41 protein-coding genes and 1 tRNA gene (1 of these 42 only partly in view) are annotated in these 57671 nt (G+C 33.3%); 21 read left to right on the plus strand and 21 right to left on the minus strand.

Going from position 1 to position 57671, the window contains the following annotated elements; all coding sequences use genetic code 11:
- Positions 1-397: the start of a transcription termination factor NusA gene (gene nusA / locus KO504_RS14075; RefSeq protein ID WP_215927875.1), read on the minus strand. The gene continues 836 nt to the left of window position 1, outside the view; 397 of the gene's 1233 nt are visible here — the first part of the coding sequence; it begins with the start codon at positions 395-397; its stop codon lies beyond the left edge, outside the window.
- Positions 398-409: 12 nt separating this feature from the next.
- Positions 410-874, minus strand: coding sequence for a ribosome assembly cofactor RimP (rimP, locus tag KO504_RS14080; RefSeq protein ID WP_215927877.1), 465 nt, complete (start codon positions 872-874; stop codon positions 410-412).
- A gap of 154 nt (positions 875-1028) precedes the next feature.
- Between rimP and KO504_RS14085 the strand changes: the two genes are divergently transcribed.
- On the plus strand, positions 1029-1853 hold the full coding sequence (locus KO504_RS14085) for a universal stress protein (RefSeq protein ID WP_215927878.1): 825 nt from the start codon (positions 1029-1031) through the stop codon (positions 1851-1853).
- Positions 1854-1932: 79 nt separating this feature from the next.
- Here KO504_RS14085 and KO504_RS14090 read toward each other — a convergent pair.
- Positions 1933-2009 (minus strand) — tRNA-Gln (locus tag KO504_RS14090).
- Between the two features lie 151 nt (positions 2010-2160).
- Between KO504_RS14090 and KO504_RS14095 the strand changes: the two genes are divergently transcribed.
- Together KO504_RS14095 and KO504_RS14100 are read left to right on the plus strand one after the other, a co-directional pair.
- Positions 2161-5559 (plus strand): glycosyltransferase family 117 protein, encoded by a 3399-nt coding sequence (locus KO504_RS14095; protein ID WP_215927879.1) that lies wholly within the window; start codon positions 2161-2163, stop codon positions 5557-5559.
- A gap of 6 nt (positions 5560-5565) precedes the next feature.
- Positions 5566-6234, plus strand: coding sequence for a polysaccharide deacetylase family protein (locus KO504_RS14100; RefSeq protein WP_215927880.1), 669 nt, complete (start codon positions 5566-5568; stop codon positions 6232-6234).
- Between the two features lie 37 nt (positions 6235-6271).
- Here the strand turns inward: KO504_RS14100 and KO504_RS14105 are convergent, their stop codons facing one another.
- Positions 6272-6568, minus strand: coding sequence for a thioredoxin family protein (locus KO504_RS14105; RefSeq protein ID WP_215927881.1), 297 nt, complete (start codon positions 6566-6568; stop codon positions 6272-6274).
- A gap of 108 nt (positions 6569-6676) precedes the next feature.
- Entirely contained in the window at positions 6677-7906 is a 1230-nt protein-coding gene (locus KO504_RS14110; protein ID WP_215927882.1) for a metallophosphoesterase, read from the minus strand.
- A gap of 185 nt (positions 7907-8091) precedes the next feature.
- Between KO504_RS14110 and KO504_RS14115 the strand changes: the two genes are divergently transcribed.
- The 6 genes from KO504_RS14115 (at position 8092) to KO504_RS14140 (ending at position 18941) form a co-directional block, all read left to right on the plus strand.
- Positions 8092-11025, plus strand: a complete 2934-nt coding sequence (locus tag KO504_RS14115; RefSeq protein ID WP_215927883.1) for a GH92 family glycosyl hydrolase — start codon at positions 8092-8094, stop codon at positions 11023-11025.
- Positions 11026-11133: 108 nt separating this feature from the next.
- On the plus strand, positions 11134-12804 hold the full coding sequence (locus KO504_RS14120) for an MFS transporter (protein ID WP_215927884.1): 1671 nt from the start codon (positions 11134-11136) through the stop codon (positions 12802-12804).
- 15 nt (positions 12805-12819) lie between these two features.
- Positions 12820-13821 carry an isoaspartyl peptidase/L-asparaginase family protein gene (locus KO504_RS14125; protein WP_215927885.1) on the plus strand — a complete coding sequence of 334 codons (1002 nt, stop codon included), beginning with the start codon at positions 12820-12822 and terminating at the stop codon, positions 13819-13821.
- Between the two features lie 62 nt (positions 13822-13883).
- Positions 13884-15809 carry a histidine kinase dimerization/phosphoacceptor domain -containing protein gene (locus KO504_RS14130; RefSeq protein ID WP_215927886.1) on the plus strand — a complete coding sequence of 642 codons (1926 nt, stop codon included), beginning with the start codon at positions 13884-13886 and terminating at the stop codon, positions 15807-15809.
- Between the two features lie 103 nt (positions 15810-15912).
- Positions 15913-16602 (plus strand): LytR/AlgR family response regulator transcription factor, encoded by a 690-nt coding sequence (locus KO504_RS14135; protein ID WP_215927887.1) that lies wholly within the window; start codon positions 15913-15915, stop codon positions 16600-16602.
- Between the two features lie 218 nt (positions 16603-16820).
- A complete protein-coding gene (locus KO504_RS14140) occupies positions 16821-18941 on the plus strand; it encodes a tail fiber domain-containing protein (RefSeq protein WP_215927889.1) in 2121 nt (706 codons plus the stop codon).
- 239 nt (positions 18942-19180) lie between these two features.
- Here the strand turns inward: KO504_RS14140 and KO504_RS14145 are convergent, their stop codons facing one another.
- A complete protein-coding gene (locus KO504_RS14145) occupies positions 19181-20593 on the minus strand; it encodes an aldehyde dehydrogenase family protein (RefSeq protein ID WP_215927891.1) in 1413 nt (470 codons plus the stop codon).
- Between the two features lie 277 nt (positions 20594-20870).
- On the opposite strand from KO504_RS14145, the gene KO504_RS14150 reads away from it, so the two are divergent.
- The gene (locus KO504_RS14150) at positions 20871-21131 is read left to right on the plus strand and encodes a hypothetical protein (RefSeq protein WP_215927893.1); all 261 of its coding nucleotides are present in this window, start codon (positions 20871-20873) and stop codon (positions 21129-21131) included.
- A 110-nt stretch (positions 21132-21241) separates the two neighbouring features.
- On the opposite strand, the gene cphA is transcribed toward KO504_RS14150, so the two are convergent.
- The gene (gene cphA / locus KO504_RS14155) at positions 21242-23884 is read right to left on the minus strand and encodes a cyanophycin synthetase (protein WP_215927894.1); all 2643 of its coding nucleotides are present in this window, start codon (positions 23882-23884) and stop codon (positions 21242-21244) included.
- A 97-nt stretch (positions 23885-23981) separates the two neighbouring features.
- Here cphA and KO504_RS14160 point away from each other — a divergent pair, with 97 nt between their 5' ends.
- Complete coding sequence (locus tag KO504_RS14160; RefSeq protein ID WP_215927896.1) at positions 23982-24845, plus strand: cyanophycinase; 864 nt, start codon at positions 23982-23984, stop codon at positions 24843-24845.
- Positions 24846-25027: 182 nt separating this feature from the next.
- Here the strand turns inward: KO504_RS14160 and KO504_RS14165 are convergent, their stop codons facing one another.
- Positions 25028-27034: a T9SS type A sorting domain-containing protein gene (locus tag KO504_RS14165; protein WP_215927898.1), complete on the minus strand. Its 2007-nt coding sequence runs from the start codon at positions 27032-27034 to the stop codon at positions 25028-25030.
- A 52-nt stretch (positions 27035-27086) separates the two neighbouring features.
- Here KO504_RS14165 and KO504_RS14170 point away from each other — a divergent pair, with 52 nt between their 5' ends.
- Positions 27087-27446, plus strand: a complete 360-nt coding sequence (locus tag KO504_RS14170; protein ID WP_215927900.1) for a hypothetical protein — start codon at positions 27087-27089, stop codon at positions 27444-27446.
- A gap of 198 nt (positions 27447-27644) precedes the next feature.
- Here KO504_RS14170 and KO504_RS14175 read toward each other — a convergent pair whose 3' ends face one another.
- The gene (locus KO504_RS14175; RefSeq protein WP_215927901.1) at positions 27645-28574 is read right to left on the minus strand and encodes an isoaspartyl peptidase/L-asparaginase family protein; all 930 of its coding nucleotides are present in this window, start codon (positions 28572-28574) and stop codon (positions 27645-27647) included.
- A 364-nt stretch (positions 28575-28938) separates the two neighbouring features.
- Between KO504_RS14175 and polA the strand changes: the two genes are divergently transcribed.
- From polA to KO504_RS14200, 5 genes are all read left to right on the plus strand, one after another.
- A complete protein-coding gene (gene polA / locus KO504_RS14180; RefSeq protein ID WP_215927903.1) occupies positions 28939-31791 on the plus strand; it encodes a DNA polymerase I in 2853 nt (950 codons plus the stop codon).
- Positions 31792-32049: 258 nt separating this feature from the next.
- Positions 32050-33654 (plus strand): ATP-binding protein, encoded by a 1605-nt coding sequence (locus tag KO504_RS14185; protein ID WP_215927905.1) that lies wholly within the window; start codon positions 32050-32052, stop codon positions 33652-33654.
- Positions 33651-33824, plus strand: a complete 174-nt coding sequence (locus tag KO504_RS14190) for a hypothetical protein (protein ID WP_215927907.1) — start codon at positions 33651-33653, stop codon at positions 33822-33824. The genes KO504_RS14185 and KO504_RS14190 overlap by 4 nt, the downstream gene beginning before the upstream one ends.
- Positions 33817-36000 carry a hypothetical protein gene (locus KO504_RS14195; RefSeq protein ID WP_215927909.1) on the plus strand — a complete coding sequence of 728 codons (2184 nt, stop codon included), beginning with the start codon at positions 33817-33819 and terminating at the stop codon, positions 35998-36000. The genes KO504_RS14190 and KO504_RS14195 overlap by 8 nt, the downstream gene beginning before the upstream one ends.
- Positions 36000-36866 (plus strand): hypothetical protein, encoded by an 867-nt coding sequence (locus KO504_RS14200; RefSeq protein ID WP_215927911.1) that lies wholly within the window; start codon positions 36000-36002, stop codon positions 36864-36866. Before KO504_RS14195 ends, KO504_RS14200 begins: the two co-directional genes overlap by 1 nt.
- On the opposite strand, the gene KO504_RS14205 is transcribed toward KO504_RS14200, so the two are convergent.
- Together KO504_RS14205 and KO504_RS14210 are read right to left on the minus strand one after the other, a co-directional pair.
- Entirely contained in the window at positions 36863-37873 is a 1011-nt protein-coding gene (locus KO504_RS14205; RefSeq protein WP_215927912.1) for a DNA double-strand break repair nuclease NurA, read from the minus strand. The genes KO504_RS14200 and KO504_RS14205 overlap by 4 nt on opposite strands.
- A complete protein-coding gene (locus KO504_RS14210; protein ID WP_215927914.1) occupies positions 37846-38586 on the minus strand; it encodes a hypothetical protein in 741 nt (246 codons plus the stop codon). Before KO504_RS14210 ends, KO504_RS14205 begins: the two co-directional genes overlap by 28 nt.
- Before the next feature lie 219 nt (positions 38587-38805).
- Here KO504_RS14210 and KO504_RS14215 point away from each other — a divergent pair, with 219 nt between their 5' ends.
- From KO504_RS14215 to KO504_RS14225, 3 genes are read left to right on the plus strand one after another with little or no spacing between them, the layout of a single operon-like run.
- Positions 38806-39114 (plus strand): helix-turn-helix domain-containing protein, encoded by a 309-nt coding sequence (locus KO504_RS14215; RefSeq protein ID WP_215927916.1) that lies wholly within the window; start codon positions 38806-38808, stop codon positions 39112-39114.
- A complete protein-coding gene (gene dcm / locus KO504_RS14220; RefSeq protein ID WP_215927917.1) occupies positions 39104-40336 on the plus strand; it encodes a DNA (cytosine-5-)-methyltransferase in 1233 nt (410 codons plus the stop codon). The genes KO504_RS14215 and dcm overlap by 11 nt, the downstream gene beginning before the upstream one ends.
- Before the next feature lie 13 nt (positions 40337-40349).
- On the plus strand, positions 40350-41735 hold the full coding sequence (locus tag KO504_RS14225) for a Sau3AI family type II restriction endonuclease (protein WP_215927919.1): 1386 nt from the start codon (positions 40350-40352) through the stop codon (positions 41733-41735).
- On the opposite strand, the gene KO504_RS14230 is transcribed toward KO504_RS14225, so the two are convergent.
- From KO504_RS14230 to KO504_RS14240, 3 genes are all read right to left on the minus strand, one after another.
- Complete coding sequence (locus KO504_RS14230) at positions 41727-41960, minus strand: hypothetical protein (protein WP_215927920.1); 234 nt, start codon at positions 41958-41960, stop codon at positions 41727-41729. The genes KO504_RS14225 and KO504_RS14230 overlap by 9 nt on opposite strands.
- Before the next feature lie 245 nt (positions 41961-42205).
- Complete coding sequence (locus KO504_RS14235; protein WP_215927921.1) at positions 42206-42571, minus strand: endonuclease domain-containing protein; 366 nt, start codon at positions 42569-42571, stop codon at positions 42206-42208.
- A 355-nt stretch (positions 42572-42926) separates the two neighbouring features.
- A complete protein-coding gene (locus KO504_RS14240) occupies positions 42927-43853 on the minus strand; it encodes a T9SS type A sorting domain-containing protein (RefSeq protein WP_215927922.1) in 927 nt (308 codons plus the stop codon).
- 601 nt (positions 43854-44454) lie between these two features.
- Between KO504_RS14240 and KO504_RS14245 the strand changes: the two genes are divergently transcribed.
- On the plus strand, positions 44455-45621 hold the full coding sequence (locus KO504_RS14245; protein WP_215927923.1) for a glycoside hydrolase family 3 N-terminal domain-containing protein: 1167 nt from the start codon (positions 44455-44457) through the stop codon (positions 45619-45621).
- A 535-nt stretch (positions 45622-46156) separates the two neighbouring features.
- Here the strand turns inward: KO504_RS14245 and KO504_RS14250 are convergent.
- The 7 genes from KO504_RS14250 to KO504_RS14280 all read right to left on the minus strand — a co-directional run bounded on the left by KO504_RS14250 (position 46157) and on the right by KO504_RS14280 (position 57668).
- Positions 46157-46810: a hypothetical protein gene (locus KO504_RS14250; RefSeq protein ID WP_215927924.1), complete on the minus strand. Its 654-nt coding sequence runs from the start codon at positions 46808-46810 to the stop codon at positions 46157-46159.
- Positions 46811-46820: 10 nt separating this feature from the next.
- Positions 46821-47738, minus strand: coding sequence for a hypothetical protein (locus tag KO504_RS14255; RefSeq protein ID WP_215927925.1), 918 nt, complete (start codon positions 47736-47738; stop codon positions 46821-46823).
- Between the two features lie 458 nt (positions 47739-48196).
- Positions 48197-51016: a CHAT domain-containing protein gene (locus KO504_RS14260; protein ID WP_215927926.1), complete on the minus strand. Its 2820-nt coding sequence runs from the start codon at positions 51014-51016 to the stop codon at positions 48197-48199.
- 118 nt (positions 51017-51134) lie between these two features.
- A complete protein-coding gene (locus tag KO504_RS14265) occupies positions 51135-51704 on the minus strand; it encodes a hypothetical protein (RefSeq protein ID WP_215927927.1) in 570 nt (189 codons plus the stop codon).
- Between the two features lie 12 nt (positions 51705-51716).
- Positions 51717-52361, minus strand: coding sequence for a hypothetical protein (locus KO504_RS14270; RefSeq protein WP_215927929.1), 645 nt, complete (start codon positions 52359-52361; stop codon positions 51717-51719).
- Between the two features lie 12 nt (positions 52362-52373).
- Positions 52374-56225: a DUF7619 domain-containing protein gene (locus KO504_RS14275; RefSeq protein WP_215927931.1), complete on the minus strand. Its 3852-nt coding sequence runs from the start codon at positions 56223-56225 to the stop codon at positions 52374-52376.
- Between the two features lie 24 nt (positions 56226-56249).
- Positions 56250-57668, minus strand: coding sequence for a DUF4412 domain-containing protein (locus KO504_RS14280; protein WP_215927933.1), 1419 nt, complete (start codon positions 57666-57668; stop codon positions 56250-56252).
- Between the last annotated feature and the right edge of the window lie 3 nt (positions 57669-57671).

The following is a 57671-nucleotide window of genomic DNA, read 5'->3' on the forward strand; positions in this document are numbered from 1 at the left end:
AGTGCTTGTAGATATTTGTATTATCATGTTCATGAATCTTAGAAATTAAGTTCTGTCTTAATGCTAAGATAGAACGTCTTCCAAGATCAATTAACTTTACTTCTTCTGCAACGTCTTCACCAACTTCAAAATCTGGCTCTATTTTTTGCGCTTCAGATAATTCAATTTCTTGATTTGGTTCTTCAACTTCACCATCTGCAACAACGATTCGGTTTCTCCAAATTTCTAAATCTCCTTTATCTGGGTTTATTATGATATCAAAGTTATCGTCATCACCATACTTCTTCTTCAATGCATTACGTAATACATCTTCAAGAATTGCCATTAGCGTAACTCTATCTATTAATTTGTCGTCCTTAAATTCTGAAAATGACTCAATTAACGCTACATTTTCCATAATTGATATGAATTAAAATTTTATTTTAACTTTTGCTTCTTTAATATTATCAAAAGCTACATTAGCTTGTTTAGCTACTGTTACTTTTCCTTTTCCAACAGGCTTTGGTTCTCTTGCTTTCCAGCTTAGAACCACTCCATCATCATTTACCTCTGTTAGTTCACCTTCTAAATTTTGATGATCTAAAGTCTTTACCTCCAAATTTCTACCAATATGCTTATTATACTGTCTAGGCAAAACTAAAGGAGTTGTCGCACCCGAAGATAAAACTTCTAAAGAAAAATCGTGTTCTTCTCTATCTACATTGTGTTCAATTGCTCGACTTATAAACATACAATCTTCTACTAAGACGCCATTATCACCATCTATTACAATTTTAATAACGTTATCTCCAGACAAAGAAAAATCTATTAAGAAGAGGTCTTGTCTCTCGTTTAACGCCTTTTGTAATAAGTCTTCTACTATTTTCTTAAACATTATTTGATATAAAAAGAGAGGACTTTTCGTCCTCTCGCTTATTTATTTTTAGTAAACAACGGTGCAAATATACGACATTTATATTAATTTATCCAAGCTATGCTATGTGGAATAATTTTCTTAGATTTAAGGAACTAAATAAATACAACAAATAATGAATAAAATATTAGTTCCTACAGATTTTTCTGAACAAGCTGAAAATGCATTAAAAGTAGCAGCAATGCTTGCTAAATCTCATAATGCCGAAATCTATTTACTGCACATGATGGAAATTCCAACGCAGCAAACCGATCAAGGAAATGCACAGAGTGACATTCCCGAAACCTTGTTTTTTATGAAATTGGCACAAAAAAGATTTGAAAATCTTATGGCTTCAGACTACTTACAAGGTCTTACAGTACATGAAACCGTAAAAGCTGACATTACATTTAATGAAATTAAAGATTCTTGTAAAGAATTTGATATCGATTTTATTGTCATGGGCTCTCATGGAGCTACAGGCCTTAAAGAAATGTTTGTTGGATCTAATGCCGAAAAAGTTGTAAGAACTTCTGATGTTCCTGTTTTAGTAATTAAAAATAAGCACGACTCTTTTGATGTATCTGATTTTGTTTTTGCTTCAGACTTTAAAAATGATAATAAAGAAACGTACAAACAGGCCGTAAAATTTGCTAAAGCTTTTGGCTCTAAAATTCATTTATTACTCGTTATTACCTCTGGTAATTTTATGACATCGTATGAAGCTAAATCTAGAATTGAAGATTTTATTTCAGGCGAGACTTTTGATAATTACACCATCACTATTCACAATGATAATTCTGTAGAACAAGGTATTTTAAATGTTTCTAAAGATATAAATGCAGATCTTATTGGCATTAGTACGCATGGCAGACAAGGTATTGCGCATTTCTTTAATGGCAGTATTAGCGAAGATTTAGTAAACCACGCAAAACGCCCTGTAATTACTTTTAAAATATAAAAAATTAGACTAAATCTAAAATTAACTAATATTCTAAAATTAAAAAATCCTAATCAATTACTGATTAGGATTTTTCTTTTGGTTGGCCTACTAGGTTTCGAACCTAGACTCTTCTGTACCAAAAACAGATGTGTTAGCCAGTTACACCATAGGCCAATCTCTCATTTTGAGGGTGCAAATTTAAAACAAAGTTTCACTTAGACAAAAAAAAACAATAAAAATTTTAAAAATACTTAACGTTAACTTAAAAATGTAGCCATTTAGGTAATAATTAGTAAATTCGCCAGCATTAATAATCAAGGTTTTCATGACAGATTTTAACTTTAAAAAGTGGAACAACATTTTAGGATGGTTTGTTTTTACAGTAGCAGTTGTAGTTTACGGGCTTACTATTGAACCAACAGTGAGTTTTTGGGATGCTGGCGAGTATATTTTAACTTCATCTAAGTTACAAGTAGGACATCCACCGGGAGCACCGTTATTTCAAATGTTTGGAGCTTTTTTCTCCATGTTTGCTTTAGAACCTTCACAGATTGGCGCTATAATGAACATGATGAGTGGTGTTGCAAGTGCATTTACCATTCTTTTTATGTTTTGGACCATTAGTCTTTTGCTTGTAAAACTTACAAAGTACAATGAAGACAAAAACTCAGGTAAAGCATATGCCATTTTAGGAAGTGCTTTAGTTGGAAGTTTAGCTTTTACTTTTACAGATTCGTTTTGGTTTAACGCTGTTGAAACCGAAGTTTATGCCATGGCAACGTTAATCATGGCCATTTTATTTTATTTAGGCTTACGTTGGGAACAAGATATGAACAAGCCACGAGGCAACCGTTGGTTAATCTTAATAGCCTTTGTCATTGGACTATCTTTTGGAGTTCACTTTATGGGACTCTTAACAATTCCTGCTATAGGTCTTCTGTATTACTTTAAGAATTATAAAACCATTACCATTAAAAACTTCATCATAGCAAACATTGCTTCCGCTGCAATTCTGCTTTTTATATTTAAGTTACTACTGCCTTCAACATTAAAACTTTTTGGATACTTAGAAGTCTTTTTTGTAAACTCTATCGGTTTACCATTTAATTCAGGAACTATTATTACTGGATTAATGGTTATCGCTTTATTTTATTTTGGGCTGAATTATACGCGTAAGAAAGAGTTGAAACACGCTAACACATTAGTACTATGCCTAATGTTCATCTTTATAGGATTCTCGTCTTGGATGATGCTTCCAATTCGTGCGAATGCGCAGGTTGTTATTAACGAAAACAACCCTTCAGATGCTAGAGAGCTTTTAGCTTATTACAACTTAGAACAATATCCTGAAACCCATTTATTTTATGGACCACAGTTTACAGAATCCTATTCTGGTGCAGATAAAGACGAACCTTTTGTAGACGACAAAAAGAATTATGAGCGTGATGATGAAGCTGGAAAATACGTCATTATTAACGATTGGGAAAAAAGCAAACAAAACTACAATCATGAGCATGCTTCAATTCTTCCAAGAATGTGGAGTGCTGAACATGCCGAAAATTATATGATGTTTACAGGTTTAATTGACTTTAGAGTTGATCCTAACCTACAAGTACGCGCCTACAACGAAGCAATGAATGCAGGTTTAACCGAAGACCAAGCGTCACAATATGCTTTAGGAGAAAAACAACAATTTGACCAGCTTGTTTATGATTTTAAGAGACGTGTTGCCGAAGGAGAAATTGATTATGAAGGTTATAATCAGTTTTTAAGAAACTACGGTCAGCAATATTTAATTGTTGAAAAACCATCATTTGTAGATAACATCATGTATATGTTTCAATACCAATTTGGCTACATGTACTGGCGTTATTTTATGTGGAATTTCACAGGACGACAAGACGACATTCAAGGACGGTACACACATAAAAACGGAAATTGGATTTCTGGTATAAACTTTATAGACTCGTGGCATTTAGGGCTATCTCAAGATAATTTACCAACAGACGTTCTAGAAAACAAAGCTAGAAACACCTATTACTTCTTACCACTACTATTAGGTTTAGTAGGCTTCTTTTTCTTAATGTATTCTGATTTGAAACGTTTTTGGGTATTAGTAGTCTTCTTTTTGCTAACAGGCTTAGCCATTCAGTTTTACACCAATATAAGACCATTTGAACCTAGAGAACGTGATTATTCTGTTGTAGGCTCTTTTTATGTTTTTGCTATCTGGATTGGTTTTGGAGTTTACGCCATCTACGATCTTTTACAATCAAGTATAAAAACAAAATTTTTAGCTCCTGTTATTACTTTAGCTTGTCTTATTATTGTGCCAGGTGTCTTAGCAGCGAATAATTGGGACGACCACGATCGTTCTGGTAAGTACACCACAAATTCTATGGCTCGTAAATATCTAGAGTCCTGTGCACCTAATGCAATTCTATTTACCATTGGAGACAACGATACATTCCCATTGTGGTATCTACAAGAAATTGAAGGAGTACGTAGAGATGTACGTGTAATAAACACCAGTTTATTTCAAACAGATTGGTACATTGACCAAATGAAACGCAAGGCTTACGAGAGTGACCCTATTCCTTCACAGCTTACTCACAATCAATATCGAGGAGCCACAAGAGATGTTATTATTAGAAGAGAAATTACCAAGGACACATTACCTATTAAGGACTTTATGGATTTTGTATCTAGTGAAAAGCCAAGTACCAAACTCAAATATGTAATTGAAAGACAAGGTGAAGACCCAGATCAATATCCAAAACACTTATTAAATTCTAATTATTACCCATCACGCTATATAAGCATTCCTGTAAATAAAGACATGGTTCTTAAAAAAGGAATTGTAAAACCGAAAGATGCTGACAAAATAGAAGACAATCTTTTTACTGAAATTAGCTCTAGCTACATTTATAAAAACAATCTATTAATGTTAGACATTATTGCCAACAATAATTGGGAACGTCCAATTTACTTTACTGGTGGTGCTTTTGGAGCCGAGGATTATATTTGGCTAAAAGATTATTTACAGCTCGATGGTATGTGTTATAAATTAGTACCTATTAAAACACCTGTAGACAGAGCTAATCCTTATGAAATGGGACGTGTAGATCCAGACCTTATGTACGACATGGTGAAAAACTGGAAATGGGGAGGCAGTGGAGAAGACCTCTATTACGATATTGAAACCAGAAGAAATGGAATTACCTATAGAGGCAATTTAGCTCGACTAATAGAACAGTTAATTAATGAAGATAAATTAGATAAAGCCGAAGAAATTGCAGACATCGCTATGGAAAAAATGCCTGTAGATAAATTTGGTTTCTATTCTTTATTAGAGCCTTATGTGAGTGCGTATTATGAAATAGGAAACGTAGAAAAAGGACGTGCCCTTTACAAAGATGTCGCAAAAAAATACCAAGAAAACTTGGTATACTATAGCAGCTTAGATATAGAAGACCAAGAATTTATGGTTGGCGAAGATATTTATATAGATATACAACGTTACAGAGCCTTAATTGATATTCTAGTTATATATAACGATAAAGATTTTGCATTACAGGAAACCAAAACGTTTAATAGCTATTTAAGCTTGTTTGACGAACTTATGAATCGTTATAGTGACGAAGAGCTACCTGAAGTACCAAACGATATTGATATACAAAGTACCATTAAAGACACTATTGAAAGAATAGCACCAGAGAATTAAACTCTAATGAAAATTATTCCAGCTAAAATACCAGGGTTTGTGAAAGCTTTATTTCCAAATTTTATTTGGAATATTGATACAACTAAAAAAGAACTCTTTTTAACCTTTGATGATGGCCCAACTCCTGAAATTACAGATTGGGTGCTTCAAACTTTAAAAGATTACAATGCAAAAGCAACATTTTTTTGCATTGGTAGTAATATTGAGGCAAATATTGAAATTTTTCAAAATATAATTAAAGAAGGACATTCAATTGGTAATCATACTTACAACCATTTAAAAGGTTGGAAAACGAAAACGAAAATGTATATTGGGAATGTTGAACTTACCGACTCCGTTATTCAGTTTCAAATTCAGAATTCAAAATTTTTAACGGATAACAATAGACCGTCATCAAAACTATTTAGACCACCTTATGGTAAGTTTAAAAATAAACAAAGTAAAAAATTGTTGAAATTAGGATACAAAATCGTGATGTGGGATATTTTATCTTACGATTGGGATAAATCTGTATCAAAAGAAACTTGCCTTAAAAATATAACATCAGCAGCCAAAGAGGGAAGTATTATTGTGCTTCATGATAGTATAAAAGCATCACGTAATTTAAAATATGTACTCCCTAAGGTTTTAGAATATTACAGCAAAAAGGGTTATAAATTTAAGAGTATAATATAATACTTGATAGGTTTTTGTAAACCTTTATCAAAATCACCTAAACATACTCTTGAACAATATTAATCAACGTATTAGCGTCTTGTTTGCCACTATGACGCCATTTCATTTCTCCATCTTTATAAATGATTAATGTTGGTAGACCTTTAACACGCAATGCTTCTGCAAGTTCTTTATTTTTACCGACATCAATTTTTATAACTTTAGCTTTATCACCTAATGAAGCTGCAACATCTCTAAGCACAGAATGCATAGCTACAGATTGATCATTCGCTTCAGTATAAAAATCCAGAAGTACTGGAATTTCAACATCTATTAATTCCCCAAATTTTGACATACGTTTTAGTTTTAGTCAAATATACAAGTACTTCAAACTCACAAAAACCTAGTAATTTATATCCGTGAGTTAGGTACTCATATCATAAAAATAAGCAATTCTTTACAATTATGCACTTTTCGTTCCTCTTTTGAGCTCAATTACAGTGATTTCTGGCCAAATTCCAACACGCCCAGGATATCCTAAATAACCAAAACCTCTATTTACATTGATGTGCTGGCCTAGTTCTGTGTAAATTCCAGCCCATTGCTTGTAACGCCATTTTGCAGGACTCCATTTTATCCAGCCAGGAATCTCAATTCCAAATTGCATACCATGTGTATGGCCACTTAAAGTTAAATGATAATGATACGAATCATTAACCACAACTTTATCCCAATGACTAGGATCATGACTCATTAGTATCTTAAAATCATCTTTATGAACTTGCTCAGAAGCTTTCTTTAAATCTCCAGCTTGCTTAAAACCTCCTATACCCCAATTTTCAACACCGATTAAAGCAATACGCTGACCTTCTTTTTCAAGAAATCGGTTTTCATTTAATAACAAATCGAAGCCTATTTCTTTCTGAAGGGTTTTTAAATCTTCTAAATTTTGCTTTTTAGCAGCAGCAGAACTCCAATCTACATAATCTCCATAATCATGATTTCCTAAAACAGAATACAATCCATCCTTAGCTCTTAATTTTCCAAAAGTATCCTTCCAAGGTAACATTTCAGACGCTTTATTATTTACCATATCCCCTGTAAATAACAAAATATCAGATTCTTGCTCATTAATTAAATCTACGGCATACTCAATTTTTTCTCTGTTATCAAAACTACCCGAATGTATGTCACTTATCTGAGTTATTCTATACCCATCAAAGGCCTCTGGTAAATCCTCAAAATGAAGCGTATAATTAAGAACTCTAAAATTATATTTGCCTTTATACATGCCGTAAAGCAAAGATGAAAACGGAATAGCAGCCAAGCCTATAGCAACCTGACTAATAAATTTTCTGCGTGATGGAAAATAGAACGCCTCTTTCTGAGTCATGGCCTTTTGGTACAGACCAATTGCTCCTCTTATAATATCTTCTCCAATTAAAATTGGGACTAACACCAAATTAAAAGCTAGAAATGTTAGTAAAAACCCAAATGCGTAACTTTTGGCAGGTGTCAGTACACGCCCTTCATTACCAGATGTAAATTGAAAAATAAAATTTCCCACAATAACGATAGCTATACCAAAGAATACATAGTATATCCAAGTTTGTTTAGTTACAGTTCTTATGGCTTGAAAACCATAAACCGTTAGAATTATAAATAAAATAGCAAATAGTATCCAGCGAATCATCTTGTTTTTTTGAGTTTACAAATTTAAAGCTTATAACAAGCGACCTATCTTATGAAAGTGTTAAAGATTTTTCAAGCTTAATACTCACAACGTCAAAATAGAAACCAGACAAAAAGGACTCCCCTTAAAAACAGTCTTAATTTCATTTTACTATATTAGATGCATTATAATTAATTGTCTTTTTGATGAATTTTAAACAAACCGCTATTGTAATTGCGCTAACACTTCTTATAAGTTGTAATACCTCAACTTCAATTACCGAAGCTCAAAAAGACCAATCATTAACCCACTACGTTAATACCTTTATTGGCACAGGTGGTCACGGACACACTTATCCTGGAGCCACACTGCCCTTTGGGATGATGCAGTTAAGTCCTGATACACGCTTAGACGGTTGGGATGGTTGTTCGGGCTATCATTATACAGACCGTTACATCTATGGATTTTCACACACACATTTAAGCGGCACAGGCATTAGCGACTATGGAGATGTGCTTTTAATGCCAACAAACGAAATCAATTTTAATAATGGAGCTGATGGCAAAAAAGGCTATCGTGCACATTTCAGTCATGATAATGAATTTGCAGAACCTGGCTATTATAAAGTCCATTTAGATGCTACAAATATTAATGTAGAACTTACCGTTGCACAACGAAGTGGTGTTCATAAATACGAATTTCCAAGTTCTAAAAATCAATATGTGATTTTAGATTTAGTACATCGTGATAAGGTTTTAGATGCTAAGATTGAAAAAGTTTCAGACACTGAAATTGTTGGTTATCGTCATTCTGAAGCTTGGGCAAAAGATCAACGTTTATACTTTATTATAAAAACATCGCACCCGTTTAATGATGTGTTACAATCACCACCAGAAACAGGAATACCAGGAGCCAGACGATCTGCTTTAAAATTTATAAACCCAAACAACGAGCCTGTTTATATGAAAGTTGGCATTTCAGCCGTTGATATAGATGGTGCACGTAAAAATCTAGAAGCCGAAGTTTTAAACAAAGATTTTGAAACCGTTAAACAAGAAGCCCAACAGATTTGGGAATCGCAACTTGAAAAAATAGTTATTGAAAGCAACGATTTAGATAAAAAGACCAATTTTTATACAGCATTATACCATACTATGCTAGCACCACAATTGTATCAAGATGTGGATGGCCGTTATAGAGGCATGGATTTAGAGATTCATAAGACAACCAATTTTAATTATTACTCGGTATTTTCACTTTGGGATACTTACCGAGCAGCACATCCGCTTTACACCATTATAGAACAAGACCGCACCAATGATTTTATCAAAACCTTTTTAGCAAAATATGACGAAGGTGGCATTATGCCTATGTGGGATTTAGCTGGTAATTATACAGATTGTATGATTGGTTATCATGCCGTACCAGTCATTTCAGATGCCTATTTAAAAGGCTTGCGCGATTACGATACCGAAAAAGCTTTTGAAGCCATGAAACATTCGGCAACAAGAGATAAATTTGGACTTGAAGCATATAAAAAATATGGATTTATTCCTGTGGATGAAGAAAGTGAATCTGTATCTAAAACACTAGAATACGCTTATGACGATTGGACCATTGCCCAAATGGCAAAAGCCATGGGTAAAATAGAGGATTACAAAACTTACATTCAGCGTGCGCAATACTACAAAAATGTATTTGATCCGGAAACCAACTTTATGCGAGGACGTTTTAAAAACACATGGTTTACTCCTTTTGATCCTTACGAAGTGAATTTTAATTACACCGAAGCCAACGCTTGGCAATACAGTTTTTATGTCCCTCAAGATATTTCAGGATTTATAGAATTACTTGGAGGAAAAGATCAACTGGAAGCACAACTTGATGAATTATTCAATGCCAAAACAGAAATATCTGGACGCCACCAATCGGATATCACAGGCTTAATTGGGCAATATGCACATGGCAATGAACCTAGTCATCATATGGCTTACCTCTATAATTTTGTTAATAAGCCACATAAAACCCAAGAGAAAGCCCATCAGATTTTAACGGAATTGTATCATAATGATCCCGATGGAGTTTCAGGAAATGAAGATTGCGGACAAATGAGCGCTTGGTATGTGTTGAGCTCCATGGGTTTTTATTCCGTAACTCCAGGAAGTAATGAGTACATCATTGGAACACCTCTTTTTGATAAAGCAACCCTAAATCTTGAAGACGGAAAACAATTCAATATCATCGCCAATAACCTCAGCGATTCAAATAAATATATTGAAAGCGTTAAACTCAATGGCAAAACATTAAATGAAACGTTTATAAGTCATACGGCAATTGTTTCTGGCGGTTCTCTAGAATTCAATATGACTAATCAACCTTCAACTTGGGGAACAATAGAAGGCACAGTACCTAAAACAGAAATAAAAGATCATATTATTCTGCCGTCACCATTTATTGCAAAAGGAGATATTACGTTTAGAGATTCAACTGAAGTTGTTTTGTCTACTTCTGAAAACGATGCTAAAATTTATTACGCTTTAGATGATAATGAATTCAATTTATATGCCACTGCATTTACCATTTCCAAAGACACGAATGTGAAATTATATTCAGAAAAAGGAGATTTAAAAAGTCCGGTATTAACCACTTCTTTTTTCAAAATTGATCCTAATTTGAGTATTACTCTTAAAAGTGATTATGCCAATCAATATAGCGCAGGAGGCAATGATGCACTTATTGATGGTATTAGAAGTACCAAAAATTATAGAACTGGAAGCTGGCAAGGTTATGAGGATAAAGATATGGTTGCAACTGTTAATTTAGGCACTGAGAAACCTATTAATTTAATAGCAGTTAACTTTTTACAAGACCAGGATGCTTGGATTTTTTACCCCACGGAAGTTCAGTGTTTTGTTTCAAAAGACAATAAAACATTTAAAGCTTTGCCTCCACAAACTATAAATTCGGCTGAAAAGAATAGTACAATAGCCATTAAAACAATTGAATTTAAAATTCCAAAAACTAAATATAAATATGTGAAAATCGTTGCGAAAAAACTTGGCAAAGTACCAAAATGGCATGTTGGCTATCCTATGGATGGACGAAGTTGGATTTTTGTGGATGAAATTTCAATAAAATAGCATAACATTCAATACTTTTAAATCCGATTAGAATTAACCATTTAAGATTGTATTAGCAACAAAACACAATTTAAGCAAGACCTTTAAACTAACTAACCATTTATAACAATGAACAATCAAAATAACAAATCAGCATTAGCAACTCTATGTACGGTTTTCTTTTTCTGGGGATTTATTGCAGCATCAAATAGTGTCTTTATTCCATTTTGCAAAACCTATTTTAATATTGACCAGTTTCAATCGCAATTAGTTGATTTTGCTTTTTATGGTGCCTATTATATTGGTGCGCTATCATTATTTGTAATGTCTAGTGCTGTAAAGCGTGATATATTAAATAATTGGGGTTACAAAAATGGTATTGTTTACGGCTTACTGTTATCTGCAATAGGAGCTTTTGTAATGTATCCTGCAACTGCTGGTGCAGAACAAGGCCAAACAGAGGTATTCTATTTTGTGCTTATCGCTTTTTTCATTGTAGCACTAGGATTTTCATTACAACAAACTGCAGCAAACCCGTTTGCTGTTGCACTGGGTGATCCAAAAACAGGCTCACATCGCTTAAATTTAACAGGAGGTATAAATTCCTTTGGTACAACTATTGGCCCAATTGTAGTAAGCCTTGCTATTTTTGGTTCTGCTTCTTGGTCTACTGAGCAATTAGCTGAAAAAATTAACACCAATGACATTACGTTGGTCACCGTACAAGTTTTATATATGTGCGTTGGTGCTTTATTTTTAATTGCAGCAGCACTATTTCATTTTTCAAAAAAACTACCAGCTCTTAAATCCGAAACCGCTTTTGAACCCGCTAATAAAGCTAGAAACTTATTAATTATTTTAACCTTAGTTATCGTCGGTTGTTTTGGTTATATTTTTAGCACGTACTCAGGAGACGCTGTTGCTACTGAAGACATAGAGCACACTAGATTAATCATTTTGTTTATTGCACTATTGGCAGTAATAGCAACTGTTTTTATAGCAAACTCTAGTGCTTCTAAAAATCCGGATGGTTGGGGAGCCATGAAATACCCTCAACTTGTTTTAGGCATGCTAGCTATATTTACTTATGTTGGTGTAGAAGTCACCATAGGAAGTAATCTTGGAGAACTTTTAAAGCAAGGTGTAGAAAACACTGGCTTAAATACTATAGGTTTACCTGTCTTAAATGATTCGGAATTAGGAAAATATATTTCCATGTATTGGGGCGGACTAATGATTGGACGATGGGTTGGTGCTGTTACTGTTTTTAATCCAAGTAAAGGGTTAAAAAAAGCACTTCTAATTATAGTACCTTATGTGGCATTTGCTGTAATCATTTTGGCTAATTTGGTTAAATACAGTTTTACAACAAATGAAATTCTATTTTTTGCCATCTGTATTGCGGTTCAAATTGGAGGTTTCTTTTTAGCAAAAGACAATCCTGTTCAAACTTTAAAAATATTCAGTCTTTTAGGAATGTTAGGAATGCTAATTGGTCTCTTTACCTCAGGTAATGTTGCTTTATTTGCCTTCTTGTCTGGTGGTTTATTTTGCTCAATTATGTGGCCTTGTATTTTTACACTAAGCATTGCTGGCTTAGGAAAATACACCTCTCAAGGTTCAGCTTTTTTAATTATGATGATTTTAGGTGGTGCTATTATTCCTCCTGTACAAGGAAAATTGGCCGACGTCTTTAATATTCAAACCTCATACTGGATTGCTGTAGCTTGTTTTGGGTATTTATTATTCTATGCCTTTAGAACAAAAACGGTTTTAGACAAACAAGGTGTTACATATTAACGAAAATAATTTTCGATGAAAAGACGCGATTTTATAAAAAACACATCGTTAACCGGAGTTGGTTTTGCTGTTGGTGGTACACTTGTAAATTGTGCAGAAAATTCTACTGAAACGAAAGCATCAACAGTTAATGTAGAAAAAGCCTCACTACCAATAGTCATTGCAACTTGGCATGTTGAAAACGCCACAGCCAAAGCTATGGAAATATTAAAAAAAGGAGGAAATGCTCTAGATGCCGTAGAACAAGGTTGCAGAATAGAAGAAGCTAACGAAAAAGGACAAACCGTTGGTATAGGTGGTTTGCCAGACAGAGATGGTAATGTTACTTTAGATGCCTCCATAATGGATAAACATGGAAATTGTGGATCTGTAGTATATCTTCAAAATATAACCCATGCTGTTTCTGTGGCAAGAAAAGTGATGGAAGACACACCACATGTAATGCTCGCTGGTGAAGGCGCCAAACAATTTGCCATTTCAAAAGGCTTTAAACCCGAAAACCTACTAACTGAAGCTTCAAAAAAAGCATGGGAAAAATGGAAAATTGAAGCCAAATACAAACCCATTATCAATATAGAAAATCATGATACCATTGGCATGTTAGCCATTGATAAAAATGGAGATATTTCTGGTGCTTGTACTACAAGTGGCTTAGCTTACAAGATGGGAGGACGTGTTGGTGACAGCCCAATAATAGGTTCTGGGTTGTTTGTAGATAATGAAATAGGAGCATGTGCAGCTACTGGTTTAGGCGAAGAGGTCGCAAAAACTGTCGGTAGTTTTTTAGTTGTAGAATTAATGCGGCAGGGCAAATCTCCTCAAGAAGCCTGTGAAGAAGCAATTAGCAGAATTGTAAATAAACCTAATAGCAATTACAAGAATTTTCAAGTAGGATATATTGCTATTAATAAAAAAGGAGAAACAGGAAGTTATTCAATTCATCAGTGGTTTAGTATGACTAAATTTCAAGATGGAAAAAACGAACAAATTCAATCGGATTATTATAATAAGACATAAATGCTTAAATTGTAGGAAATTAACCAACCTACATAATATTGAAATATACTTATTTTATATTCTTGCTCAGTTTTTTAAGTTTTCTGCCAGCACAGAACAATTTAGATAAGCAAAAAGTCATAGACTCATTAATTAGCACTGTAGATACTTACACTGATAATTATGAAAAAATAAGAGTCCTTACAAGTAATGCTGGCCAATTTCGATACTCAAAAGATTCGCGTGCTTTAATTGATAAAGCCATCAGCATTTCTAAAAGAAACAATGATGCTAAGCTATTTGCTAATTCATATTATTCCTTAGGAAACTTCTTCTATTACAACAGCCAATTAGATTCCGCTGAGATATATTTAGATAAATCTATTTCTTATGTCAATGATAAGACAATGCCCTTTTTAAGAGCTTCTAATTTAATGACAAAAAGTGGCATTTATAGCAAACAAGGCAATATTCCTTTAGCGCTTGCTACAATGTTAAATTCTAAACGTGCTTTAGACAAAATAGATAGTTTAAAATTAGATAAAAAACAACGTTCAAAATTCAAAGGTGAAAGTTTAGTGCTCAATAACGCATTAGCTAACTATTACAATCAAATGGAAGAATTTGATAAAGCCGTTGGTTATTATAATGATGCTTATGAAGCAGCACTGAATTTAGGTTCTTTTGCTAATGCTGGTATTATAATTTCTAACAAAGGAGAACTGCTTTTAAGTCAAGGAAAATATGAAGAAGCGCTTAAACTATTTAACGAAGGAAAAGTACTTAAAGAAAAAGGGAAAGCTCCTATGCGTTTTATTATGAGTTCTGTACTAAATATTGGAAATGCACACTCTAAGCTAAAAAATTATGATAAAGCACTTAAAAACTTAAATGAAGCTCATAATTACTATGAAGAAGCAGGTGTAACTGAAAATTTAACCATTGCAAAGAATTATAGAGGTAACCTTTATTTTGAAACAGGAAAACACAATTTAGCTATTGAGGATTGCGACAAAGCTAAATCTCTAGCAATAGAAACTGGAAATTTAGAACTAACAGCTGAAGCTTGCGATTGCTTATCTAAAACTTACAAAGCTACTCGTAATTATGATAAAGCTTTGGATAATTTTCAACTTTTGACTAAAACTAAGGATTCCATTTTCAATAAAAACAACATTAAAAAACAAACGCAACAAGAAATGGAATATGAGTTTAACAAAACTCAGGAACTTAATGCCATTGAACTAGAAGCTAAGGAAAAGCAGAGCAAGTTGTATTCTTACCTAGCAGTATTAGGTTTGCTATTAGTTTTAGTTTTAGGGTTTTTCTCTTATAGAAATAAAAAGCAAAGTATTACACTAGCCAAACAAAAGAAACTATTAGAAGCATCCGTAGATGAAAAAAATGTACTACTTAAAGAAACACATCATCGCGTAAAAAATAGTTTTCAAATTGTATCTAGTCTTTTGTATTTACAATCTGAAAGCGTTGAAGACAAAGAAGCTAAAATTGCCATTAAAGAAGCTGAAAACAGAGTACGTTCTATGGTATTAATTCATCAAAAATTATACAATAAGGATGAACTGGTAGGCATTAATACCCACGATTATTTTAATGATTTAGTACGTGACATTTTTGAAAGTCATCAATTTGAGTCAGAAGCCATCAAATACGAATTAAATGTAGAATCTTTGGTTTTAGATATTGAAACCATTACTCCAATAGGCTTAATTTTAAACGAGCTTATTGTAAATACCATAAAACACGCTTTTGATAAGGTGACACCAGAAAGCAAAATTAATATTCAATTTCATAAAGAAGCAGAACAATTAGTATTAAAAGTAATTGATAATGGCAAAGGGTTTGAAGGGGAAATAAAAAGCACTTCTTTTGGCATCACTTTAATGAAAGCATTGTCTAAAAAGCTCAAGGCTACTTTAAATTATAAATCAGAACTCAATAAAGGCACAGAAGCCACCTTAGTTATAAATAAATACAAGCTTCTTTAGGAATACTAAAAGTCTTATTCACTAAATAAAATGAGGCATTTACTAAAAAAAGAGACCATTAACAAAGCTTTTAAACTAGATTAAGACTCTAAATAAATAAAGTTTGAAATCCCTAAACATCTTTATCGTTGAAGACGAACCTTTAATAGTTTCTACTATTGAAGTCGCATTACGCAAACAAGGTTTTTTTGCTATTGGTGATGCTGAAGATTACACAACCGCTCTGCGAGATATAGAATTGCTAAAACCAGACTTAACGCTTCTTGATATTCAACTTTCTGGAGATAAAGATGGTGTAGATTTGGCCACAGAATTAGATAAAAAAAACATTCCTTATTTATTTCTTTCATCTCAAACAGATCCAAATACCATTGAGCGTGTTAAGCATACTAATCCACTTGGTTATATTGTAAAGCCCTTTACAGAAACCAGTTTAAGAACCAATATTGAATTGGCATGGCATAATTACAACGAATCAAAGCAACATTTTTTAAGTATAAAACACGAAGGCAGACTGCATCGTATTAATCAGAACTCAATACAATATTTAAAAGCATTCGATAACTATTGTTACATAGTTACCAAAACTGAAACTTATTTAGTACCACATACGCTCAAACACATTTACGAACAATTACAAGGCAATGATTTTATTAAAGCACATCGTTCTTATGTGGTCAACTTAAAACACATTCTTAGTGTTAACAAAAACACCATCTCTCTTATTGACGAAAGTATTCCTGTAAGTGCTTCACAGAAAAGTTTAGTCGTTAGTAGGCTAAAAAGCCTATAGTTAAGATTAACGGAACTCAGTAAAAAACACATTTCTTACGTTAATCTGTATTCACTATAAAAAAAAGTGCGTTCACTAAAAATAGTAGTCTAAAAGACTGATTTTAAACTAGATTTATTTTAGCTATTAATCAGTCTTTATAATTGAAAAAACAATTTCTCTACAAAAATCATCACTCAAATTGTTTTTAGAAGAAGACTACTCAAAAACGTGCTATTATGAAAACAAAATTACGACTTTCATGTTCATTTACCTTTCTATTTATTCTTTCCGTTGCGGCACAAGTAGGTGTTGGTAATACTAATCCACAAGCCCAATTAGACATCTCTGCAAGCAGCACTTCTAGTCCTGCAAACAGTGATGGTATTTTAATTCCACGTATGAGTAATTTCCCATCTACACCAGGTGCCACAAGAGATGGTATGCTTATTTTTTACACAGGAACAGGAGCTTCAGGAAAGGGGTTTTATTATTATAATCACGGTACTGGTTGGGTTATAATAAATAGTAAGGATGATCAAAACCTATTAACACCTAATTTAGTTGGAACAACTTTAAATTTAGGTATCGAAAACGGAACAGGAACCGCTATCAATTTAGCTCCATTACAAGATGGAACAGGAACCGATAACCAAACCATTGATAATTTGAGTTTAAGTGGAACAACATTAAGACTTTCTTTAGAAAATGACGGGCAGCCTTTACAAACAGTAAACTTAGCGTCATTGCAAGACGGAACGGGAACCGATAATCAAAATATTCAAAGCCTAGGGTTTAATTCATCAACAAATATGCTCACAGTTGGCATAGAAAATGGCACATCTCAATCTGTTAATTTATCTGCTTTAGATAGTGGAGGCGACATCATTCAAGTTAATGCAGGCACTGGTCTTACAGGAGGAGGAGCAACGGGTAATGTAACGCTTAATGCTGTTGGTACAAATGGACTTACAACAAATGCCAATGATATTAGGCTTGGTGGAAGTCTTATTCAGAATACAACAATAACCAACGGAGTTAATGATTTAAATATAAATATTAACAGTACTGGAACATTTAAAGTACAAGATGCTGGCGTTAACAAACTTGAAGTCAATGCCTTTGGTGACACCGTACTTGGAGGTGATCTATATTTAAGAGATGAAAATTCTAACGCAACATCTACAGTAATAGCAAGATTTATAGATGATGCAGATGATGGTAGGCTTCAAATAATGGAAAACGGAATTGTTTCAGTTGACTTAGATGCCAATTCACAATTTGTTTTTAACGAACAAGGACTAGACAGAAATTTTAGAATAGAATCAAATGCAAATAGTGGAATGTTTAACCTTGACGCAGGGCTCAACAGAGTATCTATAGGCGCTGTTAATAATGCAGGCACCTTTAATGTTACAGGTAATTCTTTCTTTTCTGATGATATTTACCTTAGAGACGGTTCTGTAAGCGGAGGAGATATATTAGCCAGACTTTATGATAGTGCCGACGATGGTGTTTTAGATATTTACCAAAATAATGCTGTAAGTCATAAGATACATGGTAATGGAGCTACTGTTTTTAATGAACTTGGAACAGCTGTAAATGATTTTAGAATGGAGTCAGATACAAGACCCTATTTATTTTGGTTAGATGCTAGTGCAAATGTTATAAGATTTGGAAATAATGATACCGCTGGATATGCAGAGAACGGCAATACAAGAATGGTAAATTCATTTAACACTACAATAAACTATGTTGCAGATTTTGAACTTGGCTCAAACAATAGAGATACAACAGTAGGAATTGGAAGTACAGAGTTCTTACATGATGCTGGTAATTTATACGTTATGCTTCATGGAAGATTATTACCGTATGATGATAATGCAAGATCTTTAGGCACTTCAAATTGGAGATGGCAATCACTTTGGGCAGTAGATGGTACAATTAATACCAGCGACCTAAGGCAAAAAAAGAATATAAAGCCCCTAAAATATGGTTTAGAAAAGCTAATGCAAATAGAGACTATTACGTACAAATGGAAAGATGCAACCAACCAAGCTACTAAGATTGGCTTTTCTGCACAAAACTTATTAGAAACAATTCCTGAGGTTGTTGTAACAGAAGAATCTGTAACTATAGATGAAGAAACAGGTGCAGAAGAAATGCGTCCTGTAACAAATCTAGGTGTGTATTACTCGGATATTATTCCTGTAACTGTAAAAGCCATACAAGAACTAAACACCAAAGTAGAAACTTTAGAAGCTGAAAATAAAAACTTAAAACAACAATTAAGCAAGTTAGAACAGTTAGAAGCAAGACTTTTAGCTTTAGAAAGAAATACTAATACAACAGGAGATTAAAAAATTAATAATTGTTTAAAGGAACAATTATGTTTTTGAGGAAAAGGCCGCTGTAGGGAGCGGCTTTTTCGTTTTTAATAAATTTATCAAATCCTACGTAATGTTATTCACTAAAGAAAAGAAGCTATTCACTAAATAAAACTGATTTCTTCATGCATTTACGCTAATTTTATAAAGCTATTATTTTAGTAGAATTATATATTTAGGTAAAAGTCGCTGTAGGGAGCGACTTTTTCTTTTTAAAACCACTTTATGGTCCATCTTGCCAATTTCTCCTTAAAACTACTATAAGGCGGAAACAACAACTCTGTAACTCCAAATGTATGTTGCTTCATTACCGAACGTTCATTACTAAATGCCTTAAACCCAAAAAAACCATGACTCTTACCAATACCACTATTATTAACACCTCCAAAAGGTAAATTATGATTGGCGTAATGCAACACACTATTATTAATACACGTCCCTCCTGCCCTAGTATTATTCATGATTTTTCTAGTATTAACTTTACTTTTACTATAAATATAAAGTGCCAATGGCCTCGGTTTAGAATTAATGTATTTAATTGCTTCATCTAAATTTTCATAAGTGACTATAGGTAAAATAGGCCCAAATATTTCATCTTCTAATAATTTAGCTTCAGGTTTTAAATCGGAAATTAAAGTCGGTTCTATATATTTTGAAGCACTATCGGTTTCACCTCCTACTTCAAAAGTTGCCTTTAGAGCTCTTGCATTTTCGAGATAAGAATTTAAACGTTCAAAATGCTTATCTGTTACTATTTTTCCATAAGAATCTGATGTTTTTGGATAATCATTATAATAGCTTTTAAGCCATTTTTTACACGATGTAATAAATTGAGTTTTTATACTTTCATCTATTAAAATATAATCGGGAGCCACACAAATTTGCCCACAGTTCAGAAATTTTGCCCACATAATTTTCTTTGCTGCTTTATCTATATTAGCCGTTTTATCTACTATGGTTGGAGATTTCCCGCCAAGTTCTAAGGTTACAGAAGCCAAATGTTTAGATGCTGCTTCCATAACAATTTTCCCCACGTTTGGAGAACCGGTAAAAAAGATATGATTAAAAGGGAGTTTTAACAACTGCGTAGAGACCTCAACCTCACCTTGCACCAAAGCCACTTCATCTTCTAAAAACACATCTGCAATAATTTTAGACATTAATGCAGAAGAATGCGGTGTCATCTCAGAGGGCTTTATAATTGCCGTGTTTCCTGCAGCTATAGCTGATACTAAAGGACCAAAAGTAAGATTGAAAGGAAAATTCCAAGGAGAAATAATTAAACAAACCCCTTTGGGCTCATATGTAATATAAGAACTAGATCCCAACATAGACATTGGTGTTTCTACCCTTTGCTTTTGAGTCCATTGCTTTAAATGCTTTTTAGCATGTTTAATATCTCCTATGATGGCAAAAATTTCTGTAAGTTCTGTTTCTACCACAGGTTTCCCTAAATCTTTTTGCAGAGCCTCCTGAATTTGAGTTCTATAAGTAACCTCAATAGCACGCTGAAGTTGGGTTAAAATCTTACGCCTTTCCTTATAACTACGATTCCCTACTGCATATTGGTTTTCTCGTTGTTTTAAAAACAGTTTAAAATATGGATTACTATTAACATCATTCATAATAAAATGTCTATTTATATGTGTTTCAAGTCCGTTTAATGTATTTCGTCGATAAAAGATATTATAATATGCTTTTTATCTTAAAAACAAGATCGTTTAACATAAATACCAACGTATTTAAAGGGCTAGCGGCACAATTTATGCATTTCAACGATGTTTTTTGTCGCCATTTCCCATTTAACAGTTTATCGATATACTTCATCTAAAAATTTTAGCCACGCTCTCAATGTTATGTTTCTTTGACTCGAAGTTAAAACAAATATAACTTCTTACGATTATGAAAAACGCTTTAATCTTCTTATTATTCTTAACAGTATCTTTTACTGGATTTGCACAACAAGACGTAACAGCTAATACTGAAAATGAAATCGTAGAAACTGTTAAAGTTGAAAAAGTAGAATCTAAAACAATTGAAGCTTCTGCTAAAATTAAAGCTAAGGTTTTAAAAATGAATCGTAAAAAAAGTAACGAAATCATCAGTATTAAAGCGTATAGAAAAAGTCTTCAAATTAAAGTTAAGACTGTAAAGCTTTGTTAAGCCTAACAAAAAATGCTATTAACCATATATAATGCTATTAACCATATATTGTTAAAAAAAGCCGAAACTCACGTTTCGGCTTTTTTGTTTTTTATAAGGTTATAAAATCATTAATCTGCATAATTCAGTTCACCTCTAGCTTCTTGCTCTTTAAATTTCTTTACCAATTCTAAAGCATCTGGAATTACATCACTACACAATATAATAAGCGAACCTTTTACGGCATTCTTAACCGCATATTTAATCGCCTCTTTTTCTGATGGAATTATAGTCGTCTTCTTATTAGGATCTCGTTTCTTTATGCCATCATCTAGCATTTTAATTAACTCCTGCTCAGTTTTTCCTCTTAAGCGTTTATCTTGTCTAATAATAATTTCATCAAACATATCGGCAGCAATAGCTCCCATTTCGTTATTATCTTCAACACGTCGGTCTCCAATACCTGCAATAATACCAACTTTTACGGTCGCTTCAAGTTCATCTGTAAAATTCTGCAAGGCCCGCATTCCGGCTGGATTATGTGCATAATCTAATAAAATAGTAAAGTCTTTAAATTCAAATAGATTTAATCGTCCTGGTGTTTGTGCTGCGGAAGGTATAAAGGTTTCTAAACCGGCTTTCATATCCTCTATGCTAATACCTTGCACATGTGCTCCTAAAACCGCTGCCAATACATTCTGAATCATAAATGTTGCTTTTCCGCCGTAGGTTAACGGAATATTCTCAGCTTTCATTATTCGCATTTTCCATTCGCCTCTACAAATTGTCACATAACCATTCTCATAAACCGCTGTAATACCATTTAAGCGCTGTAAAGCTTTAATGTGTGGATTATTCTCATCCATAGAAAACAAGGCTACATTACAGTCTAAACTGCGTCGCATATCATACACCAAATCATCATCAGCATTCAAAATCGCATAGCCATCCGGTAGTACCGTTTCTGGCACCACCCCTTTTACTTTTGCCAACTGCTCTATGGTATGAATTCCTTTTAAGCCTAAATGATCAGCTGCCACATTGGTTACAATAGCCACATCACATTTTTTAAAGCCCAAACCGGCTCTTAATAAACCTCCACGTGCACATTCTAAAACCGCAAAATTCACCGTTGGATCTTTTAAGACAAACTCTGCACTTGCAGGACCTGTACAATCACCTGTCATTAACAAGCGATTCTGAATATAAACACCATCACTGGTTGTATAACCCACACGATAGCCATTCATTTTAGCGATATGAGCCATTAATCTAGAAGTCGTTGTTTTTCCATTAGTTCCTGTAATAGCTATAATTGGAATACGACCTGTATCTCCCTTTTGAGGAAATAATTTATCAATTACAGGAGCCGCCACATTACGAGGCAATCCGGATGTTGGTGCTAAGTGCATTCTAAATCCAGGACCTGCGTTAACTTCCAATACAGCTCCTCCTGTTTCTGAAAGTGGCTTAGAAATATCGGTGGTCATAATATCAATACCACAAATATCTAAATCAATAATTTTTGAAATACGTTCGGCCATACTCACATTGGAAGGGTGAATAATATCGGTAATATCTTCAGCGGTACCTCCTGTGCTTAAATTAGCCGTGTCTTTTAAAATTAAACGTTCACCTTCTGCAATAACAGAATCTAGAGTATAACCAGCATCTTTAATGATGGTTTTAGTTAGTTCGTTTACTGTAATCTGTGTTAATACATTTTCATGTCCAAAGCCACGACGCGGATCACTATTCACTTTATCAATCAATTCTTGTACTGTAGACGTACCATCTCCAATAACATGAGCAGGAGTTCTAATCGCTCCAGCCACTAACTTATTATTAATCACCAGCAATCTATAATCCTGACCTACGATAAATTTCTCAACGATAATCGCCCCACTTTTAGAACTTTCTTTAGCATGATGAAACGCCGCTAATGCATCCTCATAATTTTGAATATCTACAGTGATACCACGACCGTGATTACCATCAATAGGCTTAATAACTAAGGGGTAACCAACATAATCACAAGCCTCTTCTAAACTGCGTTCCCGTCTAATAATATCTCCACGAGGCACTTCAACCTCAGCTTGTTCTAATAAATACTTGGTATCTTCTTTATCACAAGCCAACTCTACTCCAATACTACTTGTTTCACTGGTCACTGTAGCCTGAATACGTTTCTGATTCGCACCATAACCCAACTGACAAAGCGAATATTTATTAAGACGAATCCAAGGAATACCACGCGCTTCGGCTTCTTCAACAATAGAACCTGTACTTGGCCCTAAACGATCGGCTTCACGCAATTCTCTCATCTCCTGAATATCATCAGTCAAGTCGTAATCCTCTCCAGCAATTAAGGCTTCACATATTCTAACGGCAGCTTTAGCAGCAAAGCGTCCAACGGATTCTTCCATATATGAAAACACCACACTATACACCCCTTTTTCTCCGTAACCACGTGTACGTCCAAAGCCCGTATCCATACCTGCAAGGGTTTGAATCTCTAAGGCAATATGCTCTATAATATGCCCCATCCATGTACCTTCATCAACACGCATAAAAAAACCACCTGCACAACCTTCGGAACAGCGATGCGAATACATACTCGGAAACATGGCTTTTAAGCGCTCCGGAAAGCCTTCAATCTTGTTAGAGGGTAATTCTTCCATCTCTTCAAGATCGAGAACCATTACAATTAATTTATGTCGCCTTACTGACCAGTAATTAGGTCCTCTCATCGCATTAATTTCGCGTATTTTCATGTTAGTTGGTTTGTTTTAGTTATTGAAAGATTCTAAATATAGTATTTTTCACTAAAAAAATTGGCTTATTTTTGCGCAATATTTTTAGATAAAAATTATGCAGAAGATTAAAGGAACCTTAATACCAATTGGCGGAAATGAAGATAAAGGCATTGAGGAAAGTGAAATTTACACTTTAGAATTTATTGATGATGGTATTTTATTCCACGTGGTAGAAGCCGCTGGTGGCATTGAGGCTAACATTGTAGTAATTCCCACAGCATCAAGTATTCCGGTTGAAGTTGGTGAAAATTACTTAACTGCATTTTCTACTTTAGGTTGTAAACATGTTGAAGTCTTAGACATTCGTTCTAAAGAAGATGCTGAAACCGAACATGCCATTGAATTGATTAAAAATGCAGATTGCGTGATGCTTTCTGGTGGTGACCAATCTAAAATTACAGACAAAATTGGAGGCACAACGATTCATTCCATTTTAATGGAACGTTATAAAAACGACGAAGGTTTTGTTATCGCTGGTACCAGTGCCGGCGCTATGGTAATGGCTAATGAAATGATTGCAGGCGGAAGCGCTTCGGAATCCTTTATTAAAGGTGCTGTAAATATGTATAAAGGTTTAGGATTAATTCCTGAATTGATTATAGACACCCATTTTGTTCGTCGTGGTCGTTTTGGAAGACAATCTGAAGCCGTTGCTAAATTCCCTAATTTAATTGGATTTGGACTCGCTGAAGATACAGGTATGATTATTAAAAACGGAAATGACTGTACCGTAATTGGATCAGGAATGGTCATTGTTTTTGACGGAAGTACATTAACGCATAACAACGAAACAATATTAGAAGAAGGCACACCAATGACTATTGCTAATCTTACGATTCATGTCCTTTCTAATGGTGATGAGTACAATATTAAAACTCGAAAAGTGAAGGTGTTACCTATTGAAGCTCCTTTTATCTAAATTCCTGCGAAGGCAGGAATCTCATTACTTTTTACTGGATTCTTCTGTTTTAGATAAATCTTGACACAGAGATGCCTAGAGTTTTCGCGGTAATGCTCAGAGAGAAAAATCTAAACAAGAAAAATTTACCGACTTCTCATTTCATTACCCATAAATAGATACTTCATCAATGCCAATAGAAGTTATGTTTTGGTGAATTTTATGAATGTTTTGTTTTCTTCATCAACCGACGACAGACCTAAAATATACACTCCTGAAGCTAGGTAAGATACTGATATTGTTTCATGATTTTCATTAGATAATTTAGAAAACACCTGTTGCCCTATGAGATTGTAAATAGTTATCGTCATATTGTTTTTTAAATTAACGATTTGAATAAAATCATCGGCAGGATTAGGATATACCCGAATTGCATTATCATAGACAGGATCTTGAACAGACATTGTATTGGTGTTATATTCAGAAGATATGTACATGCAATTACAATCATCCCGAAACTTTACGGAATATATTGCAGGTTCAGAATCATTTAGTTCCAAATATTCGTTGTTGGCTTCTGGGATGTCTGTGCCATTTTTTGTCCACTGATAATCAAAGAAATTGAAGGGAGCATACAGAACATTATCAACTTCCGTGATCAAAAATTCATCGCGTAGGCAATGGTTAAAATCTAGTTTTGCAATAAATCCTGAAAAGCTTCCCGGTTCCTTGGTTTCCTTATAAGCACTACTAGTGGCCAAACCATCAATATCTGTAACTCCTGTTGCGTAAAAACTGTCATGCCCTATTAAACTTATGCTATTGATGCCCTCATCAAATGGCTTACTCCAGTTAAGATTCCCAGTAGTGTCCAATGACGTAATAAACCCTTTATAATTACCTGTATGTGGCACATAACTGCATTCTGTGTCGAAATAAAAGTCTGTACTTTGGGTACCTCCCGCTATTTGTAGTTCTTCATTGCCATAAGTGCCTTCAACAACCATGGAGTTGGTATAGCCCAACAAGGTACCCACTCCGCTCAAATAAGTAGTCTCATTACTATTACCACCAATATATGTTCCCCACTGTTTTTGCCCTAACTCGTTGTACTTCAACAAAATCATATCCCACTGTCCTCCACCGTAATCAGCACCATAGGTACCTATAGTACCAAGGTCTGTACTACCTACCAAGCCGTAAACAAATATATTTTCCTGACCTGTTAATTCGTTGCTTGTAGTTTTTATATCAAAATACCTATCAACACTGCCGTCACCGCCTAAAAATGTACTCCATATTCTATTGCCCAAAGTATCAAATTTTGCTAAAAATCCTATAGAATTATTGGTATTAGCATCTCGGGTATCGATTTCTGCTCCTGGTGATGCAATGTTGGTTGCACTTATGGTGCCTCCAGACACATAAAGATAGCCTTCCTTACTCAGCGTAATGTTATAAATTTGGTCTGTGTCTTCTCCACCAAGGTACGTGCACCAAATTCTATTGCCAGCACTGCTAAACTTTGCAATAAACCCATCTGTATGTCCACCAAAATATTCAGGTTGAAATGTTCCAGAAGTACCCAACCCTTCATAGGTAGAGGTTCCAGTAATATAAATATCATTGGTAGCAGTATCTATGGCAAGTCCAGAGTATAAAGCATTACCTCCCAAACCAAAATAAGTACTCCATAGCAATGTACCGTTTTGCGAAAATTTTGCCAAAAAAATGTTCGGGTTGGTAGCTCCAGACTCCCAAACGGTAAACTCTTGAAAAGCACCAGGCGTTGTGATGTTGGTATGAGCCTCATTAGATCCTGTGAGGATAATATTGCCATCAGCATCAAGAGCCATGTTGCTCAATCTATCTGTGCCAGACCCTCCATAATAAGTGCTCCAAACCAGATTACCCGCAGTATCCCATTTGGAAAGGAACATATCTCGATGCTGAGCAAAATTTGGGTTATTATCATAGTCATAAAGTTGTTCTTGATGTGCTCCTGATGTCGCAATCCCTAATGTATCGCTAGTAACACCCGCTACGTATATATAATTGTTAATGCTGTCAAACACTACTTGAGATGGATGTGTACGACTGTAAGTGTAACTGTCGTTTTGTACTCCAAAATAGGTGAGCCAGTCCAAGGAAGCCTGCCCAAACAAAGCTGAAGAAAGAAAAAAAGAAAATAATACGGCAAAACATTTCATTGTTTTAACATTTTTTTTTTTTTAAATTTATAAAAATTATACAACAAACCTTATGAAAAAACTTATTTTAACATTAGTATTTGTAATGACTACGGTTATAGTTTATGCAAATAATTTAACGGTAATTAATACAACTGGATGCACATATACCATATATACGGATGGTGGATGGTTTACTATTGCCCCTTCTGGAACTGAATACTTTCCATCTCCTTATGATATAGGAAATGGAACACCTGCAGATGACGACTTTCACGTTGTAAAAGTAGTACTTGGTTCTGATGCGACTCATGTTACCGAGTATGGTCCTTTTACCAATACAAGCGCAAATAATCATGCCTGCAATGGTGGTTCGCCATTTAATATTATGTGGAGTGCGGCAGGACCTAATGTAGTGGTCACTATCTATTAAATTTTAAAAGATTGGTACTGTTAAATTTCACAAACCTTTTCTGGAATCTGAAAAGGTTTGTAAAAATAATGGGATTAAAATAGTAAAGTTTTTAAATGGTTGGCAATAGTATCTCATACTAACACTACTTAAAAATATTTATAAGCTTAGGTATAAATTATTGCGTATTCCAAAGTACATTTTATCTATTTAATACTATTACCCATAAATAGATACTTCATCAATGCCAATAGAAGATTTCTGACCACGATACATCCCTTCGGTATTAAAAGGCATCGCTATGTTTCCTTTTGCATCTACTGCTATTAATCCACCATCGCCTCCAATCTCTAAGATTCTTTTATTAATGACTTCTTCTGAAGCTTCTTTTACAGACATGCCTTTGTGCTCCATTAAACAGGCCACATCGTAAGCCACCACGCCTCTAATAAAAAACTCACCACTACCTGTACAACTAATCGCGCACGTTTTATTGTTGGCGTAATTTCCTGCTCCAATCATCGGACTATCTCCAACACGTCCCCATTTTTTATTGGTCATACCACCTGTTGAGGTTGCTGCCGCAATATTACCCTCTTGGTCGCAGGCCACGGCTCCAACGGTTCCAAATTTTGAATCTTTTTTTGTTGAATGATCTAACTGAAAACTATCGGTATCTTTAATTTCTAACCATTGGTTATGCCTAAATTCGTCATAGAAATAAGACGCATCCTCTAACTTATAGTTGAGTTCCTTAGCAAACTGCATTGCTCCTTCACCTGCTAAAAACACATGTTCGCTCTTTTCCATAACATCACGAGCCAAACACACCGGGTTTTTAATTCCTGTAATTAAACTCACTGCTCCTGCATTCAAGGTTTTACCATCCATAATACTCGCATCCATTTCATGAGATTCGGTGGCTGTAAATACCGAACCTTTACCTGCATTAAACAAAGGAGAATCTTCTAAAACTTTAACCGACGCTTCCACAGCATCTAAGGCTGTTCCTCCATTTTCAAGTAAATAATATCCAGCATCAAGCGCACCCTTTAATGCGGCTTTATATTGTGCTTCTAATTCTGGTGTCATCATGCCTTTGACTAAAGTTCCGGCACCTCCGTGAATGGCTATTGAGAATGTTTTCATGAGTATCATTTAAGTTTGGAAAATTACGAATTGCTTTTGAAATAAACGCTTTAGTTTTTGTAATTTGCAGGCTATTGGTTTACTTAAGCCAAACCATTATATTCCACTGTCATTTCGAGCGCAGTCGAGAACTTAAAACCTAGTGTTTTAATGAGCTTTCGACAACATTCAAAGTGACATTAATTTTCAAATTAACGCAATATCATTTTTTGTTTAGGTTAGCTTATATGGAAAATGATGATTTTTTTAGATAATGCGAGAAAGAAAAATTAAACATAGCCATAGCTACGTTTCATTTTTATTTTGAAGCAGAAATGAAAAAAGAGTATTTTGCAAAGCTCACTTAAATAAAATATGATATAAAATGTCAGATCAAAAACGCCTATTTCTCGTTGATGCCTACGCCCTAATTTTTCGTGGCTATTACGCTTTTATAAAAAACCCAAGAATCAATTCTAAAGGAGAAGATACCTCAGCCATTATGGGCTTTATGAATTCCCTTTTAGATGTCATTAAACGCGAACGTCCAGATCATTTAGCCGTTTGTTTTGATAAAGGAGGTAGTGCAGATCGTGTAGAACTATTTGAAGCTTACAAGGCCAACAGAGATGAAACACCTGAAGGCATCAAAACCGCTGTGCCTTATATCTACGAAATCTTAAAAGCCATGCACATTCCAATTATGGTCAAAGAAGGTTTTGAAGCAGATGACGTCATTGGTACCTTAGCTAAAAAAGCAGAAAAGGAAGGCTACAAAACCTTTATGGTGACTCCAGATAAAGATTTTGCACAGCTCGTTTCAGAGAACATATTTATGTACCGACCAGTTTTTGGTGGTGGTTACGAAACTTGGGGCATCCCAGAAGTACAAAAGAAATTTGAAGTTACCGATCCCCTACAAGTCATAGATTATTTAGGAATGATGGGAGATGCTTCTGATAACATCCCTGGCTTACCTGGTGTTGGAGAAAAAACAGCCAAGAAGTTTCTGAAAGCATACGGCAGCATGGAAAACCTTTTTGCAAATTCACATGAGCTAAAAGGCAAAATGAAAGAAAAAATTGAAGCCAATCAAGAACTCGGTCTATTATCTAAAAAATTAGCCACCATCATGCTCGATGTTCCTGTGGATTTTAATGCTGAAGATTTTGAAATGTCAGAACCTGATATTCCAAAAGTCACCGAAATTTTTCAAGAATTAGAATTTAGACGTCTCATTGATAATTTTAATAAAACCTTTTCTGCTGAAGCCATGCAGTCTGGCGGAACTTCAACTCCAACCTCAGCTACAAAGGAAGCTCCTAAAACTACTCCAACCGAAGAAAAATCAGCTGGCGCTGGTCAGTTCTCCTTATTTGGTGGTGCAGAACCATCAACAACCGAAGCCGTATCTGAGTTCACCCGAAAAACTGCCGAAACCACCTCACATTTTTACCAAAGTATCGCTTCTGGTATGGCCACCAAATTGTTCGTTAAGAATTTAATGAATCAAACTTCGGTGTGTTTTGATACCGAAACCACAGGTTTAAATCCCTTAACCGCAGAGCTTGTAGGTATTGCCTTTTCTTGGGAAACTGGCAAAGGGTTTTACGTCCCATTTCCAGAGGATAAAAATGAAGCTCAAGAACTCATAGAAACGTTTAGACCGTTTTTTGAAAGCGAGAATATCGAGAAAATAGGTCAGAATCTAAAATACGACATCAAAGTATTAGCTAAATATAACATTACCGTTAAAGGCAAACTCTTTGACACTATGTTAGCGCATTATTTAATTAATGCCGATATGCGTCACAATATGGACGTCTTAGCAGAAACCTATTTAAACTACACACCAATTTCTATCGTTGACCTCATTGGCAAAAAAGGTAAAAACCAATTGTCTATGCGCGATGTGCCGTTAGAAAAGCTCACCGAATACGCCGTAGAAGATGCTGATATCACCTTACAATTAAAAGAACATTTCACCACGGAATTAGGCGAAGCCAATACGCAGAAATTATTTGATGAAATTGAAATTCCACTGTTGCGCGTGTTAGCCGCCATGGAATTAGAAGGTATTAATCTCGATATTGATTTTCTAAACTCCTTAGCAGAAGCCTTAAATAACGACATCCAAAGCCTTGAAAAAAGTATCTATGAAGCTGCTGGAGAAGAATTCAATATTGCCTCTCCAAAGCAATTAGGTATTGTGTTGTTTGAAAAAATGAAATTAGTTGATAAACCTAAAAAAACCAAAACAGGGCAATACAAAACCGGAGAAGATATTTTATCGGCTTTAGCTAAAGACCATGACATCATTCAACAAATATTAGACTACAGAGGACTCACCAAGCTAAAAAGCACCTATGTAGATGCTTTACCGCTTCAGGTTGAAGACAGCACAGGACGTGTGCATACCGACTACATGCAAACCGTTGCCGCAACTGGCCGTTTAAGTAGTAACAATCCAAACTTACAGAATATCCCTATCCGTACCGAGCGTGGTCGCCAAGTGCGAAAAGCCTTTGTACCAAGAAACGAAGACTACATTTTACTGGCTGCCGATTATTCGCAAATAGAATTACGAATCATTGCTGCTTTAAGTGAAGAAGAAACCATGATTGAAGCCTTTAAAAATGGTGAAGATATTCATGCCTCAACGGCATCCAAAGTATTTGGTGTGCCATTGGCTGAAGTCACCAGAGAACAACGTAGCAATGCCAAAACCGTTAATTTCGGAATCATCTATGGTGTATCTGCCTTTGGCTTAAGTAACCAAACCGATTTATCGCGTGGTGAAGCCAAAGAGCTCATTGACACCTATTACGAAACCTATCCAAAATTAAAAGCCTACATGAGTAAGCAAGTCGATTTTGCAAGAGATCATGGCTATGTCTCTACCGTTTTGGGTCGTCGTCGGTATTTAAAAGACATCAACTCACGTAACGCTGTGGTGCGAGGTGCCGCAGAACGAAATGCCGTTAACGCACCCATACAAGGAAGCGCTGCCGACATCATTAAAATAGCGATGATTAATATTTTCAACAAGCTAGAAGCAGGCAATTATAAATCGAAGATGCTCTTACAAGTACATGATGAATTGGTCTTTGACATCTACAAACCAGAACTCGAAGAACTCACGACCTTAATTAAAACGGAAATGGAAAGTGCATTTACCCTAGAAGTGCCTTTGGATGTTGAAGTGGATACAGGGTTGAATTGGTTGGAGGCGCATTAAAGAAATTGAAATAAGAAACACAATTAAGGAAAACCGTAAAACACTGTAAACCATTTTTTATACATTTAACTTTTTTACGTTCAAGTGGTATTAATTTCACTAACCGTTTATCTTTTAAATATTTTGAATATTTAATCATTAAGAAATACTATAGCCTATAAAAACCCATTGTTGAAATTCATATTGAAGAAAGCAAATTTGACTATTATTCCTATCTTTAAACTAAAAAAAATATTATAACAAAACTTCTAAAAAAACATGAATTGGATTGTATTGTATGAAAAATCAGGAAAAATTGTCCTAACATCAAAAAAGAATTCTAATTCTGGACTATTACCAAAGGGAAGCTATCTAACAGTAGATATGACACTCAAGGGAGATTTAGATAATAACAACCTAGATACAGAAGACAAAAGAAAATTTGTCCTCAGAGTAGAAGAAAGTGAGCAAACGGCTATATATTCACCTAGCCCTCTTCTTGCAGATTTAAACTTAGGTCTACAAGAAGCTGATAGGGAATGTAAAAATCAAATTACTGCTCATCGAGTTTACGACATTACTCAAAGAGAAGATGGATTGGTTGACTATATAAAACCTCAAGCTCTTGCGAGACTTTCTACTGAAGAAGAAATATTAAAAGCAACAGATGCCGAAAACAATAATGGTCCATTCTTATTTCCTGCAACGGTTCATTCTTCAAGATGTCAAAAAATAAATGATGTTTATGGCCAACCTGTAAAATTGAGAATTCCTGAAGATGTTTATTGGCATCAAATTCAAATAACAGGAAAAACAGGATCAGGAAAAACTGTAGCCACTAAATATTTAGCCCAACATTTTATTGAGAACAAGATTACAGCTGATGAAATTAATCGATATGGTTGTGTTTTAGCTATCAACGTTAAAGATGTAGATTTCCTTAATATGGATAAACAAACCCAAACCAGCAACACGGAAGCGAAAAGAGAGTGGGATTCATTAAATTTTGAACCAAAGGGAATTCAAAATTATGAAATTTTATACAGTGCTCATGAAAATTTAAACAATGTAATTTCTCAAGGTGTTAGTGGAGATTTATGTACACCAATAACACTTAATGCAAGTAAAATAGACCCAGAGTCTTTACTCGGTATAGTAGAAAACTTAACAGAATTAGCAACCCAGGCTCTTCCTGATGTTTTTAGATATTGGCAGAGAAACCATCCTAATGGACGTTTTGCTCAATTTTTAGATTTTCTAGAAGATTGTCGAGAACAAGATTATAACTTCAATACAAGAGATGTCGCAGAAAGAGACGGAACTACTAGATTGAACCCAGCTACAGCAAATGCTATGATTTCTCGATTAAAAAATGCCAATAGATATTTTGAAAATGAAAAAGGAAATGAAATAGATGCTGATTCAATTTTACAAGAAGGCAAAATGACAGTAATTGATGTCGCAAGAAGCATAGAATTCGGATCAATAGTTTTAAGATATTTATTGAATAGAATAGTCGTTGAAAAGACGGAGAACAATAATGACATTCCTGTTTTAATAATAATAGATGAGGTTCATCAATTTTATAAATCTTCTGCCTCCAGAAATGCTTTAGGAGATTTAGATACTATCTGTAGGATTGGTAGGAGTAAAAAAATAGGAGTAGTTTTTTCTTCACAAAATATAAACGACATTCCAAATGGCCTAACCTCAGTAATTAACACAAAATTCATGTTTAAAACTGATGAGGTTAACAAAAAAACTAATGGAATTAACCCAGATGATATTCTATCAATGAAAGCAGGATACTGTGTTACTAATATACATGGATTACCCCAATTAAAATTAGCTAAATTCCCACTTTCCAAATCAGGTGTAATATGATTAATAAAGAACAAAAATACAGAAAAGAACTTTTTGAACTTCTTAAAAGTAATATAGAAATAGGTAATGAACATGAACGTACTTTAGAATTGATTCAAGAGGTATTTATAACAGATTCTAAAGATATTAATATAGAAGAAATCTTAGATAAGCTGACTAGAGATGAATAATATAGATTACACGTTGGACATAATAGGTGAAAAAAAAACCTATCATCCTCGAGAAGAGTTTATTTTACCAATTATAAATTCTAACAAGAAAATTTTTGAAATAACAGCAGATAATAGTTACGGCAAAACATTTGTTTTAAATCTCATAGCATATGCTCTCGAAGCTGACAAACTAAGTGACGAAAGAATTTTAAAATCTATTAAAGAATCTATTGCCAGATATGATGACGAAAAATCTTATGGATTAAATTATGAAATTGATTTAGAATTACCCGATAACAAAAAACTATCATTATCAAAATCCATTGGAAGAGGTAAAATAATACAAATTGATGATGGAGCACCTATTAACCACAAAATCCTGCATAGAGATTTAACTGTGATTTATGATGTACCAACAAATCCTAACGAAAGATTGAATGCAGTAATTAAAGACTTAAGTGTTTGGAATGACAATATAAAATCAAAAACTATTAATATCGCCAAATATTTTAGTAATCTTTCAAAAGAATTTGATAGCGTTAGAAACGAGGATAAGATTGAGAAGTTAGAAAAAAACAGCATAGCAATTAAAAATAATATTGCTGATATTGAAATAAGGATTAAGAAAAAAGAATCTTGGTTATATGAATTGGAAATATATAGTAATTTAAAAGACTTAAGTCTTTATTTAAAAAAACGTTTGGAGTTAGAAACTAAATTGTTGAAAAAACAAAAAGCTTTTAAGCTTTTAAAAAAACCTTCTAAAATTGAAAAAAAGGACGAATTAAAAATTAAAGGACTCAATAATGAATTAGCTATTTTGGAAAAGGATTTTAAAGAAGTAATATCCAAGTTAATTGCAGAAATAAATAAAGATACCGAAATAGAAGAATTAATTGTAGACGATGGACTTATTGTATCTTATTATGATTTTATAAGAAATACAGAAATTAATGATATAATTCAAAGCGATGATTATGTTGCTATGCAGAAAAAATTCATTGAAAGTATTGAATATATCAAGGACACTATTATTCGTTTTATTTCAGAAAAAAAGAATAACAAATCTTATATTATTCATAACTCTTATAAAGAATTAATCAATTTATTGGAAGAACTAGTAGAAAATGAAATTGACCATTTTCTAAAGAGTGCTACATCTGTTGATTCTAAAAAATTAAAAAGCAGTCTTGAAACTATTATAAATCAGCATAAAGTAAAAGATTATGACTCACTTAAATCATTTTTAACCACGGGCTTGAAACCTTTAGGAGGATATATTAGCCAATTTATGAGGGTTCAATCTCAACTCAATAAGGAAAACAAAAAAAAACTCGTCGATGATGATGGCAGCAAGTATTATAAAATCGAAGCTGAGTTAAAAGACTTGAAGCATACATTGAAATCAGTCAAAAATAATTTTGATTTGACTTGTGCCACTTGTGCTAATGATTTAAAAATTTTAGATTTAAGTAGATTTGATTCGCTTGATAAGGTATCAGCAATACAATATAATGTTAAGCAAAAGATATCGAATCCTCAGTTATTGGAAAATCTAAACGCCTCTAAAACTGAGATACAAAGAAAACTAAGAGATTTACGTGAAAAAATCAAAAATTTAGATTCAGATAAGAGATTGAACGAGCGAGCTCTTGAAATGGAGAGAGCAAAAAAAACATCAAGATATAATGATGCACAAAAAAATAAAATAAAATCTTTTTTACACACTATTTCCTTAATCAATGTTAATCTCAGGTCTTATGCTGATTTAATTTCTAAAATAGAAGGAGGCAATCTTTCAGAATTTACAGCACAAGAAGATGTAAAGTTCATGGAATTAGCAGGTAAAATAATAGCATATTCCATGGACAACAAATTATTAAGAGCTGATGGTGATTTCGTTAATTTAGAATTTTATGATATGATAAAACAAGAGTTTCATTGTGAAAACGATATTATCATAAAAAAAGATGATGTGTCAACCGGTTTAGCAAGTGCTAATTATTTGAAACAAAGAATAGAAAATGTTGAAGGTAAATATGTAGTTATATTGCTGGATGAAATTGGTAATATGGCACAAAATGCTCTAGACTCAGTAATTAAATCAATTAAAAAAATTGAAGATCAAAATAGATTAGTAATGGCTGTTTTTACAAGACCAAATTCAAAAGGAATTAAAATTATTGAGTATTAATGGAAGAATTATTAGTTAAATTGTACGACAGTCTTAGTACTGCATTTCAAGAGAAGTTAAAGACAAAAGAAGTCTATCATTTTGAAAATGAAGAGGGAATAGATGCTTTTAAAACACTTATGTTTCTAAAAAAAAATAATAATGATTTAAATAAACTCATGTTAAATGGCTCTATGTCTATCGACGAATTAAAATATCTTTTTGATAAAGAAGTTATAGATGAATGTTTTAAAGCTAATTACATCATAAGAGGTAATTTAATAAATAATGATAAGGTGTTCATTGGAGCAAATGGAATGTTTAAACTTTATTCAATTAAAAATTATAATACTCAGGAAATATTTAAAGCTTTTGATTCTAATAATTTCAAACTAGGAAAGGAACTTTCTTTAAAAACTCAAGAAAAAATTTGGTGTATTTTTCTGATGCTTTTTGGAGCAGATAGTGCAGATAAAAGTTTCAATACAGAAGGCTTGTCAACAAAAAAACTAAACGAATATCATAAGTTTTTTATTTCTATAGAAAAGGAAATGAAAGAAAACGAATTAAATTTAGGTAAACAAGTAGGATGGGAGACTGGTAAAGACTCCGTTTTCAGAAAGTTTATCACTAATAATGTTGATTTACCCAAAACGTCCTTGTATTTTAAAAAAGGGGCATACCAATACTATTTGGATTTAAGTAAAAGAAAAAATGCCATATATTTTTTAGATCTCATTTTAGATAATTATAAAGGGGAGCAAAGACTAATAGCAAATGAAATATTTTACAATGTAATTAAAGATCTTTCCTTAAAAATATCTTATGATTTAGGAGAAATGCCTGGGACAATTAATAAATATATAATTGAAGAGCTAAAGAATTAGTTAAAACTTCTTTCCTCATTCATACTTTTAGTCAATCCCATTCTTTCAATTTCTTTATATAAATTGGTAGATTTCAATATTTCTCTAGCATACATTTCTGATACTTGAATAATTCTTGGCTGGACGTTATTAGAGCTTCCATTCGCGAGGTATTGATAATAAATGAGATCAAACACCTCATCTCCATACCATCCTTCTTCAAAGGCTTTTAAAGGAAATTCTATTCGTACAGGACTTCTATTATCGAAAACCTTCATAAAGCACATTGCTTTACTCCTACCTTCTTTAGAGGTATATGCAAATACAGGTGAAACACTGCCTGGTTTAAGATTTACATATGCCCAATGTAAATCAGAATTATATCCGTTAGCAAAATCAAATCGTTTTGTTATAATTGTACTCTCACTATTCTTTACAAAAAAAACAGGTCTACAATCCTTGGAAAGCAAGTAATCTATTAATAAAAAGTTGCCACTAGTTGAAGCACCAGAAAACATTGAACCATCTATAAAAATTAAAGAATTAGACGGGGCCGCTTTAGACAGAAAGTATGCTCGTTCTTTAACATATTCCCTTGCTAAATCTGCTGCAATATCATCGGTTCTAATTATATCTGAAAACTCTGTTGCTTTTCCAGAAACCAGATTAGATTTAGTATAAAATTTTAAAGTAACATAAGCTGCAGGAATATATTCTTCTTTATTTTGTATGACTGAATTATGGACAGTACATCTAACTTTCCCCTCTAAAGAATTAAGTTCTAAAATAGATTCATCATAAGCGCATAAAATCTCTGCTTGTTTTAAATTTTCTGATAATATTTGAGTAACATTTTCATAACCTCTAATTATTCTAATATCAGAACTATCAGATAAATCAAGAGACTCCGCACTCGACTTAACTATAGCTGCTCGACTGGTAACAGATTTATTGATTAATTTTATTGAATCAATTGTAGTTTTGTAATTATCTGAAAAAATCACTCTTCCCTTAAATTCGTTTTCCATTTGTATTTGTCTAATAACAGATTAATAAATTTTTTATTCAGCCAAAATGATTGCTTAGTTATTTCTACTTTTCCATTAGTATATTCTCTGTAAGGAAGGTCATAGTCAAAACTATTCTTAGCATGTGGTCTTAAATGTATAAAGAAAGTTTCAGATTGTTTAGGTAAATTATTCCTTGTCCTGTAATTCTGCCCATGTTTCACTCTTTCTAATTTCACTCCTTCTTTAATAATGTCTTTCGCTTCATTCCATTCTTTTCCAATCAACTCTAATTCATTTATATCTGGACACCAATAACTTAAATCACCTATTTTCCAATCATAATAATTATTATAAACACCCTTAACTTTGTTTTTTATTATGGGTAAAAAAAGATAATTATAGTTGAGTTGATTTCTTAAAGCAGCTCTTTCCAAAATGTCTGAACTTTCCCACTCTTCAAACAATATATTATATAATGAAGTGTTTGAAAAGGACATAGCTTCGTAGCTCTTGTAAGTAGGATTAACCGGAATAAATTTAATAACAATATTGTAATCTTTTAAAACATCTAAATTATATAATGAATTATTGTTAATATACTTTTTTACTATTACAGAAATAGCAGACTTATTGTATATATTATCTGTTTCCAAATCAATTATGTCTTTAATAGTTTTTTGTCGTAATAGATTATAAATTTCGTTAATTAAAATATTAGTATTGTGATTCATACAATTAAGAGTATTCTTAGAGTTAAATGTTTATTCAAAAAACAAACTTATTAAAGTAAATATAAATTGTCAAAATAGCTTCTTTATTAACATAAACCATTAAACAAAGCTAGAATATCTTTTTAAACATTTCATTGAATAAATAATTTAGTATTAAACTTAGTAAATTAAAAAATATTTATATATTTGGACAAATATTGTCTAAAACTTATTTGTCCAATGAAAACTTTAGGTGAAACTCTAAAAGAAGCTAGAGAAAAAACAGATTTAATTCTACGAAAGGTCTCAGCTGAAGTAGATATCGATCAATCTCTTATAAGTAAGTTCGAAAAAAACGAGCGAAAACCAACCAAAGAACAATTAATAAGATTAGCTAATTTCTATAATCTTAGTGAGAAGGACTTAATAATAAATTGGTATTCAGAAAAAATTGCAGAAGAATTGAAATATACAGAACAAACTACTGAAATTTTAAAAGTAGCAGAAGAAAAAATTAATTACTATAAAACTCAAAACAATGGTAAATAAAAAAATAAAAGTAGTTGAGCTATTTGCTGGTGTTGGAGGGTTTCGTCTTGGTTTAGAAAAAAACAACTATGAAATTGTTTGGAGTAACCAATGGGAACCTTCAACTAAAATCCAACACGCTTCAAAAGTTTATGAAGCTCGTTTCGGAAAGGAAAACCACTCTAATGAAGATATAAACGAAGTTGTAACAAGAGATGTAGAAGAAATTCCTGACCACGATTTACTCGTTGGTGGGTTTCCTTGTCAAGATTATTCTGTTGCTACAACTTTACACAATTCAAAAGGCTTAAAAGGAAAAAAAGGAGTGCTTTGGTGGTCAATTCATAAAATATTAGAGAACAAAAAAAATAAGCCGAAGTATTTATTTTTAGAAAATGTAGACCGACTTCTGAAATCGCCCGCAAAACAAAGAGGTCGTGATTTTGCTGTGATGTTACAAAGTTTAAATGATTTAGGCTATGCAGTTGAATGGCGAGTAATCAATGCCGCTGAATATGGAATGCCACAAAGAAGAAGAAGAGTTTTCTTTATTGGTTATCATAAATCGACAGATGCCTATAAAAAACTACATAAAGCTAATAAAATAGATTGGCTGACGGAAGAAGGAACTATAGCTAAGGCTTTTCCTGTAGCAAAAACAAACGCAATTCAAGAAGTTGAGTTAAAAGGTGATTTAGTTGAAATAACTAATAATTTCAATAAAGATGGAAAATTGTCACCTTTTCTAAATACGGGAATACTCATTAAAGGTAAGGTTTTTACAACTAAAACAGTACCAAACTATGATGGACCAAAAACGGTACTTGGCAGTATTTTACAAAACGGAGAAGTTACATCAGAGTTTTTTATTGATGAAAAAGACAAACCTAAATGGGAGTATTTAAAAGGAGCTAAAAAAGAAAAGAGAACAACTAAGGAAGGATTTGAATATAACTACAGTGAAGGAGGAATGATCTACCCTGATGCTTTAGATAATGCTTCTAGAACTATAATTACAGGTGAAGGTGGTAAATCTGCTTCAAGGTTTAAACATGTAATTGTTTCTGATAGAGGCCTGCGAAGATTAACACCTATCGAATTAGAGAGACTAAATATGTTTCCTGATAATCACACAAAATTAGATGGAATTACAGACACTAAACGAGCATTTTTTATGGGAAATGCCTTAGTCGTTGGTGTAATTGAAAAAATTGGTAAAGAACTATATAAACTGATAAATTAAACTGAAACCAAACATGTTCGATTTAAATTCAGAAGATTCAATTATAAGCTATGCAAAGCAACTAAAAGGGCAAACCTTAAGAGAAGCGTGTGGCGTAGAAATTGAAAAACATGGCTACAAAGGAAAAGGGAATTTCGGTCAAATATTAGAAAAATTTTATTTTGGCTATGAGCCAAATTCTGACGCGGAACCTGATTTTAAAGAAGCAGGAATTGAACTAAAATCAAGTCCATTAAAAACTTTAAAAAATGGAGAATTTCGTTCAAAAGAAAGACTTGTTCTAAACATTATAAATTATTTAGAAGTTCATAAAGAAAATTTTGAAAACAGTACGTTTTGGAAGAAAAACGCACATTTACTTCTGGTGTTTTATCTTCACGATAGAGATTCAAATTTACTTGATTATATTATAAAATTAGTTGATGATTGGCAATATCCAAATGAAGATTTAAAAATCATTAAACAAGATTGGGAGTTTATCAATCAAAAAATCATGGATGGAAAAGCTCACGAATTATCAGAAGGAGACACCTTTTATCTCGGAGCTTGTACAAAAGGTTCAACAGCCTTAAAATCCTTTAGAGACCAACCATTTAACGAAAAACAAGCAAAACAAAGAGCTTATTCTCTTAAACAAGGTTATGTAAATCATATAATTGCAAATATCGCTCAAGAAGAAACTGCGGTTTATGGAAAAATAATCGAACGACCAGAAATTCTAGACAAAGTACGTTCAATTGAAGAAATAGTTATCTTAAAATTCCATCCATTTTATGGCAAATCTGCAGAACAGATTAAACAAGAATTAGGCTTGGAACTAAACCAAAAAGCTAAAAGTTATTTTGCGAACCTTACAAATGCAATTCTTGGAATTGAACTAGGTAAAAAAATAGTAGAATTTGAAAAAGCTGGAATTATTGTAAAAACTATTCGACTTAAAAAAAATAATTTACCAAAAGAGGATATTTCCTTTCCAACATTTGAATATCGAGAACTCATAGAAACAGATTGGGAAGATTCAGATTTTAAAAATATTTTAGAAAGCAAATTTTTCTTTGTGTTCTATCAATTTGAGGGAAAGAATTTGATTTTAAGAAAAGTTAAGTTTTGGAATATGCCTCATTCCGACATTCTTATTGCTAAAAATGTCTGGGATAAAATGGTACAGACGGTTTCAAAAGGTACAATTGTAAAAGAAGTTACTGAGAAAGGTATTAGAAAAACATATTTCCCAAAGAAAACTGAAAATCACGTCAGTCATGTTAGACCTCATGCTCAAACTCGAAATGACACATATAAATTACCTGTTCCAGATAAATTAACTGGCTTAACAGAATATACCAAACATTGTTTTTGGTTTAATGCAAGTTATGTTCGAGATGAGATATATCTAAAATAAATCATGATCTCCATGCTCAAGATAATAATCTAATTCAAAAGTTTGTCCTTCATCAACTTCTAAATCTTTAGCAAATCCCATACTTACTTGTCCCGTTTTTAAATCATGTAATCTAGCTTTTGACCTAATACCATTATCTATAAAGTCTAATATTACATAAAGTTGATTAAAATTTTCTTCAAGTCCTTGGTATTTTACAATTTGGCCTCTTCTATTTGGTTTCATACTATAACTATTTTTACCAAATATACTAGCTAAAATATTGGTGGTCAACATACAATTAGTAGCATTTTAAAAGTCTCTTTCACACCCCTAAAGTCCCCTCAAGGGGACATTTGATAAAGGAAAATAGAATATTCATCAGGTTTATCGATTGGGTAATGGTAAAATAAATTTAATTTTTTATCACTTATGCTCGTTGGTATGGAATGTCCCCTTGAGGGGACCTTAGGGGTGTTTTTTGTTAGAACTTATTCTGTCAATTCCTTTACCTTCTCCTCTATAACCAACAACACACTAAACATATTCTTTTTAACCTCCTCATTAGAAAACCTCAAAAAAGTAACACCATAAGCCTCTAATTCACTTTGTCGTTTAGCATCATATTGAAAATTATACTCATGACTATCGCCATCAATTTCAATCACCAACCGAATTTCATGACAATAAAAATCAGCGATATATTCTAGCATTGGAACCTGTCTATGAAACTGAACACCATATGCACGCTGTTTTATATGTTGCCAGAGTAATACTTCTGGTAAGGTGCTATTTTTTCTTAACTGTCTAGCACGTTCCTTTAGGTCTGGGTTGTATGGAATTATTTTGTTTTTCATTTTATTAATTTATCACTTATCTATTTACAACCCTAAAGTCCCCTCAAGGGGACATTTGATAAAGGAAAATAGAATATTCATAGGATTTATAGATTGAGTATTGGTAAAATAAATTTAATTTTTTACACTTTTCTTTGTTGGTTTGGAATGTCCCCTTGAGGATTATTGAGATGAAAATATATTTTCATTGAAGATACCGAGCGTAGCTCATGAGGGGTGTTTCCCTACCAATTCCCCAACCTTTTCCTCAACAACCAACAAAACACTAAACCACAGTAATTTACAAAATTATCAAACAAAAAAAAGCCTTGATTACATAATAATCAAGGCTACTAAATAAAGATATTGCTTTATTCTACTTCTTCAAAAGCTTTTCTGTATGCGTCTTACCATCATTGGTAACCACGTTTAACATATAAACTCCAGAAACAAGACGACTAACATCTAATGCATCTACAGAAGTACGTTCCATTAATTGCTGTCCATTTAAATTATAAACAGACACCTGTGCCACCTCTTCGCTCTGAATACCTGTAATTTGTAATTCATCTGCAACCGGATTTGGATAAATACGTAATGCTGAGGCATCAGCAACATCATCAACACTTAAAGTACCGCTTTCATAACTAAAATTATCGTAATAAGCATCACCACCATAATTGTTATGCAACATATTAAAACCTACAATATCAACAGACGTAAAATTGCTACGTGTATGCGCCAAGACATCATTTAAATAATACTTTAATTCTGTGGCAGTCACTTCAATTTTAACATGTAACCAAGTATTTGGAATCCATTCTGCTCCGTCAATATAGGCAGCCGTATAATTGATGTCATCTATGGTATAAATAAATCCTCTATATTCCATAGCAATGCCTGCTACAGGAACAAAATCATCATTGGCATCAATACCAAAAAGCGTCATTTCAAAATCCGCTCCATTAGTTTCTGTAACTAAAACATCATAAGAGAATGTAAAATCCTCAAATGATTTTGGAGTATCAAAACTCTTCACAGCACCAAAGATTGGTAACCATTGAAAATCAAAACTTGATTCGTAAGAATTTTTAAAGGCATAAGCACCATCTGAAGCTTCCTCATCAGATACGATTTGATTCTGAAGAAAAGCACCATCGCTATCCTCAGTAACTTCCCAACCATTTTGATTGTTTAGTGTTCCTAAAGTATAAGATTCACTGGTTTCAAAGGAAATTGTTTCCTGACTAAAAACGCCTCCGGTAAGCAATAACATGAGGCCAATTGCGTAATTTTTTATCATATTTTTTATTGTTTAGAGCCATAAAATTAATATTATCACAACAGAAACACGAAACAATTAACACTTCAAAACGCCCAATTTTAATAGTTAATTGAGTATCTGACAACTATCATTATTCACTATTTAAGATATTAATGCTTAAAAAACTATTTAAATCTCTTAAACAAGATACTCTTAACACTTTTCTAATATAAAAATACTCGTAAACGCTAAACATCCTATACCTAACCCTAGGTTCTCCCGTAGCTCCTTCGGGTTAACCTCGGGTATGCGTCGGGTGTGCGTCGGGTCAACCTCGGGTAGAACCAACTTAGTATAAACTAAAAGAATAAATAATATAACCCACAAATCAGACTGAAGTAAACAACTTAAGACTAACAAAGCTTCCTCTTTTTACATCTCTCCAAAACACTCATTAACACCCAATAAGAAACCGATATAAAATAAAAGCTTAAATTAGCAAACGCGTATATTTTGCAAGCAACTATCGTTCTGTTTCAACCGTTTTGTGGCTTTCTTAGGGATGAAGATCATAATTCTAGTAAAATTGTGGTTGACACTAGTCGTAATTGGTTAAAAGCTCATTAAATATTATCACATTATGAAGTACCGTTTTTTAATTTCCATTTTAATACTTAATGTTCTATTAACATCTTGTAATGGAAATAAAACCAACCAACCTGTTATTGGTGCAGATGAATTACAAAAAAACAACATCTTACCTAGTGATAACGCAAAAGAGTTCTCTTTAAAAGACTTTTACACCTATGATAGCAGACTAGCTTATAAAACGGATAGTATTTTTAATACCATGACGGACTCCGAACGCGTGGCACAGATGATAATAGCTTCTATTGGCGAATTAGGTCATGATTTAAACAAAGCCAAACTCCTTGTAGAAAACAAAAAAGTTGGTGGCTTTGTCATCTTAAAAGGCACCAAAGAAGATCACAAAAGCGCTATCGAAACACTTAATGCTACAGCTAAAAAGCATAATTCATTTGGCCTTTTATTTAGTGCTGATGCAGAACCAAGCCTTTTTAACAGCCGTATTGTAGGATCGCAACCCGTAAAAAACACAGTGGATTTAACATCTATTAGCGAAGTAGATGCAGTAGCTAAAACCATAAGTAACGAATTACATTATCTTGGAGTGCATCAAAACTATGCTCCGGTTTTGGATGTTAGTGAAAATAATTCAGCCATAACCAACAGAAGTTTTGGCGCTAATCCTAAAGATGTGATTAACAAGAGTAACGCATTTGTAGAACGCACCCAAAATGAAAATATAGTAGCCACCGTAAAACATTTCCCAGGACATGGTTTAGTCACAGGTGACTCGCATTTCAATACGGTTTTTATTGATGGTGATTTACTAGAACTCGATAATTATAAACCCATAATAGACAACGGAGTCATAAGTGTCATGGTCGCTCATATTTCGATAAAGAACAATCCAAAATACAACACCTTTAATGTTCCAGCATCGTGTTCTAAGAAAATAGTAACTGGACTTTTAAAAAACGAATTAAACTTTAAAGGTCTCATTGTTTCCGACGGCATGAAAATGAATGGTTTGCAAAACATTCCAAAAGCAACATTAGAAGCCTCAAAGGCAGGTTGTGATATTATTTTAATTCCTAAAAATGAAGATGATACAGCCCAATTAATTTTAAACGAAATGAAAACTAATGCAGCTTACAAAGCTCAAGTATACGAATCTGTAATGAAAATAATTCGCTTAAAAACGTGCTTAGGTATTGAATAAATAGAACACCATGACGACGAGTTTAATAAAGAAAACACTTTGGATAATTTATGGAACCGTGGCATTAATTGCAATCGATTCTATCATCACAGCTATTGTATATTACCTATTCCACCTCACTATAGAAAACAACTACCAATTTTCCTCAAAAATAAAAAGCTATCTATTTATCGCAACCTTGAGTTTATATGTATTGTCTGCATGTATAATCGCCTTTTGGGTTACAAAAAAATCACGATTAAAGCATTACAAGAGTAAAGAAAACATTCCTCTGACCTCCTTCTTAGCGCTTTTAATTAGCGCTATAGTAGTTAAGCCATTCACATTCTATCGTTCTGATAAAAAACTTGAAAGCGCGCTTAATGACATGTCTAATACGGATTATATAAGTTCTCTAAACTTATCGAGTATTAGTGAGTTTATTACAAATACAATTTACATTTGTAAGTGGTCAACCATCATCCTTTTAGTATTGTATCTTTTTATTTTGAATCGATACGTTAAGAAACATTAATAGACGATCTAACAGGCATCTTTAGTTAATTGCGATGCCATAAAATGAATATTCATCTACATTGCAGCCGCAGGTTAATTTAAAAGCTATAGTCAATACTACAAAAATGAGAAATACAACAAGTATCAGATGATTCGTTAGTTTTTTATATTTCCATTTTATTTTACCAAATAAATGAAGAATAATCACACACAGCAAGACCACACCAAAAATTACTATTGGTAATATCTTACTATTTGTAGTTACGACATTATAGATGTGGCCGTACTCTCCCATGCACACATAACCAAAAAACTTTATAATCATGCTCACTTCTGGTAGATACACGTAATAATGTTGTGCCCTAAATTTAACCAGTAAATCTTTTGTTTGCCTTGCATTTGAATCGAGATTATGATTAACAATCTCTGCATTAACCTGCTTTGCTAGCATCGACATCACAACGTTTCCTTTCATGACATTGGCAGCATTTAAACTATCGGTTTTCATTTGTAAAGCGCGATCAAATGCCTTAGAATAATCATCTATAGTGTAGCCACTAAAATCTATAGTCCCAACTTCTGTCAAATAGCTATAATCTATAGTTTTAGCACTCATTGCATCTGTTGTTTGCCCAAAAAGACTCCATTGAAACAAGGCAATTAATGTAACTAATCCTATTTTTAAATATTTCAAATTAGCGCTTTTATTTATCCGTGTAAAAAACAATGAGACTAGAGGCTCTTTCAATTCTAGCGAGTTTTGTGGATGGGTTCTGATTTAAATTCTCAAGATGTTGACCGTTATTAACATGGAGTATATTTTTACTTCCAGTATCTAAATTGAGTATAAAATTGACATCGTAGTTTTTAGCTCTAAGATGCGTTAAGACATCTTTAGCAGCCTTTAACATATAGTCCTTCGCTTTGGTGCCTATTATTAGATTTTTTAATTCCCCATTTTTTGAAGCAACAACAAGAAATCGTCTTTCTTTATCATCAGCACCTACCAAAATGTTTTTAAAATTTTCGTCGTCCTTTTTTAAGTGGGAATACACTAATTGTGTTTGAAAAACAGAAAGTTTATCGGTTTCAACCTTATTATAAAAAACATAAGAATCCAATGCATTTTCCCTAGGATTAAGATGCTGATGCGCATGATTAGATGTCATTAGGAGATCGCATTTTTTACTTGTAAAATCTAGATCTATAATATCTTGTGTCGTCATTAAACCTTCTGAATTAATAACGACCAAACCATCCATGGTTTGATTTGGCATTTTATTAAGAAATTGCCCTTCATAAGCACAAAGTCCAATCGGAGTGCCATCACTAAAAAAAGCTGAGGTAAAAGAGGCTGAGGTGACTAATAAAATGTCTTTGCTTTTCTGAAGATCTAAAAACTTATTATAAGTATCACCCACCAAATACTTGATTTTTACATTTTTACTATTCAAATGCTTATGACCAAATTCATATAATTCAAAATCATTATCAGAAGCACTGATAGCGTTGAATGTTTTGGGCCTTTCATTTTTTTCTAATCTTAACGTTTCATTTCCTATCGAAAAAAATAAAACTAAAAAAACGAAGCATGACAAGGCTATTACAAGGAATGATTTCATAATTAAGTCATTAACAATTATTCCAAATCTAATTTTACTAAACGATTTACAATAAAAAAACTGCTAAAAGGACTATTATGAAGATAAACATATCATTTTACAGGTTTCTAGCTATAAAATGAACATAATACATTCTTTTCCAATAGCTATAATAATAGTTTCAATTATAAAGTCACTAAAATGTTAAAAGCATATAAAACCGATATGCAGTAATTATGATTAAGATGTTATTAAATGAAGCTCTTAATTTGAGTCGACGCTGTTAAAGCGAATCTAATTGAGATAAATTATTAGCATATCTGTTTTGATTAAAACGTTTCCATGCTAATTAATTTCTAATGGTTTCCGATCGATTTAAAAAGGTTTTATCATCAATTAGGTTTTAACCAACGCGCTATATCAACCCTTTTATAGCTGTCTTAATATAATTGTTTACTAGCTAAGACGAAGCAACTCTATTAAGCGCTTTCCGTTGTATCGCGTTGCCAGAACTTATTAAACAACACATACAGCAACAGCACCATAAAAACAATCCCTAAAGCTATCCAAACCCAATTATAATTGGCATCAATTAATGGGGCATCAGAACCATACAAGATAAAACCAGCCCAATAATAAGGATGTCTTAATTTTGGGTTTTCAACGGTAGTTAAATACTCATTTTTTGCCATTTGTAACGCTACAGATTTTGTTTTACCGTCTTTTAAATGGTTGTAAAATGCAATCATGATTCGGCTCGTAGTGGCATCGGGTACTTCCCACAAACTGGCCACTGCTGCTTTTGTCCCAGAAAAACTAAAAGCACGATGTAAAGACACCATACTCAATGAGCCATCTTCTTTCCCAACGGCTGTGTTACAAGCACTCAAAACGGCTAAATCTACAGGGATATTTAAACCATACAGTTCTTCTAAAAATAGTTTTTCATCATTAGAGAAATTAAAATGACTAAACACAGGTTCATCGTCATCTAAAGAGGCATGCATAGCCAAGTGCAAGATGTTGCCTTTAGATTTATGTGTTATAAAATTCGCTTTTGTAGCATTACTGCCAATAAACGCTTCTGATGGAAAAAGCGTTTCAAGAACTTTAGCTTCCTTTTGAGCGCCTTCTAAAAACGTAGCACTGTTTCTATTCGCTCCAGCCCTATTACTTTTTGGATATGCTGGTGCAAAAATGGTGGCTTTCACCTCCTTATGTGAAGCTTGATCACCTTTAAAAAAAGCAAACCTTAAGTGCGACGAATAATGAATCGCCTTTTCCTGTATTAAATAATGAGACTTATAGCTTAAGGTTTCAAAAGGTAAACTGTAAATAGGAGTATCTGGTATAATGGTTAAAGACGTATGGGTTAAGGCTTTTTCCGGAAGCAATAACTTGGTAAGTTCTGGGTTTAATACAAACCTGCTATTCGGGTTTTTTAAATACTCTAAATGGGAATTCAGTAAGCTTTTTGTAGCCTTTGTCCAAGGTTTTAATTCCCATTCAATGGCATCTTTCGTAATTTGAAAAATGACAAACTGATCATAAAAAAACAAATATTTTAAAACGATGTCATCGTCACCTAACAAGTTTTGAAAAGCGGAGATGTCAAAATTATTCTGCGTAAAATCTGAAATAGTTGGAAATTTGGCATTAACATGGTCTTTATAAGTCTGAAGGATGCGCTCTAAAGAATCTTCTTGTTTTTGATTCCGCTCTTGCTTTGCCTGAACGATTTGTTTTCTAATTTGAAATTCTATGTGTTCTAAAGAATCAATAATCGGTAATTTCACCACATCTCTACTTTGGCTAAATTCCTGCCATGCCAGACGATTACTTATATTTTCAAGATTAGAAATAAATGCCTTTTTATGTTTAAAATTGTGTTTATTGAGTTCTAATCGGCATTCTATTATTCTATTATAGAGCAGTTTATTTCCAATACTTAAATTTAAATCTTTATGGTTTTCAACAAATACATTATAAGCGATATCATTTAAAATTCGGGCCTTCTTTATAGCTACAGAATCTTGATTAAAATGCTTAAATAACATGTAGCTCATACGATCTATTTGCTCACAATCGTTTGGAAATTGATGCCGTGACGCAAAGTTTTTAAAATCGGTTTGAAGCGTTTCTTCAGCATTATGAATATGCCTCATGGTTTTTGAATAATAGTGCAAAGCAGAATCTAACTGTTTTGTCCGCGCATAGATATCCCCTTTAAATTCATAGATATCATTAAGATTAAAACTATTGCTTTTAAAGTTATTTTCAATACTATCCACAAGCACAAGCGCCTTTTCGGTATCACCAATTTCATTTAAGATATTAGCCTTAAACCTTAAATATTCCGTAACATTCCTATCGGGTTCGTTGGCTACATGTGAAAGTAAAATAGCTTTATTAATAAGCTGGAGAGACAATTCTAACTCCTCGAATTCCTTATAAAAATCTGCCACATAATATAAGGCACCGATATAAAGGGATAGGTTAGAAAACTGACTTCGCATCTTAGGGTTTTGCAGAGAACTTGTATGTTCATACACCGAGTCTAACTTGTACAAATGGGTTTCAATAGTGTTCCGAAGAGGGCTAATTTTAGCCTGATACGCATTTGTTTTTTCCTTTAGATGTAGCGCTTCATTATAGCTTAGCAGTAAACGCGATCTGTAGTAGCGCATCCAACCATAGCGCATGGCTTCATCCGTTTCATTGGTTATAGGTTGTAATTTCTGCTTTATTTTTTCAACCTCTATCGCAGCTTTATCATAAAACCCTAAAGCCGAGTAGATTCTAAATTTTCGCTGGTACAACCACGTATGCCTACTGGCGCGAATATAATCGTAGTCGTTGAGTAGTCGTTCTGCCTTTGTTGCGACCGACAGTGCTTTTTTATACCGTCGTAAACTGTAATATCTAGTGAGTAAATCATAAAGAATATTATAATTGGTGTTAATAACACCTGCACTCTTTTCGCTTGGGATATATTTTAAGGCGGCTTCAAAACCTTTAATAGATTCTATGTAGTTCGCAAATTTATTATTAGCATAGCCAATGTAGGCTGTAATTCTGGCAAAAGTAATACTGTCTTGAGCACTTTTTAAGGCAATGGTCTTTGCGTGTTCGCTTAAAGTAATAATTCCAGCATAATCTTTGGCTTTATAAAGTAGGGCTTGCTGTGCATATATACTATCGAGTTCTTGAGATTTAGAAACCTCTTGAGCATAAACGCTTGAACATAACAATAGCAAAATTACTACAACAGACTTAAATATAATTTTGAAAACAAACAATTAATTCGTGTTTTTTAAGTTTAAAACCTCACACTTAAACCATTAAGAATAAGTAATAATACTATTTTTTTTGTTTTTATGCTATTACTTCTTGTGAAGTTAATCCTTCTATTTGGTTTTAAAGCTGATAATGTTGAGCAATTTCAATGGCAATAGCTTTTGTTTCTTTTCCAGTATTAGTTGTACGACCTCGATTTGGTGGTGTAATGTTATACATCACACCTTCTTTTAAAATCTGTAACTGAAACATATTACCAATAAAAACAGCTCTGTCTCCTAAACCTTCAACTTCTTGATATAATGTAGGATTGCGCTCTGGATTATATTGCCAAAATGGATCTTCCATATTATTGATATTAGCCGCAACTAAGCCTTCCCAAAACTCATACGCTTTTTCGCCATAAAACAATTTCACTTTACAATGTAAAATACCACCAGAACCATCATCAATTGGTTCTATTTCTATTTTTTTACCGTCAGGATTATACTTTAAAATTAAATCTTCAGGAAAATCATTGCATAGTTTTTTCTTTATTGACGCTATATCTATAGCCTTTGTTTTCGACTGAGACGTTAATGCTGGCTCATCTCCTAAATTAGTATCATTTTTAGCTTCCTTATTCTGGCCACATGAAGTAACCATTAAAACCGTGATTAATAACAGTTGTATATTCTTTATAATTTTCATTGAAGTCTAATTTTATTTTATGAATCCTGAAGCCTTAGCCATGGCAATCGCCACTTTTTTATAATCTCTATTTTTGGCGACCTCAACTTGATTCAATTTGTTTTTAATAGGGTAAATATTTAAAGTATAGCCTTTAAATTTAATTTTGAGTTCTACTTTTTTCAAATTCCAAACAGCTGCCATTCCCATATCCTTAATCCATTCCGATGATTTGGAAATTGATTTATTCAGCGCCCAAGCCTCTTCCCATTCTTCACCATTACCTACAGCCTTTGCTACGTCATATGCCATTTCATCTTTTCTAATTTCGCGTTGAACACTTATTGAACCTCGTAACCACTCAAAATCATTGTCTCCCATTTTAATGTAAAACATACATGAAGGTGGTGAGTTGGGTTGTCTTCGTTTAGTTTTTGTAATATCATTAATTATCACATCACTTTCTGAAACACTATAAATAGTTGCGATATCTGAAGCTAAAATAGACTCACAAGCACTCATATCTTCTGAGTAATTGATACGATTGCCTTTAAAGTTTTTATTGACAAAACCAGTATCATTCATTTGAGAAACATCGGCAACTTTTTTGTCTCCAAAACATGAAGTTAATACAAGCGCAGTTAAAAAAAGTAATGTCGTTATTTTTAATAATCTCATAGTATATAGCATTTAATGTTTAATAATTTTAATTTGTGCAGTGGCTTCAGAATTGATAACGTTTAGTATATAATTACCCTTAGTTAAATGACTTAAGTCTAATTGCACTGATTGCTTATTTTCAATTGTCACATTTCTCATAATTCTACCCATTAAATCATAAATCTGAACCGTATAATCACCTATTTCTGGTAGCACCAACTCCAAGCCATCTCTCACTGGATTTGGAAACGCTTTAATATGTATATTACCAATGGAAAAATCATGAGATGAGAGTAACAATTCTACAAATTGATGCTGTGTGGTATTGGTTATAATTGGTGGGTTTTGATCAAAATAAATAGCTGCCGTATTCTCTACAATTGTATTTAAGGCAATACCTTCAAGTGGTCTAACTGCAAACTTCACATAACCTTGACTAGCATTGGGATCATTTGTGGTATAATCTAAAAATATATCCTTGAAGAAAAAACGAAGTGTTGTATTTCCATCAATAGACAACTCATCAAAAATGACCTCGTGACTAGCATCTATAATCTGAATAGAATTAAGATCTAAATTAGGGTCTAACTCATCCAAAACGTAAATATCTTTAGCCGAAAAATTACCCTCATTTTCAAATCTTATCGTATACGTTAAATAAGGTGTATTAATATCAATTTCATTCAATATATCTGGTAAACCTGGTGAAACCATCTTATCATTAGGATCGTAGGAGCTCATTATTCTTGTATTCTTAGGTAATGGAGCGTATACAGGACCTTCTGGAACAAAAGGGTCTGTGGCAGGATTATTAGGGTCTGGAAATGGAGGCAAATCTTCCGGAAACCTTAAATTCGGATTATCCGAAGGTCTAGGAATAAGAGGGATTTGGATTGGTCCATCATTTTCATCTAAATTATCAGCACCAACAAGCGATAATCCAAATTCAATAGCAGCACCATTTTGTTCTGGCTCAAACAAATCAGTTTCTACCGCGATGATAATCATATCCTTTGCATCTAACTGATCTATTATAAAATCTATTGTAACGCTATCTGTATTGACGCTTATTTCTGGGGTAACAGCTAAGAGATTAATAGTATAATTATCGTTATGATCGTTAATGCTCCAATTGTTACTAAATGGCTCAATACTTGTGTTATGAATTACAGGAACGCCAGTTTCTGAAGTTACTCTATAAATTTTGACCTCTTCAATTTGAGGCACTATATTATCACTATTTTCATCTTTATTCTGATACAAAAATTGAAAATTGAGATTAGTGAAATTTTTAGTTGCTGAAACATTGCCAATAGCGGTTGTAAAGGTGTTTTCAAATCCATTTCTATCAAATCCCCATGCTCCTACTTTTTCTGCAGATTTAACTAATAAGGCGTCAATATATCTCGTTTGCAACTTAAATAATCCTAAGTCAGTATCTTGATTAACATCTGTAACCGTAAAATTCACAGATGAAGTTTCTGTAAATACATATGGATCACTACCAAGAATAGTTATTGTGTAATCGCCTTCACCTTGATATAAAAATTCAAATTCGCCATTGGACTTTGAAACTGTATATCTAATAAACGAACTATCGTCTTTGGTAATTGCCAATCTTTGATTTTTATAAAGCTCATCGGCATCTAATGCATCATTATTATTACTATCAAAATAAACTTGTCCTTTAATTCTAAATGATTCAAAGTTTGCTGGCGGAAGATTAGCATCTGCTAAGGTAACTTTTAACCATTCCCCATTCGCTTGCGTCCAAATACCACCATCATGGTCTACAGTTACAGTATTTGTTAACCCAAAATTAATTTCGGGTAGGATGCTTTGTTCAGCACTTGAACCACTTGTAACACCAAAGCGATAGGACTCAACATTCAGGCTTTCAAATGGGTCCAAAATTCGTGTAAGTTTCGGTGTGTTAAGCATTAATATTAAATTTCCAGCTTCATCTGCTGTTCCTGCTCTTATATTTTCATAAGATTCAAAGCCTAAATCTTCTATAACGATATCGGTAATAGTACCTCCTTCAAACAAAAAAATTGTAGTTTCTGAAAGAAATGCAATTTTTCCATCTGGTAAGGTAATTTGCTGTAATGCATTGCTAATACCACTTGGGAAAAGGCTTATTGAATATTCAAAAGAAAACGTCTCAGTGGTTTCGGTAGTTCTATTAAATCTGTTTACAATGACTTCATTCGTACTCGTGTTGACTTCAGAATAGATGGCATTACCAAAACTATCTGCTGTAACAGGGTTATGAGAATCATAATTATCTAAAGTATAAACAGCGGTCTCATTATCCTCTTTATAAATATGTAAAACACTAGTTTGCCTATCGAACAACCAAAGTTCATCTTGATAAGTGGCTAACCATTCCGGATCAAAACCTAAAACTATATCATCGTCAAATTTTTGTACTAATGGTGCATTGTACCTTAACAAACCACCACTAAGAGTATTGGGTCTATCACTTTCATCTAGTACTAAAATCGGGTCTGACCCGGAAAACTCTGTAATTCCAAAACTATCATCATCACTTAAAAAAGTAAGTATATCATCTGTTTGATTTAACCACCAGACACCACCATTTTTACCAGCTACGGATGCCTTCATATTCTCAGTATAACTACCATTGGTCAATGCCATTTTAGCAGAAATATTACCAGGTGCTTCATCATTATAGCCGCGCCAAACATCGCCAGTTAATTTTAAGAATTCAAAAGGTTTTTCAGTACTAGAACCAATTACTCCACCAGATGCAAAATAGAGGCTTCCATTAAAAGCATCTACCGATTTAGGGCTTTGAACTAGCGGAAAACCTAAACCCTCTATATCTTCTGTGGGAATAAAAGTCCATAAAGGTTCTGTAGCATTAGGATCTAAAGTAACAATACCATCGTAACTATTTGCCAATGCCCAAATTAAACCATCTGGAGCAACAGTGACATCTTGGAAACTATAGGTTCCATTTCCTGGGTTTTCTAACTCAAAAAAATCAAATGCTTCTGTAGACGTATTAAATCTTGACAAACCACCGCCAACAGCACTAAAAGCCATCCATAAATTCCCTGAATCATCAGCAGTTATTTTAGATATGTTATTCGCAGGAAGACTACTATTGTCATATATAACCGTAAGATTATTACCGTTGAGATCTATTTTATATAATACTTCTCCACCTACGTATAAAAACCCATTAACTATTGCCGCAGTATTCCAATATGCACTATTAGTAGATAAACCAGAAATAACTCCCAAGTTAAGAATATTGTTATTCTCTAGGCTATAGAGATTTACTTGATTGGATAATTCTGCTAAAATGTATGTGATACCTGTATTTGAATCGTAAGCGAATTTTCCTGCTTGAGGAAGGTCGTTAGATCCATAATCAATAGTATCAAACATCAACGTATTTAAATCCAAGTAAGTAAGACCACTTAAATTACCGTTTGACGTGGCAAATAATAATTTACCATCAGCTGTAACAATAGCGTCTTCCGAAATAATATGGAAAGATAAATTTTCACCAGGAATGGACAAAGCTGGTATATTTTGCCAAGTACCATCTGATTTGTGAATTGAATAACCATTAGACGTAATAAAGACCTCATCGTTATTAAAGTAATTCGGAACAATTTTTATAACAGTGTCTGAATTTAAGCCATAACTTTGCTCTACAACTCCTAAATTATTCGCCTCATCGCAGAATGAAATTTTACCTTGCGCTTCAGAGATTTCAATACCACAGGCATTAGGATAAAATGTAATTTTTGTCCCTGTACTATAATTTTCAATTTTTTCCACTTGAGCCGATATAGTCACACAAGTGAAGAAGTAAATACTTAATATTAAGTAGACTTTTTTCATGATTTACGTATTTGAGATTTTTGGTTAAAACATTTTTTTATAATCCTTAGGATTGATAGTCTTCTGGATGTTATCATTTATAGCAATGGTTTCACTTGTCATGTTGCCTTCTTTAGATGCAATAGTGTATTCCATAATATAACCTTCAAGAATCGCATCATTTTGAATAAACCAGTTTGGTAAATTAATTTCTGGTGCCACCCAAAGTGTCATTTTAACCTCACTGTCGGACATCACATATTCATAACAGGTTGCTCCAAGTATCGTTTTAGTCTTTCCTGTCTTTTTAATTTTAGAATAGTCGTAATTCGCCATTTGGTCGGTAGGATTTTGAATTTGCTGTCCTCCCATCATATTTTGGGACATTTGCATTTTCATACCAGCAGTATCCACAAAAATGTGCGTATTGCCATCATCCATAACGATTACAGACTCTCCTTGCATTTCTTCATCCGAATAGTCACTCATATCAACCATTAAGCCCATATAATTTTCATTAGGATTTAACAAATAAGACATCTTATAGGTTTCGTTAGCTTCATCAATATTGGTGACCTTAACTTTAGTTTCAAACGTAAATTGATACACGCCAGCAACTGCAATTGAATTGGTTTTATGTTGTTCCGAGCCACTCCATCCACTTTCATTAGGTTCTTCTGTTTTAACCACTGAGGTTTGGTTAAAAAATTCTGGACTTTCAGCTTCAATACCACCTGTTACGGTAGATTCAAAATAGGTTTCGGAATAGTCTTCAGAGTTAGCACTGTGCCTTAGTATTTTTTTTAAATTTACTTTTCCATCAAACGAAATTTGAATAGCGCCTTCCGTTAGTACATCAATAGTGACTTGTCCTTTTGAGACATTGTAACTTTGATAATTATCGGAAACTGCTTTTTTAAAATCGTCTCCAGAATCTTCGTAATGCAATAAATCGGGATCGTAAGATAATTTGAGCATGGCTTCTTCAGGAATTTTAAAACTGCGTTTTACATCCTTAGTATCTGCTTCTACATCATGTCTTAAATTAGCTTCAGTAGGGATGGTAAGTACAAAGCCATCATGGATATCGGCATCATGAGACCACCACGATCCTGTAATATGCCATTCTGAATTGGTTTGTGTCGCTTTTATTTTACCGACTTCAGGAATCTGAACCGCACCAAAAGTATTGGCATGGGTAATGATGACATCGCCGTAATCCGCATTAGAGCTTGGCATTTCTAATGGTTTATCAGCTTTTTCGGAAGATTTTGGGGTGTCCTTTTTCTTTTCAGACGTGACATCATCAATCGTTTTATCTATGGTTTTATCAATTTTCTCTTCGGCTTTTCGTTCTAATTTCTTTTCAACTTTATTTTTTAGCTTTTTTAATAATTGCGCTTCAACAGGCTGAACAGCAGAAAATAGCATTAATACTAAAACGTATTTTAAAAGTGTTTTCATTGT

The organism is Winogradskyella psychrotolerans (assembly GCF_018860565.1).
Taxonomy (GTDB): domain Bacteria; phylum Bacteroidota; class Bacteroidia; order Flavobacteriales; family Flavobacteriaceae; genus Winogradskyella; species Winogradskyella damuponensis.

Bases quoted from the DNA above. Each gene is read 5' to 3' on its own strand.
- KO504_RS14280 (WP_215927933.1), bottom strand. From the start codon at position 57,668: ATGAAAACACTTTTAAAATACGTTTTAGTATTAATGCTATTTTCTGCT.
- KO504_RS14160 (WP_215927896.1), top strand. From the start codon at position 23,982: ATGCAGAAGATTAAAGGAACCTTAATACCAATTGGCGGAAATGAAGAT.
- KO504_RS14095 (WP_215927879.1), top strand. From the start codon at position 2,161: ATGACAGATTTTAACTTTAAAAAGTGGAACAACATTTTAGGATGGTTT.
- KO504_RS14185 (WP_215927905.1), top strand. From the start codon at position 32,050: ATGAATTGGATTGTATTGTATGAAAAATCAGGAAAAATTGTCCTAACA.
- cphA (WP_215927894.1), bottom strand. From the start codon at position 23,884: ATGAAAATACGCGAAATTAATGCGATGAGAGGACCTAATTACTGGTCA.
- KO504_RS14230 (WP_215927920.1), bottom strand. From the start codon at position 41,960: ATGAAACCAAATAGAAGAGGCCAAATTGTAAAATACCAAGGACTTGAA.
- KO504_RS14255 (WP_215927925.1), bottom strand. From the start codon at position 47,738: ATGAAATCATTCCTTGTAATAGCCTTGTCATGCTTCGTTTTTTTAGTT.
- KO504_RS14145 (WP_215927891.1), bottom strand. From the start codon at position 20,593: ATGAATGATGTTAATAGTAATCCATATTTTAAACTGTTTTTAAAACAA.
- KO504_RS14165 (WP_215927898.1), bottom strand. From the start codon at position 27,034: ATGAAATGTTTTGCCGTATTATTTTCTTTTTTTCTTTCTTCAGCTTTG.
- KO504_RS14085 (WP_215927878.1), top strand. From the start codon at position 1,029: ATGAATAAAATATTAGTTCCTACAGATTTTTCTGAACAAGCTGAAAAT.
- KO504_RS14225 (WP_215927919.1), top strand. From the start codon at position 40,350: ATGTTCGATTTAAATTCAGAAGATTCAATTATAAGCTATGCAAAGCAA.
- KO504_RS14105 (WP_215927881.1), bottom strand. From the start codon at position 6,568: ATGTCAAAATTTGGGGAATTAATAGATGTTGAAATTCCAGTACTTCTG.
- KO504_RS14215 (WP_215927916.1), top strand. From the start codon at position 38,806: ATGAAAACTTTAGGTGAAACTCTAAAAGAAGCTAGAGAAAAAACAGAT.
- KO504_RS14200 (WP_215927911.1), top strand. From the start codon at position 36,000: ATGGAAGAATTATTAGTTAAATTGTACGACAGTCTTAGTACTGCATTT.
- polA (WP_215927903.1), top strand. From the start codon at position 28,939: ATGTCAGATCAAAAACGCCTATTTCTCGTTGATGCCTACGCCCTAATT.
- KO504_RS14125 (WP_215927885.1), top strand. From the start codon at position 12,820: ATGAAAAGACGCGATTTTATAAAAAACACATCGTTAACCGGAGTTGGT.
- KO504_RS14110 (WP_215927882.1), bottom strand. From the start codon at position 7,906: ATGATTCGCTGGATACTATTTGCTATTTTATTTATAATTCTAACGGTT.
- KO504_RS14115 (WP_215927883.1), top strand. From the start codon at position 8,092: ATGAATTTTAAACAAACCGCTATTGTAATTGCGCTAACACTTCTTATA.
- KO504_RS14150 (WP_215927893.1), top strand. From the start codon at position 20,871: ATGAAAAACGCTTTAATCTTCTTATTATTCTTAACAGTATCTTTTACT.
- KO504_RS14275 (WP_215927931.1), bottom strand. From the start codon at position 56,225: ATGAAAAAAGTCTACTTAATATTAAGTATTTACTTCTTCACTTGTGTG.
- KO504_RS14100 (WP_215927880.1), top strand. From the start codon at position 5,566: ATGAAAATTATTCCAGCTAAAATACCAGGGTTTGTGAAAGCTTTATTT.
- KO504_RS14190 (WP_215927907.1), top strand. From the start codon at position 33,651: ATGATTAATAAAGAACAAAAATACAGAAAAGAACTTTTTGAACTTCTT.
- KO504_RS14170 (WP_215927900.1), top strand. From the start codon at position 27,087: ATGAAAAAACTTATTTTAACATTAGTATTTGTAATGACTACGGTTATA.
- dcm (WP_215927917.1), top strand. From the start codon at position 39,104: ATGGTAAATAAAAAAATAAAAGTAGTTGAGCTATTTGCTGGTGTTGGA.
- KO504_RS14210 (WP_215927914.1), bottom strand. From the start codon at position 38,586: ATGAATCACAATACTAATATTTTAATTAACGAAATTTATAATCTATTA.
- KO504_RS14120 (WP_215927884.1), top strand. From the start codon at position 11,134: ATGAACAATCAAAATAACAAATCAGCATTAGCAACTCTATGTACGGTT.
- KO504_RS14240 (WP_215927922.1), bottom strand. From the start codon at position 43,853: ATGATAAAAAATTACGCAATTGGCCTCATGTTATTGCTTACCGGAGGC.
- KO504_RS14270 (WP_215927929.1), bottom strand. From the start codon at position 52,361: ATGAGATTATTAAAAATAACGACATTACTTTTTTTAACTGCGCTTGTA.
- KO504_RS14140 (WP_215927889.1), top strand. From the start codon at position 16,821: ATGAAAACAAAATTACGACTTTCATGTTCATTTACCTTTCTATTTATT.
- KO504_RS14205 (WP_215927912.1), bottom strand. From the start codon at position 37,873: ATGGAAAACGAATTTAAGGGAAGAGTGATTTTTTCAGATAATTACAAA.
- KO504_RS14195 (WP_215927909.1), top strand. From the start codon at position 33,817: ATGAATAATATAGATTACACGTTGGACATAATAGGTGAAAAAAAAACC.
- KO504_RS14235 (WP_215927921.1), bottom strand. From the start codon at position 42,571: ATGAAAAACAAAATAATTCCATACAACCCAGACCTAAAGGAACGTGCT.
- KO504_RS14175 (WP_215927901.1), bottom strand. From the start codon at position 28,574: ATGAAAACATTCTCAATAGCCATTCACGGAGGTGCCGGAACTTTAGTC.
- KO504_RS14245 (WP_215927923.1), top strand. From the start codon at position 44,455: ATGAAGTACCGTTTTTTAATTTCCATTTTAATACTTAATGTTCTATTA.
- KO504_RS14265 (WP_215927927.1), bottom strand. From the start codon at position 51,704: ATGAAAATTATAAAGAATATACAACTGTTATTAATCACGGTTTTAATG.
- rimP (WP_215927877.1), bottom strand. From the start codon at position 874: ATGTTTAAGAAAATAGTAGAAGACTTATTACAAAAGGCGTTAAACGAG.